This window comes from Massiliimalia timonensis, from assembly GCF_900186585.1.
Lineage (GTDB): Bacteria > Bacillota > Clostridia > Oscillospirales > Ruminococcaceae > Massiliimalia > Massiliimalia timonensis.
Genome location: NZ_FYDD01000002.1, coordinates 57672 through 115342, shown reverse-complemented (window position 1 = coordinate 115342; position 57671 = coordinate 57672). Strand labels below are relative to the sequence as shown.

General features: G+C 43.4%; 53 protein-coding genes, 2 tRNA genes, 2 other RNA genes and 2 pseudogenes (2 of these 59 cut by a window edge). 20 read left to right on the top strand and 39 right to left on the bottom strand.

Annotated elements, in window-relative coordinates:
* The 5 genes from CIB36_RS00600 to CIB36_RS13180 all read right to left on the bottom strand — a co-directional run.
* Positions 1–1388, bottom strand: the 5' portion of a protein-coding gene (locus CIB36_RS00600) for an extracellular solute-binding protein (RefSeq protein WP_093987693.1). It extends 388 nt beyond the left edge of the window; the window shows 1388 of its 1776 coding nt (coding positions 1–1388); it begins with the start codon at positions 1386–1388; its stop codon lies beyond the left edge, outside the window.
* A gap of 53 nt (positions 1389–1441) precedes the next feature.
* Positions 1442–2299: a carbohydrate ABC transporter permease gene (locus tag CIB36_RS00595; protein ID WP_093987692.1), complete on the bottom strand. Its 858-nt coding sequence runs from the start codon at positions 2297–2299 to the stop codon at positions 1442–1444.
* Positions 2300–2311: 12 nt separating this feature from the next.
* Positions 2312–3256 carry an ABC transporter permease subunit gene (locus CIB36_RS00590; RefSeq protein ID WP_093987691.1) on the bottom strand — a complete coding sequence of 315 codons (945 nt, stop codon included), beginning with the start codon at positions 3254–3256 and terminating at the stop codon, positions 2312–2314.
* Between the two features lie 199 nt (positions 3257–3455).
* Positions 3456–4988, bottom strand: a complete 1533-nt coding sequence (locus CIB36_RS00585) for a response regulator transcription factor (RefSeq protein WP_093987690.1) — start codon at positions 4986–4988, stop codon at positions 3456–3458.
* The gene (locus tag CIB36_RS13180) at positions 4963–6867 is read right to left on the bottom strand and encodes a sensor histidine kinase (RefSeq protein ID WP_158662526.1); all 1905 of its coding nucleotides are present in this window, start codon (positions 6865–6867) and stop codon (positions 4963–4965) included. Before CIB36_RS13180 ends, CIB36_RS00585 begins: the two co-directional genes overlap by 26 nt.
* 451 nt (positions 6868–7318) lie before the next feature.
* Between CIB36_RS13180 and CIB36_RS00565 the strand changes: the two are divergent.
* Positions 7319–7716, top strand: a pseudogene (locus tag CIB36_RS00565) (DEAD/DEAH box helicase family protein); the annotation flags it as partial.
* 162 nt (positions 7717–7878) lie between these two features.
* Positions 7879–8127, top strand: coding sequence for an HIRAN domain-containing protein (locus CIB36_RS00560; RefSeq protein WP_207726139.1), 249 nt, complete (start codon positions 7879–7881; stop codon positions 8125–8127).
* Positions 8128–8709: 582 nt separating this feature from the next.
* On the opposite strand, the gene CIB36_RS00555 is transcribed toward CIB36_RS00560, so the two are convergent.
* The 11 genes from CIB36_RS00555 to CIB36_RS00500 all read right to left on the bottom strand — a co-directional run bounded on the left by CIB36_RS00555 (position 8710) and on the right by CIB36_RS00500 (position 21686).
* Complete coding sequence (locus CIB36_RS00555) at positions 8710–9702, bottom strand: alcohol dehydrogenase catalytic domain-containing protein (protein ID WP_093987687.1); 993 nt, start codon at positions 9700–9702, stop codon at positions 8710–8712.
* An 11-nt stretch (positions 9703–9713) separates the two neighbouring features.
* Entirely contained in the window at positions 9714–10553 is an 840-nt protein-coding gene (locus tag CIB36_RS00550; RefSeq protein ID WP_093987686.1) for a carbohydrate ABC transporter permease, read from the bottom strand.
* A complete protein-coding gene (locus tag CIB36_RS00545) occupies positions 10550–11458 on the bottom strand; it encodes a carbohydrate ABC transporter permease (protein ID WP_093987685.1) in 909 nt (302 codons plus the stop codon). Before CIB36_RS00545 ends, CIB36_RS00550 begins: the two co-directional genes overlap by 4 nt.
* Positions 11459–11561: 103 nt before the next feature.
* A complete protein-coding gene (locus tag CIB36_RS00540) occupies positions 11562–12914 on the bottom strand; it encodes an ABC transporter substrate-binding protein (protein WP_093987684.1) in 1353 nt (450 codons plus the stop codon).
* A gap of 171 nt (positions 12915–13085) precedes the next feature.
* The gene (locus CIB36_RS00535) at positions 13086–13916 is read right to left on the bottom strand and encodes a response regulator transcription factor (RefSeq protein WP_093987683.1); all 831 of its coding nucleotides are present in this window, start codon (positions 13914–13916) and stop codon (positions 13086–13088) included.
* A gap of 12 nt (positions 13917–13928) precedes the next feature.
* Positions 13929–15671 (bottom strand): sensor histidine kinase, encoded by a 1743-nt coding sequence (locus CIB36_RS00530; RefSeq protein WP_093987682.1) that lies wholly within the window; start codon positions 15669–15671, stop codon positions 13929–13931.
* Positions 15672–16760: 1089 nt separating this feature from the next.
* Positions 16761–18554, bottom strand: a complete 1794-nt coding sequence (locus CIB36_RS00525) for an oleate hydratase (RefSeq protein ID WP_093987681.1) — start codon at positions 18552–18554, stop codon at positions 16761–16763.
* Between the two features lie 146 nt (positions 18555–18700).
* Entirely contained in the window at positions 18701–19255 is a 555-nt protein-coding gene (locus CIB36_RS00520; RefSeq protein ID WP_093987680.1) for a TetR-like C-terminal domain-containing protein, read from the bottom strand.
* Between the two features lie 589 nt (positions 19256–19844).
* Positions 19845–19918, bottom strand: a tRNA-Gly gene (locus CIB36_RS00510).
* Positions 19919–20002: 84 nt separating this feature from the next.
* Positions 20003–20515, bottom strand: a complete 513-nt coding sequence (locus CIB36_RS00505; protein ID WP_093987678.1) for a hypothetical protein — start codon at positions 20513–20515, stop codon at positions 20003–20005.
* Between the two features lie 124 nt (positions 20516–20639).
* Entirely contained in the window at positions 20640–21686 is a 1047-nt protein-coding gene (locus CIB36_RS00500) for a transglutaminase domain-containing protein (RefSeq protein ID WP_093987677.1), read from the bottom strand.
* A gap of 215 nt (positions 21687–21901) precedes the next feature.
* Here CIB36_RS00500 and CIB36_RS00495 point away from each other — a divergent pair, with 215 nt between their 5' ends.
* Both CIB36_RS00495 and CIB36_RS00490 read left to right on the top strand, forming a co-directional pair.
* The gene (locus CIB36_RS00495) at positions 21902–22522 is read left to right on the top strand and encodes a TetR/AcrR family transcriptional regulator (RefSeq protein ID WP_093987676.1); all 621 of its coding nucleotides are present in this window, start codon (positions 21902–21904) and stop codon (positions 22520–22522) included.
* Positions 22506–23888 (top strand): MATE family efflux transporter, encoded by a 1383-nt coding sequence (locus CIB36_RS00490; protein ID WP_093987675.1) that lies wholly within the window; start codon positions 22506–22508, stop codon positions 23886–23888. Before CIB36_RS00495 ends, CIB36_RS00490 begins: the two co-directional genes overlap by 17 nt.
* Positions 23889–23901: 13 nt before the next feature.
* On the opposite strand, the gene CIB36_RS00485 is transcribed toward CIB36_RS00490, so the two are convergent.
* Positions 23902–24630, bottom strand: coding sequence for a MerR family transcriptional regulator (locus CIB36_RS00485; RefSeq protein WP_093987674.1), 729 nt, complete (start codon positions 24628–24630; stop codon positions 23902–23904).
* 165 nt (positions 24631–24795) lie between these two features.
* Between CIB36_RS00485 and CIB36_RS00480 the strand changes: the two genes are divergently transcribed.
* On the top strand, positions 24796–25167 hold the full coding sequence (locus CIB36_RS00480) for a hypothetical protein (RefSeq protein WP_093987673.1): 372 nt from the start codon (positions 24796–24798) through the stop codon (positions 25165–25167).
* A 40-nt stretch (positions 25168–25207) separates the two neighbouring features.
* On the opposite strand, the gene CIB36_RS00475 is transcribed toward CIB36_RS00480, so the two are convergent.
* The 6 genes from CIB36_RS00475 to CIB36_RS00450 form a co-directional block, all read right to left on the bottom strand.
* Positions 25208–25852, bottom strand: a complete 645-nt coding sequence (locus tag CIB36_RS00475) for a hypothetical protein (RefSeq protein WP_093987672.1) — start codon at positions 25850–25852, stop codon at positions 25208–25210.
* A 19-nt stretch (positions 25853–25871) separates the two neighbouring features.
* A complete protein-coding gene (locus CIB36_RS00470; RefSeq protein WP_229408151.1) occupies positions 25872–26345 on the bottom strand; it encodes an NUDIX hydrolase in 474 nt (157 codons plus the stop codon).
* Between the two features lie 205 nt (positions 26346–26550).
* Positions 26551–28458 (bottom strand): DUF5060 domain-containing protein, encoded by a 1908-nt coding sequence (locus CIB36_RS00465; protein WP_229408150.1) that lies wholly within the window; start codon positions 28456–28458, stop codon positions 26551–26553.
* 243 nt (positions 28459–28701) lie between these two features.
* Complete coding sequence (locus CIB36_RS00460) at positions 28702–29169, bottom strand: hypothetical protein (protein WP_093987669.1); 468 nt, start codon at positions 29167–29169, stop codon at positions 28702–28704.
* Between the two features lie 251 nt (positions 29170–29420).
* The gene (locus tag CIB36_RS00455; RefSeq protein WP_093987668.1) at positions 29421–30644 is read right to left on the bottom strand and encodes a sensor histidine kinase; all 1224 of its coding nucleotides are present in this window, start codon (positions 30642–30644) and stop codon (positions 29421–29423) included.
* Positions 30634–31314 (bottom strand): response regulator transcription factor, encoded by a 681-nt coding sequence (locus tag CIB36_RS00450; RefSeq protein ID WP_093987667.1) that lies wholly within the window; start codon positions 31312–31314, stop codon positions 30634–30636. The genes CIB36_RS00455 and CIB36_RS00450 overlap by 11 nt, the downstream gene beginning before the upstream one ends.
* A 345-nt stretch (positions 31315–31659) precedes the next feature.
* On the opposite strand from CIB36_RS00450, the gene CIB36_RS00445 reads away from it, so the two are divergent.
* From CIB36_RS00445 to CIB36_RS00435, 3 genes are read left to right on the top strand one after another with little or no spacing between them, the layout of a single operon-like run.
* Positions 31660–33441 (top strand): efflux RND transporter periplasmic adaptor subunit, encoded by a 1782-nt coding sequence (locus CIB36_RS00445; protein ID WP_158662525.1) that lies wholly within the window; start codon positions 31660–31662, stop codon positions 33439–33441.
* 13 nt (positions 33442–33454) lie between these two features.
* Positions 33455–34132 (top strand): ABC transporter ATP-binding protein, encoded by a 678-nt coding sequence (locus CIB36_RS00440; protein ID WP_093987930.1) that lies wholly within the window; start codon positions 33455–33457, stop codon positions 34130–34132.
* The gene (locus tag CIB36_RS00435) at positions 34129–35289 is read left to right on the top strand and encodes an ABC transporter permease (RefSeq protein WP_093987665.1); all 1161 of its coding nucleotides are present in this window, start codon (positions 34129–34131) and stop codon (positions 35287–35289) included. Before CIB36_RS00440 ends, CIB36_RS00435 begins: the two co-directional genes overlap by 4 nt.
* Before the next feature lie 145 nt (positions 35290–35434).
* Here CIB36_RS00435 and CIB36_RS00430 read toward each other — a convergent pair.
* From CIB36_RS00430 to CIB36_RS00415, 4 genes are all read right to left on the bottom strand, one after another.
* Positions 35435–35510 (bottom strand) — tRNA-Ala (locus tag CIB36_RS00430).
* A gap of 38 nt (positions 35511–35548) precedes the next feature.
* Positions 35549–37006, bottom strand: coding sequence for a recombinase family protein (locus tag CIB36_RS00425; RefSeq protein WP_093987664.1), 1458 nt, complete (start codon positions 37004–37006; stop codon positions 35549–35551).
* 235 nt (positions 37007–37241) lie between these two features.
* Positions 37242–38201: a hypothetical protein gene (locus CIB36_RS00420; protein ID WP_158662524.1), complete on the bottom strand. Its 960-nt coding sequence runs from the start codon at positions 38199–38201 to the stop codon at positions 37242–37244.
* Positions 38202–38210: 9 nt separating this feature from the next.
* The gene (locus CIB36_RS00415) at positions 38211–38405 is read right to left on the bottom strand and encodes a helix-turn-helix domain-containing protein (RefSeq protein ID WP_093987662.1); all 195 of its coding nucleotides are present in this window, start codon (positions 38403–38405) and stop codon (positions 38211–38213) included.
* A 199-nt stretch (positions 38406–38604) separates the two neighbouring features.
* On the opposite strand from CIB36_RS00415, the gene CIB36_RS00410 reads away from it, so the two are divergent.
* From CIB36_RS00410 to CIB36_RS00370, 10 genes are all read left to right on the top strand, one after another.
* Positions 38605–39447, top strand: a complete 843-nt coding sequence (locus CIB36_RS00410; RefSeq protein ID WP_093987661.1) for a tyrosine-type recombinase/integrase — start codon at positions 38605–38607, stop codon at positions 39445–39447.
* A 472-nt stretch (positions 39448–39919) separates the two neighbouring features.
* A complete protein-coding gene (locus CIB36_RS00405; RefSeq protein ID WP_093987660.1) occupies positions 39920–40132 on the top strand; it encodes a helix-turn-helix domain-containing protein in 213 nt (70 codons plus the stop codon).
* A 23-nt stretch (positions 40133–40155) separates the two neighbouring features.
* Positions 40156–40890 (top strand): zinc ribbon domain-containing protein, encoded by a 735-nt coding sequence (locus CIB36_RS00400; protein WP_093987659.1) that lies wholly within the window; start codon positions 40156–40158, stop codon positions 40888–40890.
* Between the two features lie 46 nt (positions 40891–40936).
* Positions 40937–42043, top strand: a complete 1107-nt coding sequence (locus CIB36_RS00395) for an SPFH domain-containing protein (protein ID WP_229408149.1) — start codon at positions 40937–40939, stop codon at positions 42041–42043.
* 189 nt (positions 42044–42232) lie between these two features.
* Positions 42233–43801 (top strand): IS21 family transposase, encoded by a 1569-nt coding sequence (istA, locus tag CIB36_RS00390; protein WP_093987658.1) that lies wholly within the window; start codon positions 42233–42235, stop codon positions 43799–43801.
* A complete protein-coding gene (locus tag CIB36_RS00385) occupies positions 43791–44534 on the top strand; it encodes an ATP-binding protein (protein WP_093987657.1) in 744 nt (247 codons plus the stop codon). The genes istA and CIB36_RS00385 overlap by 11 nt, the downstream gene beginning before the upstream one ends.
* 11 nt (positions 44535–44545) lie before the next feature.
* Positions 44546–44866, top strand: a complete 321-nt coding sequence (locus tag CIB36_RS00380; protein WP_093987656.1) for a DUF4339 domain-containing protein — start codon at positions 44546–44548, stop codon at positions 44864–44866.
* A gap of 66 nt (positions 44867–44932) precedes the next feature.
* Positions 44933–46144 carry a zinc ribbon domain-containing protein gene (locus CIB36_RS00375; RefSeq protein ID WP_203226415.1) on the top strand — a complete coding sequence of 404 codons (1212 nt, stop codon included), beginning with the start codon at positions 44933–44935 and terminating at the stop codon, positions 46142–46144.
* 15 nt (positions 46145–46159) lie between these two features.
* A complete protein-coding gene (locus CIB36_RS13175; RefSeq protein ID WP_158662523.1) occupies positions 46160–46318 on the top strand; it encodes a hypothetical protein in 159 nt (52 codons plus the stop codon).
* On the top strand, positions 46294–46578 hold the full coding sequence (locus CIB36_RS00370) for a hypothetical protein (protein ID WP_158662522.1): 285 nt from the start codon (positions 46294–46296) through the stop codon (positions 46576–46578). Before CIB36_RS13175 ends, CIB36_RS00370 begins: the two co-directional genes overlap by 25 nt.
* A 64-nt stretch (positions 46579–46642) precedes the next feature.
* On the opposite strand, the gene CIB36_RS00365 is transcribed toward CIB36_RS00370, so the two are convergent.
* The 3 genes and pseudogenes from CIB36_RS00365 to CIB36_RS13690 all read right to left on the bottom strand — a co-directional run bounded on the left by CIB36_RS00365 (position 46643) and on the right by CIB36_RS13690 (position 48927).
* Positions 46643–48118 (bottom strand): hypothetical protein, encoded by a 1476-nt coding sequence (locus CIB36_RS00365; RefSeq protein WP_093987654.1) that lies wholly within the window; start codon positions 48116–48118, stop codon positions 46643–46645.
* 130 nt (positions 48119–48248) lie between these two features.
* Positions 48249–48626, bottom strand: a pseudogene (locus tag CIB36_RS00360) (TnpV protein).
* Positions 48627–48741: 115 nt separating this feature from the next.
* Complete coding sequence (locus tag CIB36_RS13690; RefSeq protein ID WP_203226414.1) at positions 48742–48927, bottom strand: helix-turn-helix domain-containing protein; 186 nt, start codon at positions 48925–48927, stop codon at positions 48742–48744.
* Here CIB36_RS13690 and CIB36_RS00350 point away from each other — a divergent pair.
* Positions 48926–49984, top strand: a complete 1059-nt coding sequence (locus tag CIB36_RS00350; RefSeq protein ID WP_229408148.1) for a type I restriction-modification enzyme R subunit C-terminal domain-containing protein — start codon at positions 48926–48928, stop codon at positions 49982–49984. The genes CIB36_RS13690 and CIB36_RS00350 overlap by 2 nt on opposite strands.
* 121 nt (positions 49985–50105) lie before the next feature.
* Here the strand turns inward: CIB36_RS00350 and ssrA are convergent.
* The 9 genes from ssrA to CIB36_RS00305 form a co-directional block, all read right to left on the bottom strand.
* Positions 50106–50470: a transfer-messenger RNA gene (gene ssrA / locus CIB36_RS00345) on the bottom strand.
* A gap of 34 nt (positions 50471–50504) precedes the next feature.
* The gene (locus CIB36_RS00340) at positions 50505–51338 is read right to left on the bottom strand and encodes an alpha/beta hydrolase (RefSeq protein WP_093987653.1); all 834 of its coding nucleotides are present in this window, start codon (positions 51336–51338) and stop codon (positions 50505–50507) included.
* On the bottom strand, positions 51338–51805 hold the full coding sequence (smpB, locus tag CIB36_RS00335) for an SsrA-binding protein SmpB (protein WP_093987652.1): 468 nt from the start codon (positions 51803–51805) through the stop codon (positions 51338–51340). The genes CIB36_RS00340 and smpB overlap by 1 nt, the downstream gene beginning before the upstream one ends.
* A 77-nt stretch (positions 51806–51882) precedes the next feature.
* Positions 51883–52482 (bottom strand): recombination mediator RecR, encoded by a 600-nt coding sequence (gene recR / locus CIB36_RS00330; RefSeq protein WP_093987651.1) that lies wholly within the window; start codon positions 52480–52482, stop codon positions 51883–51885.
* A gap of 23 nt (positions 52483–52505) precedes the next feature.
* Positions 52506–52853, bottom strand: a complete 348-nt coding sequence (locus CIB36_RS00325) for a YbaB/EbfC family nucleoid-associated protein (protein WP_093987650.1) — start codon at positions 52851–52853, stop codon at positions 52506–52508.
* Positions 52854–52915: 62 nt separating this feature from the next.
* Positions 52916–54556 carry a DNA polymerase III subunit gamma/tau gene (gene dnaX, locus CIB36_RS00320; RefSeq protein WP_229408147.1) on the bottom strand — a complete coding sequence of 547 codons (1641 nt, stop codon included), beginning with the start codon at positions 54554–54556 and terminating at the stop codon, positions 52916–52918.
* Positions 54557–54607: 51 nt separating this feature from the next.
* Positions 54608–54707, bottom strand: an RNA gene (ffs, locus tag CIB36_RS00315) — signal recognition particle sRNA small type.
* Positions 54708–54951: 244 nt separating this feature from the next.
* The gene (locus CIB36_RS00310; protein ID WP_093987649.1) at positions 54952–55320 is read right to left on the bottom strand and encodes a hypothetical protein; all 369 of its coding nucleotides are present in this window, start codon (positions 55318–55320) and stop codon (positions 54952–54954) included.
* A gap of 286 nt (positions 55321–55606) precedes the next feature.
* On the bottom strand, positions 55607–56593 hold the full coding sequence (locus CIB36_RS00305) for a diaminopimelate dehydrogenase (RefSeq protein WP_207726140.1): 987 nt from the start codon (positions 56591–56593) through the stop codon (positions 55607–55609).
* Between the two features lie 265 nt (positions 56594–56858).
* Between CIB36_RS00305 and CIB36_RS00300 the strand changes: the two genes are divergently transcribed.
* Positions 56859–57671, top strand: the 5' portion of a protein-coding gene (locus CIB36_RS00300) for an aldo/keto reductase (RefSeq protein WP_093987648.1). The gene runs 318 nt beyond the window's last position; the window shows 813 of its 1131 coding nt (coding positions 1–813); the start codon lies at positions 56859–56861; the stop codon falls past the right edge of the window.

The window sequence follows — 57671 nt, the reverse complement described above, 5'->3', positions numbered from 1 at the left end:
GAATACAGGTCGATCGCAGTTCCTGTTTTCGGATCGATCGTTCCGTAACCGTATCCGATCAGTTTATCCATGATATTAAGGCCTTCTGTTTTCTGGATCTCTGGGTCAGCTCGGTCGATATCCAAGTACTCTTCTTTTGGGGTCGGAACGCCGTCAACTGTTTCCCAATGATTCCCTTCCGGGCCGTCATAGCAAATGCGGGCATTGTCATAAGAAGAGAACCAATCTAACAGAGAAACTGCTTTTTCCGGATATTTGCAGTTTGCAGAAACACCATAGTTGAACTGTCCTGCAATATAATACCGGTATAAGGTAAACTTATCGGTATCATCTGTCATTGGCGGCAGACAGGTAAAGCCCTTATCGGTTTGCCCTGTACTGTCAAAGTAATCATGTACGCTTTGGATTTCCCAGCCCGGATTGATATATAAATATCTTCCGGTCTTCACTTTATCTTCATATTGGTCTTGTTTCTGGGTAAAGGAATCTGGGTCTAAGATCCCCATCTGATAAGCTTTGTTATACCATTTTACAGCTCTCCAGAACAAGCTGTCTTTATCTGTCTGTGCGTTTGTTTCCACCACTTCATTGGTCGCAATATCAGAATAAAGGATCCGGTCGCCCGGAGTCAGGCAGGTATAGCCTTCTGCATAGGCTAAATTGTAAGTGATATGCCAGTCGCCCCAGCCCTGAGCATCTCCAAACCAGCCGCCGACAGCATAAACCTTTTCCCCTTCATTATTTTCATTTTCCAATTCCTGCATCTGCGCCAAGACTTCCAGCAGGTCAGTGTCATAATCTTTCAGCTCCGGATATCCCAATTCTTTGTATAAGTCCCAGCGGATAAACTGCCCAACAACAGGCTGCAGCCCGCTGTCATAGGTCCCCCGCTGCATACCGATGGCATAAAGCTTGCCATCCGGGCTTAAGGTGGATTTTTTCAGTTCGATACTTGCCTGGGCCAGCGGATCGGACATCATATTCGGGGCGTATTCCTCCAGATAATCATCTAATGCCAGAATCTGGCCGCCCTGATGCATCATGTCGATATACTTCATCGTGTCTGTTTCCGGGATAAAGAAAACATCCGGCAAATCATTACTCGCAATCAAAGCCGGCAACTGCTGCTGACAATCCTGCTCTGTGGTCGGGATCAGGTCCATGACAATGCCAACATCTTGTTCAATAATTTTTGCCACTTCGTTGTCCATTGGCCCCGTGCCGTTCGGATTAGTAGAAGCAGACATCACCTTGAGCGTAACAGTTTTTCCGTCTCCGGAACCAGAGCCAGAGTTGTCTTCGTCATTCGGTGTATTGCCGCAGCTTGTACAGGCCAATATCATAGCCATCAGTAAAGCTGTTTTTGACAATAACTTTGTTCTTTTCATTTGGGTACCTCCTTAAATAGACTGTTTGTGCGAACTATCAAAGCCCAAATCGGCTATCCCTTGACCGATCCAAGCATGATCCCTTTAACAAAAAATCTCTGCATAAACGGATAAACTAACAAAATGGGAAGAATCGTAATGAAAGTCATCGTTAGCCGGATCGCCATCGGCTGTATAGAAGTTTGCCCTGTAATTGCGTCTGACATACTTGCTGATTGCATCATCCGATACAGCAAATACTGCAGCGTCTGTAATTTTGCATCTGTCACAAGAAACATATTGTCAGACCATGAGTTCCACTGCCAAACTGCACCAAATACCGCAACGCAGGCCAGCACCGGCTTGCAAACCGGAAGGATAATTTTAAAGAAGATAGTTAGAGTCCCAGCCCCGTCCAATGACGCTGATTCTTCTAAAGAAGCCGGCAGGGATTCCACATATGTCTTGATCAAAACTACATAGAAAGCCGAAATCGCTCCTGGAAGCACATATAACAGAAAACTGTTTTTAAAATTGATTTTTACCATCAGCATGTACCATGGGATCAACCCACTGGTAAAGTACATGGTCGCAACTACCATTCTGTAGATCCATTTTCGAAACGGCAGATCTTTCACCGTTACCATATAGCCTAAAAAACCACAGAATAAAACGTTTAAAAGCGTCCCGATCACAGTTCGAGAAACTGAAACAATTACACCGGTAAAGATCAGCGGGGTTTCAAAAACATAATCGAAATTTTCAAGGGTGATCCCCCTTGGCAAAAAATATACCCCCTTAGTTACTTCATCCGGTGAACTGAAGCTGTTGATTGCGACAAAGTACAACGGATAGATGCAGATCAATGCAAACAAGAACAAAATCGCTCCGATTACAATATTCACGGCCCGGTCTTTTGGAGCAATTTTCATAGTTATCCCCCCTTAAAAAATACTTTCTCCCCGAATTTTTTTGGAAGTTCCATTTGCAACCGTCAGCAGTACAATGCTGATAATAGATTTAAACATCCCCATTGCTGTTGCGTAGGAATACTGTGAATTCACAATCCCCATCCGGTAAATATAGGTGTCAAAAACCTCTAGCCGGTCTACTACCATTGGATTTTGGAACACATAATACTGTTCAAATCCATTACTCAGAATATTGGCGACGGCCATTAAAAAGAGAACGAAAAAGGTCGGCGTGATCCCCGGAATCGTAACATGGAGGATCTTTTTAAATCGTCCGGCGCCATCAACGGCAGCGGCGTCATAGAGAGCCGGATCTATCCCGGCGATCGCCGCTATGTAAATAATGGCATCCCAACCGGTCTGTTTCCAAATCGTGATCGCTGTTTGAACACCCCATGCGATATTCTCATTTCCTAACAGATTTACGGATTCTCCAAATCCTAATACTTCCAGCATTTTATTCATCAGTCCACTTTCCGAAGAAAAGAAGATGAAAAAAATTGCATAGATCAAGACCCACGAAATAAAATTTGGAATGGAAGAAGCGGTTTGAATGATTTTGGAATATCTTTTACTTTGCATCTGCGACAGCATGATCGCAAATATTACAGGAACGATCATAGTTGCAATTTTTAACAAGCTTAACGCCAAGGTGTTCCGGATCACTGTTGGGAATTCACTGATATCCGAAAAAAGATATTCAAAATATTTCAGCCCTACAAAATTCATTTCTTTTAGCGGCACTCCCGGAACGTAATCCACAAATGCATATGCCCAGCCTAAAAGCGGGATATAGTGGAACAGAAATACCAGGCAAAGCAACGGCAGTACCAATAAAAACAATTTCATTTTCCGCCGTGTTTTTGCTTTTCCCAGTATGGAAAAATTAAATTTTTGTTGTGATCCATACTTCAGCATCTTGCTTCCCCCAATCATATTTGTGTTTTTGTATAATTAAATTATAAAAAGATTATATTTTGTGTTCAAATATAATAATTTTTAAATTATATATAAATTATAGATAGTTCATAATTTTTTCAATAAATTTTTTATTTCTTTTTTCCAGGCACAAAAACAGCGGCAAGGATTATAACAATCCTTGCCGCTGTTTTTGTGCCTATTCTGAAAGCTGCGACATCGTACGATACTCCGAAGGATAGATCCCGGTCATTTTTTTGAAGGTATTTGAAAAATAATTTGTGTTGGCAAAACCTGTTCTTTCAGAAATCTCATTAGTTTTCATGGAAGTTTCACGAAGCAGGAGCTTTGCATTTTCAATCCGGATCCGGCATAGGTAAGCCGAAAACAACTCCCCGATTTCGTGCTTAAAAAGCTGCCCCAGGTAAGCAGCATTTACTTTATATTTTTGGGCTAAAATTTTCAATGACAGCTCTTCATGATAATGCTTATGGACATAATCCATAACGGCCATAACAACGGGGTTTTCCTCTGCATGAATACTGTTTCTCCAACGGATCACCTGTTCCACACACTTTTTTAAACGAACCAAAAGCACCTGCATGTCAACTGTATAAAGGATCTCCCGCAAAGACTCTTCTGAAAATATCTCGCTGTTTCCAGAAAAATCTTTGGATAAATAAAATAGGATCTCACATGTCAAGGTTCGGATATTTTCAGGGGTTGCAGAAACGGACAAATCAGAAAATATCTTTTCTAAAAAGAGGCAGGCCTTTTCTTCTTCCCCTGAACTGATCAGATCATCCAGCTTATTCCAAGAAATGTGCTTAACAGAACGCGGTAACCCGTCTTTTAGACGGGGCGCGGAAACAACGGAATTGGCCGGCATGATCATCCGGTAATCCAATAATTTTTTTGCTTCTTGATAGCTCTTGACAGCTCCCTGCCAGCCTTCTTCCATGGATCCAACCGCGATAAACACATCAGATTGGAACTTGGCAGATATTTTTGATTGGTGTTTTAAAAAACATGTCTCTAAATCCGGTACGTTTTCCTTACTGCCATCCCAAGAAAACAAAAAAAGCAACTCACCGTGCAGTGTGATAAAAACAACCGGCTTTTCTCCCGTCCAAAAGCAACCCAAAAGCTGCTCCAAATAGGTGATATGCTCGTTGTTCAGTTCCCCAACGGAATGGCAGGCACAAACTTGATACCACTGTTTTTCCAGCGAAATATCCAAAAATTCTGCCCGCATGGTTAGCTCTTCTTCGCCGATCGCCCCTGTGATCCAACGATATAAAATATTACTGCGCAGCAGTTGATAGCTTTCCTGTAAACGATTTTGCTGCTTTTGCTCATTTTCCAGCTTTTCTGTCAAATGCAGTAATGTTTCCTCCAGCTCGTTTTCTTCAATTGGCTTTAACAAATAGTTTTCGATCCCATATTTGGAAGCCTCTTTTACATATTGAAAATCATCATACCCGCTGAGGATAATCACCTTGATGCTTTTCCCTTCCTGGCGGATCGTTTTCAGAAGTTCCAGTCCACTCATTTCAGGCATCCGGATATCTGTAATCAAAAGGTCGATCTCTTCTTCTCGCACGATCTGGAGCGCGGCCTTTCCGTTTTCCGCCTTGGCAGAGATCTCTATCCCAAATTCCTCCCATGAAATCAAGTTGTCAAACCCCTCTAGGATGATAGGTTCATCATCTACGACCAGCGCCTTGTACATCTTCTAACAGTTCCTCCTTTGTCCGTATGGATAACCTCATGGTAACACAAGTTCCGATCCCTTCTATACTTTGTATGGATAACCCACAACCTTCCCCATAGATCATACGGATCCGGTTTTGCACATTATACAGTCCTATTTTTCCATAATCCACTTGGTCGCATTCTTCCAGTCCCTGTTGTACTTCGAAAAGCCGCTGAGCGCTCATCCCTTTTCCTGTATCTGAAACAGAGATCACCAAAGCCTCCTGTTCTATTTTTGCAGTAATGCGGATCCAATTATTATCTTTTGAGAGGTCTACCCCATGAATGATAGTATTCTCCACGATCGGCTGGAGCAGATGGGTCAAAATGGCGATCCCCTTTGTTTCAGGCGTCATTTCATACGCTACTGTGAAACGGTCCTGATAACGGATGCTAAATAAAGATAAGTAAGCTCTACAATATGCCATTTCTTCCCCAACAGTTCCTACCAAACTTCCCTTTGCGCTGTTTCGGAACAGTTTGGCAAGTTCTTTGATCATATCTGCTGTTTCCCTATCCTGAGATTTTATGGCGCCCATCCGGATCGCTTCTAAGGTATTGTATAAAAAATGCGGGTCGATCTGAGTTTGCAAGGCATACAGTTCCGCTGTTTTCTGTTTTAATTCCGCATTCGTGCGTTCCAGCTGAATGGTATATTCTTTTTGGATATACTCCTGCAGCTTCTCGCTCATATGATTCAAATTCGTAGCGATCTGTTTGATCTCGTCATTTGATCCCGGAACATCAGCACGGGCGTTCAAATTTCCGTGCTCTATTTCCACCAACGTACGGTTGATCGTAAAAATTCTTCCTAACAAACGCTTGGTGCTCATATATCCCAGTACCAAGATCAAAGAAATACAAATTGACGTGATCACAAAAATCAGTGGGTTTAAACGGTTTGCATAATGATTTAAATCAGCATTGGAAATAAGCCCCACAACATAATATCCGAATTCCGGATTTGAAATCGTATTGATGATATATTGATCAGTTTTTTGAGTTCCTGTTTCATGGTCTTGGTATTGGACCAGCGCCTCAGGAAGTGAAGTATAGTACTGTTCAGAAGAATCAAAAATCACTTGATTTTCTTGGGTCAAGATCAAAATATCACCCAGCAAGTATGGACTGAACTGATTGTACACTGTTTTAATAAAATCAGGACTGTAAGCCGCAGCTAAAAGGCCATTATACTGTGAGGTGTTTTCCGTTTTACGAATATAGTCATATAAAACGTAAACTTTAGGCGGGGTGTTTTCTCTCTGAAAATCCGATGGGGTCAAAAAGTGTATTTTTTGTCCATTGATATTTTTATTATCATCAAATACAGACCGGGAAATTTCGGCAGAAATCTGTTTGTAATACTGTGTTTTTGAGTATGCCGACCGATTTCTGGAAGTAGCCAAGTATTCCTGATCCATGCCGACTAGTAGAATATCGTTAATATCGTTATCAATCGGAAGGCCGTATTCCGCCATATAGCTGTTTAACCCTCTCCTGATGTCTACCTTGTCTGAAAAAGTAAGCGTTGATAATTCTGGTTCTTCAAATAGATATTTGACCGCGTTGACTGCGTCAGTATTGCCAATTGTATTTCCCATAGAATTGGAATAAAACCCGTTTAATATTTTTTTAAAGCTTTTATTCTGATCTTCAAAATGGGTGTCGATCGTTTCCAATGCCTGAAAATTGTGATGTATTGCTTGGTCTGTCAAAAGGGTTTTTACATTTCGGATAATTACGACGGTCATTAAACCAATCAAGAAAACAGTAAGAAGAAAATTTATGATCATTAGCCGCAGGAAAAAATGGTTCCCAAAATGCATATGGTAAAAATCTGACAATTTTTTAATCACAAAAATCATCCTTTTTGTAATATTTATCTTAATATTACCATTTTATTAAATTTTTTGATAAAAATCAAGAACAAATATCTCCTTAATTGGTTTCTTCTATTTCTCTTTCCCTTTGAACACATAGTAGGAATAGAGTAAAATAAAATGATAAAGCCCTCCCTTTTTGTGGGGGGCCGTCGATCTATCTATGAAACTGCCGGAAGCATCTGCGCTTCTGACATTGGAAAAAAGGTAATAAACGAAAAAAGCGACAAGGAAAAATTTCGACAGCAAATCCAAAGAGGAAGAGTACAAGCAGGCTTACAAGCGGGAGTATATGTTTTGGTACAACCGCATCGTCAAGCTAAAAAAGCCTGCGCGCCGTCTGAACAGCTTCAAATGGTAAAATCAGCACTTGCACAGTTTGAAAAAAAGTCGGTCCTTTTTGAGGAGAAATTGATTTGTGTTTTCTGACAGATTATATTATGATTTTTTTGAGATGGAGCACCGTGTCCCCACCTATGCCTATGATTATGAAACTGCGGTTTATCAGGATCATGTGCTGGTGCCATATTACAACTATGAAGTAAAAACCAAATTTTGGAGGAAGTGATTTCCTACGACGAACTTTCCGCTGAGAATAAAGAGCGTTATGAGGACGATTTTGCCAAGGATAATGCCGTGCCGGAGTTAATCCCTTCTGCGGCACTCAACAAGTTTGTGTTCAATGAAACAACGGTCGATACGGTTCTACAGGATCTGATGGACCGAGGGATTAAAGTTGCCGGGGGTGACCGGCTGGGGAAAACGATTATCTTCGCACAGAACAAACGTCATGCCGGGTTTATTCTGGAGCGGTTTAACAAGCTGTAACAACTGCTTATGACGAGAAATCTCTGGGTAACATCATTCACAACATGAAGGATATTCAACTACTTGGTTCGGCCATTTATACTCGTTGGGCCCATTTGAATCTCATCGGTCTGACCACACTGCTGAAAGATTGGGGCCAGAGGACCGAGCGCGGTTTCTTTGTGCGTTAGAACGACCGGAAACTTTATCTGCGGACTCGCTAGACAATGGATCTGTTATCATGATTCACAGGCGATTGTTATTAAAAATACCGACGGTGTAAAAATCGGATATGTTCCTAGAGCCGATAACCTTATCTTTTCCCGGCTGATGGATGCGGGAAAGCTTTTGTTTGGCAGGATCTCTTATAAAGAAATGATGGGAAAATGGCTTAAAATCGATATTAAAATTTATTTACATGAATCGTAATGAGCAGAATGTGATTGCGTTTGCAAATGTCCTGATTTTTAAAAAATTCTGTCTATAAAAACAAAAGAATCCGAACCCATTGCCAGCTGGCAATGGGTTCGGATTCTTTTTCATTGTGATTATCTGACATCTACACTTTTACATTCCATTTTTGCAAGAAAGAGTAAACCTTGAAAAAACAGTTTCAATACTACGTTCATGATATAGAAATAAAAGAGGACTGCTTCGGCACCCTTTTCAACCTTTTATTTCACGAATCACCTCCACAACATGATTCGTTGAAAGATTTGCTATCTTTCATTTTCTATAAAATAACTGTTGATTCTCCACACTTTAATAGCGAACATACAAATAATTCATTTTTTATGATCTGAAAATTTTTCCCCATAGTCAAAGGCTGTACATAGTCCAAGCCCCCAACATCATATAATCCCCAGCCAAAACAAACATGTAAACCCCCGTAAGTCTATAAAAACCTACGGGGGTTTTTAAATGATTATATTATCAAATGTAAAGTTCAGAACATATGGAAAAATATTCTATGCTTTCAGAGGGAGCAGTGAAACAACTTTCTCCAAAGCCCTAGATTTTCCCGTCCGAGCAGCGTACTAACGCCTTAATGTATCCCTGCGGCTTTTGATTCATATCATAGTTTGCTTGGTCGAACTCCTCCATCTCATAAATATGTCTGCTTAATCCGGTAAATCCCCATTGTCCGCTTGCAAGAAGATCCATACATTTTTGGCATAGCTGGGCCTGATACTCATTTCTCCGTTCATGCAGGTTTTCCAGAGTAAAGGATTTAAAATTCCAAAGCTTAAAATCAATACTTCGGTCACAGTCGTTATGGTAGCCGCCAACCCCTAAAAAGCCGTGCGCACTTACCATATCCCCGGCTAGTCTTAAACCGCTTTCCTGCCCGGTAAATTCCACTACGATCGGTACCCCGGTATGGAATAAATCCACCTCCATATCCTTTTTAGACAGATCCTGATCCATGGTTTCCCAATTCAACAAATACTGTTTTGGAACTTCGCCTGGCGTATACACCTCTGTCGCCCCAAAATGCAGCGCATTTTCCAAAGCTTCCCGGCGTGGGTCTACAGCGATTATTTTTCCAGCACCCTTTAGCTTCAGCAATGAAATCATCCCAAGGCCCATATAGCCAGCCCCGACAACGGCCACTGTACAGCCCGGTGTAACAACAGGCACCCGCTCTGCCCCGCTGAGGATACATGATAATGGTTCTATTACTGCATCTTCATCAGAGATATTGTCCGGCACATGTATCGTACGCTCCGGCTGCATCACAATGTATTCTGCATATCCAGATGCCAAACCGGATACCCTGTCCCCCTTTTGAAAGCCTTTCACGCGGCTACCTACCTCGGCAACGATCCCTACCGGTTCGTGCCCAAAGGTTTCCCCTGCTTTCGCTGTATACCACGGATACCATTCCGAATGGCACATCCCAGTGTAGATCACTTTTACAAGCAGTTCATTTTCCGATATGCTTGGAATTGGTGTTTCTTCCACGCGGCTGGTCCCCGGACCAGTCATAACGATCTGTTTCATTTTAATCCTCCTTATCCCTTGACCCCGCCTTGAGTCAGGCCCTCAATAAATGATTTCTGCAAACAGAGATATAAAATAATGATCGGTCCTAAAGCGATCATCCCGGCCGTATAAATTTTAGCCAGATCCCGGCTCCATTCCCCGACAAACTTATAAAACCTTGTGGATACCGTACGAATATCATCGACTGTTAAAAAGGTATTAGCCCACAAAAATTCATTCCAGCACCACACAAATACGATCAAGGCTACTGTTGCCAAAATCGGCAGGGATAAGGGCATCGTAACATGCAAAAACACACCGAATTCACTGCATCCGTCAATTTTTCCCGCTTCCTCCAATTCTCTGGGAATCCCAACCAAAAACGTCCTGATCAGGAGCATGGAGAAAGGGATATAGGACGCGGCATAAATGATAATCACGCTTGCATGGGTGTTCACTAGGCCTATTTCACTAAAATTATAGTAAAGGGGAACAATAAACATAAAGGCCGGGAAGGACATTCCCATCATAAAATATCCAATAAAAAAGTTTCGTCCCGGGATCTTTAGGCGCGCTACCCCATAGGCGGCTAGCCCTGCCCCAACAATCACGATCGCGATTACGCAAACACCTATGAAAATACTGTTGCGGAATGCTACCGCATAACTTCCTTTCATCCATGTTTCCGCATAATTGATAAAGGAAGCATGTTCCGGAAACCCCAGCGGGGTCTGTTTGATCTCTGCGTCTGTACGCAGTGTATTGATAAACAGCACGACCAACGGGAAGAGCTGAAAAGCCGCCAAAAAGATCAGGATCGTATGAACAACTGCGGTCAGCAATGGTCCTCTTTTTTTCACCGTACTCATACCGCTTCCTCCACCTTCTTCCGCACAAATTGATTGATAAAGAAAATCACCATCACGATGATAGTCTGCAAAACACAGATAGCATTGGCATAGCCTGCACGGTAATTGACAAATGCATTTTTATAGATCCATGTCGATAACAGTTCTGTTGCCTGTCCTGGGCCGCCCATCGTCATGACCCATACAAAGTCAAAGGAAAGGATCGACCACATCAGGCTCATGGCCACAATAAATACGATCGTTGGGCTAACGCCTGGAATCGTAATGTGCCAAAACAGCTTTACCCTGCCGGCTCCGTCAATACTGGCCGCTTCATACAAAGCGGGGTCTATCTGCTGTAAAGCGGACACAAACAGCACCATCACAAAACCCCACCAGCTCCAGTTGCTGACAAAAATAACAGAAAACAGGGCGATCTTGGAGTCCCCAAGCCACATAACTTCTGCCAGATTATCCAGACCCATTGTTTTAAAAATCGTAGAAAAGCCATAATATGGGTTATAAAAATTTGACCAAATTTTCCCCGCAATCGCAGCAGAAAGAACATAGGGCAAAAAATAAGTCGTGCGATAAAACATCTGCACCTTTGGGCGTTTTACTCCAGATACCCAAACCGCTACAAATAAAGAAAGGATGATCGGAACAGTTACAAACCACAGCGTCCAAACCGTTGTATTTTTCAGTGCGACCGGAAGCACCTCATCTGCTGTAAACATTTCAATAAAATTATCCAAACCGATAAAAGTTGGATTTCCAATTCCATTCCAATCAAAAAAGGACAGGTACAAGGTCTTTATGGAAGGAACGATTACAACGATAAAATGATAAATAAAGGCCGGCAGCACAAATAAAAGTCCAGCCCAACGCTTCAGCTCGCTTTTATTTTTCAATAGGCTGCTTCTCATAGTTTCACCACCAAAATTATTTTCTTAAAAAGGGCTGTATGCCGCCGTGTTATCCCCTGACAGCATACAGCCTTTGATATACCAGTAGAATCCCTTGCCGATATTATGATACTACCGGGACTTTTCCATCTGCTAACTCCTTGTCAAAGATCTCCTGAGTTTTTTCCAGATATTCCTTGCTGGTCAATTCCCCTAAATAAATCTTTTCTATATTGTCCATCATGTACTGTCTGGTTTCTGCTGGCCAGTAAGTCCACATAACATGTCCTGCCGCAGATAAATCCTTCTGAGTTTCTTCCAGCATACCGATGATGGTTTTGTCAACAGGGTTCATCGTATCCGGATAAAGCTCTTCCGGAATATCCATCGGCAAAGTCTGCGCTCCTTCAGCAACAGCCTGTGCATGCAGTTCTTTGTTGTCAAACATAGACTGGATAAATTTCCAGCAGACGTCGGGATATTTGGTGTTTGCGTTGATCGCAATAACGCCTCCGGCACCCAGCGGTAGCGTTGGCGGAACTCCTTCCCGTAAAGACGGGAACGGTACCGCATCATATTTAAAATCTTTGATTTGGTTTGCATAGGTACCAAGCTGCCATGTTCCGGTCATCCTCATTGCCGCCTGCTGAGAATAAAACAGCGCATTGCTGTCCTCGTCACTGATCGCATGGGATTTCTTATCATTGATCCAGCCATTCTGCCACATTGTATTCAGGCAGTCGATAGAGTCCTGAAAAATAGGATCCGTCCATTTCATTTCCCCGTTCAAGGCTTTCACTACGTTGTCCCGTCCTGCGTAATCCGCGAAAGCTACTGACACAAACTGTTCGTTGATCGCCTTAAAGTCAGAGGTCCCAAAGGCAATGGGGATCAGGTTTTTCTCCTGGATCGCGTTACACAGCGACTTCAGTTCCTCATAATTCGTTGGGGCAGTCCAACCATTTTCTTCAAACATATCAACATTGTACCAAAGCATCAATGCCTCATAGGAATTGGGGATCGAGTAGATCTTCCCATCGACCTTGCAAGAATCTAACGCCCACTGGAAAATCACCTGATCCAGCCCGGATTCTGTCACATAATTTGTCAAATCCAGAACTTTATCACCCTTTACATATTCGCTGGTGATAGTCGGTCCACCCATGTTGCAGATATCCGGACCATTTTTAGCGGCCATCTGTACTTTTAATACCTGCTCATAATCTGCCGTAGCCGAAATTTCCACTTCATATCCGGGATTCGCCTCATTGAATGGGGTCACCACATATTTCATCCAGCGTGCGTGCTGTACGTCATCCATCTGTTCTGTAAACCAGATCAGTTTCACGGTTTCCCCTGTTTTTCCATCCCCTGCATTTTCTGATGTGCCACTATTACTCTTCCCGCAACCGGCCAATGCAGAAGCTGCTAAACCTGCACAAAGAAGTATCGCTAATGCTTTCCTTGAATATTTCATCTTTTTTCCTCCTTTATAGATGCCAGCAGTTTATCCTGTTGTTTTTATTGTAACGTAACCGCAGTCAGAATACTACGCGAAAAAATTTTGATTTATTTCAAAATCTTCGGCATATAGTACTTATATTTGGTTTTATGTTTTTATATTTTTATGCAATATAACTTCTGTTTTTTATTTTTCATTGTTTTCCGTTTGAAAAACAGCACGGTATTCTGATGGCTTTACTCCTAAATATTTTTTGAAAACCTGGCTGAAATATTTGGAATCCTCCATACCAACCATTTGAGCGATTTCATATACCTTTAAATGGGGATCATTCAAAATCAATACCCTAGCATGCTCTAATCTGGTGATCGTACCATATACAGCGAATGGAATATGAGTTTCCTTTTTGAACAATTCGCTTAAATAGGTTTGATTGATAAAAAGGTTCTCGCTTAAATGGATCAGGCTGATATTCTGCGCATAATGCCGATTGATGTATTCTACCGCCCGATAGGTCACATTTTTTACTACCAGTATTTCCTCAAAAATACAAATCCCATATTCTTCAAGCCTATCTTTCTTCGGGTAAAGCTGGTTGTTTTGACATACTAGTAAGTCCGTATATGCCTCCCGATTCTGCTTTTTATAAATCTGCTCCCTGATCTTCTGCAGCACGGTTTCGACCTGTTCTTTTCGAGTCGGCTTCAAAATATAGTCTACCGCTCCCAACCGAATCGCGGACTGTACAAAAGAAAATTCTGCATATCCGCTTAAAAAAACAATATATTTTTCAGGATAATTCTTTTTGATCCATTCCCCCAGCTCTATCCCGCTAATCCCCGGCATTTTAATATCCAAAACCACAATGTCAGGCTGGCAAAATGATATCTTCTCTTTTGCTTCATACCCATTGGCGGCTTCCGCAACGATTTGGTACTCCGCAGAAATCTTTTCGATCGTGCTCTTTAATCCAGCCCGAATCAGGTGTTCATCATCTACTAACATGATACGAATCACTGTTATCTCCTCCTATCTATTTCCCGGCACATGGATAAGAACGGTTGTCCCGATCATGGGCGTGCTTTGGATCGTTACTCCATATGTTTCTCCATAATGCAAATGGATCCTGCTGATCACGTTCCGTAAACCGATCCGGCATTCTGCCTGCGTCGGCGGTTTCTGGGATAAGATCTCAGCCACCTTTTCCTGAGTCATCCCTATCCCGTTGTCTTTGACCGAAATGTAAACCTCGCCATTCTCTGACTTTGCGTTGATAAATACCTCGCCTTTCCCTACCTTGTTCTCGATTCCATGGATCACGGCATTTTCCACAATGGACTGGATCAGCATTTTCATGATCTTGCAGGAACGAACTTCCTCATCCATTTCTATGCGATATTCAAATCGGTCCCCAAACCGGACCTTGTGGATATAAAGGTAATCTTTAATATACCTCAGCTCTTCTTCCACCGTCATGATCTGCTTGGAGTCGCTGATCGAATAGCGAAGAAGTTCTGCCAGACTGGATACCAAATTGCTGGTTTCATAATTTTCCTCTAAAATGAGCAGTGCGTTGATCGTTTCCAAAGTATTATAAAGAAAATGCGGGCTGATTTTTGCCTGTAGTGCTTCTAAACGAATATCACGCTCCATCAATTCCTGCTGATAGGTTTTAATTAACAGCTCGTTAATATCGTCCAGCATTTCATTAAAACCTTGGCTTAAACGCTTCGTTTCCAAAAAGGTTTGATCTTGGATCCGTATTCCCAAATTATCGCATTGAATCGCTTTCATCCCTTCGGTCAGCAGCGCAATGGGCCTGGATATTTTCGCCGAAATGATCAGTGACAGCACAATCACAAGCACCGCCCCGACCAGCATCGAGGTAATCATCAAAATCTGCCCGTTACGTATATTATTTTGCAGTTCCCGAATGGGAATCAGGCCAATCATCCTCCAACCTGTTACAGGAAGTGTGTCATAGGAAATAATGTACTTTTCCCCATCGATCACATGTGTTACATCATTTTCTCCTGCCCGATCAATTTCCTTTGTGATCTCTTTCAAAGGAAGAGTTTCGCTTTTATTCTGTGCGATGATCTCCCCGTTTTCATCCGCCAGATAAAGATAACCGGCCATACCATACCGGGACAACAGATTATTCAGATATAGCGTTTTTAAATTGACAGTTAACACCCCTAGTTCCTGAAAGGTATCAACATCTACAATACGGTATTGCAGAGCCACCAGCTTGTGCGCGCTATATTTTAATTGGAACGGGGGAATCCACACGCATTCCTCCCCTATCTCATCAAGCCTGGAATATTGCGGATACATCTGTCTTGTCTGGTATACGCTCTGCATAGATGTATCTCCAAAATAAAGACCTTCTACCTCTTTCCGGGAAAAAACGCCGACCGAATGCATCCCTTTTTCCTTGATAATAGACCCTGTCACAACATAGTTAAGCCGCCGGTGCCAGTCTGTTTTCTCGAAATCGGAATGCCCTGCTGTTTTTACATATTCAACGATATTGGAATTGTACGCAAGTGAAGAAGCTAAAACCTTTATCTCGGACAGATAGGTATTCACTCTTTGCTGTACTTCTTCTACTTCCTGATGAGCAAGCTGCCGGGTGCTGTCTGTCACCATTTTTTCACTGGTATAAAACATGATCGTACTGACTACCATAAAAAACAGGAAAAATACCGAAACAAAGGAAATAGATAATGCTGTTTTAATGGGAAGCACCGGAAAATGAATTTTTTTCATAACAGGCTCCTTTCTAATTTAAAATATCCGACATGGAGTGATACCTAATGTTAAGTATATCTTAATCTTCTGTTCAGAAAAATCAAAATTCTTCTAATTTACTTTAAAATCTTCGGTTCTCAAGATATAATACCCAAAAATCATCCCATAAAATTTCTATTTTTTATACATATCGTTTTTTAATAATCAACAAAAAAACGGGGCCTCGCCTAAAGAATCAGGCGAGGCCCCGTTTTCAGATAGATATATTTTCTGTTACTTTTTCTAAATTTGAATATAATTTGTTCAATCTCCAAAGAGCCACAAATACTGCACATACGATTCATTCAGTGAAACGTAGAAGTTACGGAAAAATCAGAAAAAAGAAAGTTTCTCAATCGTTTTTTAATCTGACTATCATATCTCTCATAAAATTGTTTTATTCCAAAAAATCGTAGGTCCACAGTGATCGTGGAGGCTAGTATATCTTAGATATATTCACTAAACTGTTAAGAAATGACAAGGTATACAACAACCTTTTTCAGCTTATGTCAGAATAATTTGACAATACATAGAGTTCCATAATGAAAAGTGTCCACATCGTTCACGAGATCATAAAACTCCTGTCCACTATGAGGATTTGTTGATCCAAAATAAACCTCTCATATATAAGAAAGACCTGTCTAAAAACAGGCCGCCAAAAATATTTTTTACTAATTATGTATAAAGCAACCATTTTTATAAATATCAATCAGAAGTTAAGGCATAAAATGAAATCAGGCGTCATCCGTTCCAAAGTGTTTTTTAGGGGTTCAAAAAGAGCCGCCCTCATTATAAAGGCATTTATAGTATTTTTTCATTTTACACATTCTCATAGTTTGGTGTTTGTTTTTGCATAAGTAAACACCAAACAAAGACCAAAATCAAAACCTTAGAAAAACAAAAAGCCCACAAACCCCGTTGTTATGGGATTTGCGGGCCTTAAATCATGGGAAGCGTTAACAAAAAAGATACCCGCTGAAAATGAGAATTCTGGGTTCAGAATAGAACTGTTTTACTTTTTGGCTTTCCATTTTCGAGCTTCAAATTTCGGCCTCGATACACATACTTTTATTTGATTAAACCGCTGTCTTTCAGTAAAAGCTCCAAATCGGTGCCTTTCACTTTTTTTATAACGAGCTTCAGCAACTCCTTTTCTGCAAAGGGCAATTCCGCCTCCAATAACGGCTTTTTGTCAATGGCATAATAGCAGGCGCGCAGAATCTCACGCACGTCGTATTTGCTGCCCCAAACCTCCGGTACGCCGCGGTCAATATCCAGCAGGGTATAAACAGACTCCATACCCGTACGCATGGAATACTCGGTAGTGAAAATGGTATCCCGCGGTGTCTCGGCAAATTGACCGATGAAAGCGAAGTTCACGGCACCGTCCGGCACTACTTTCGGACGATCGCATTCTTTTCTCGGCTGGAAAAAGGCGTTGATATACGGCATAAAGCAGGTTGTGGTGTTGCAGGCGTTCTTGGCGAGAGCTTCAATTTTATCAGTCGGAACGCCGATATGGTATAGCCACTCACAGCAGACCTCTTCGCCGGTACAATCACGCATCGCTTTTTTCATGTAGTTGCCCTCTTTATTTGTATTGAGCGCATAAAGCCATACCAAAATCATGTTTTTATCTTGGGATTTGAACTGAGGCTGACGGTTGATCGTCCAGGAAAGATACCAGTTGTCGGTGCTGTCCTTAACGGTTACAATACCGCCGGTCGTTACCTTTCCAGAGCGTGGGTCACGTTTGCAGACATTCATAATATGTCGGATAATTTCCTCGTTGGATGTCTCTACGGTTGCACTCATCCAATTGGTGGCATCGATATTGCTGCAGAAGGCATCCGGATTTCCGAACTCTCCATGCTCGGCTTGTGAGGCGATGGACTTCCACATATCCCACGATTCGCCGCATCCGTTGTGAATAACAGACAAGTCCGGGACGTGGGTCTGGTCGCCGTAACAGGAAGTATCGGTACAGCAGCCGTTGGTAATAAATACAAGATCATCCTCAATCAGGTCAATGCTCTGCTCCTTACCGTCTTTTACATAAAGGATCTGCTTTGCAATTTTCTTATCGCCCTCGGTTTGTATCACGACATTTTTTACGTCCATACCGTACTCAATTTGTACGCCATGATTCTCAAGATATTTTACCAATGGCAGGATCATACTCTCATATTGGTTGTATTTGGTGAAACGCAGGGCGCTGAAATCCGGCAGACCGTCAATATGATGCACATAACGGCAAAGGTAACGCTTCATTTCCAAAGCGCTCGACCAGCGCTGGAAGGCAAACATAGTCTGCCAATAGAGCCAGAAATTTGTGTTCCAGAAAGATTTAGGAAGTACATCGGAAATCATTTTATTTTCTAAATCCTTTTCCTGTGTTAAGAACAGCTTGGACAAAGCTATTGCCGAGTCTTTATCCAGTAAAAACTTCTTGTCTGTATGGGCGTCCTCGCCGCAGTTTACCGTAGCGCGGCAAAGAGAATAGTTCGGATCGTGCTTATTGAGCCAGTAATACTCGTCCAACACCGAAATCCCTGGTGTTTCAATAGAAGGCACATCCCGGAAGGTATCCCACATGACCTCGAAGTGGTTATCCATTTCACGGCCCCCGCGCATGAAGAAGCCTTTTGTCACATCCTTGCGTCCGTCGCAGCTGCCGCCGGCAAGCTCCAGCTTTTCAAGCAGATGGATATGCTCCCCCTTCATCTGTCCGTCACGGACAAGATAGAAAGCGACGGTCAGCCCGGCCAGCCCCGTGCCAATAATGTAAGCGGATTTTTTATCTACATCCTTTGGTTTCTCGGGATGGGCAAATGATTCATAAGTTCCTGCAGAGTAATACATAACGAAAACCTCCTGTTTTTTCTTTCTGTTTTCATTATACCTACTCCCGTCAGAGGCACAATAAACAAAAAAAGCCTCGTGACAAAATTCTTATCACGGGACTAGAAGATGTAAAAAGTTTTATCAACACCGTTAAAATGATAAAATTAGAGTTTGAATCTGGAAAGAGCCATCGACACAGAGCCTTTTATCAGCTTGTATAGCTTTTCCACAATCTGCTGCGGATCTTCGTGCATATCGTCCTTGATCCAGTCGAGCATCAGTCCGATAAACATATAAGAATAAACCTGTGCAATAAACTGCTTATCTTCGTCTCGAACCGTTATCCCCATCGCCTCCTCGTTAATAACATTCAAAAGCAGTTGATCCACCAGCGGCTGCAAATATTTTTCAACCTGCTCTCGGTGAACACAACGGTAAACATTCAGAATAAACGGTTTGTTTTCCTGCACCGCTTTAAAAATCTGTAAAAATCCCTGCTGCCATGTATCGTAGGTTTTCTTTTCCTCTAACGCCCGTTTGGCGTCTTCCAGGCACGACCATTCGACCAAATCATATATATCTTTGAAGTGATAATAAAAGGTCATACGGTTGATTCCACAATCATCTGTAATGTCACCTACTGTGATCTTTGTAAGCGGCTTTTTCAGCAGTAGATTTTTAAGGGACTGCTCCAACGCCCGTTTTGTTACCTGAGACATTGCGATTTACACCTTCTAAAAAGTTATTTTTCTTTATATATTATATCACAAATCCATCAATTTCTCAACGAAAGAAGCAGGTACAGAGAAACACCGACAACATATGGTCTTCCGGTATTTCTCTGTACCTGCTTCTTAGCTCTGTAAGTGATTTTTCAGGAAGATATAGCGTAAGCTATATTCTTCTTCCCAGCTGGTAAGATATCAGGGGGAGAGAGTCTGAGAGACGGGGAGAAGCGAAGAACCTCCCCGTCAGCTTGCCAGGGAGGTTCTAAAAAAGGGAGCTATGTACTAATCCCATGTAATTTGAGGATTTAAAAGCCCTCTTTTGTGAAGAGATCTGTCGATCTATCTATGAAACTGCCGGAAATTTCTACACTTCTGACAGTAGAAAAAAAGGGTAAAAACGCAAAAAAGTGGAGCCTCCGGCCTGAAAATCCAGGCGGAAGCTCCGCTTTCTCGCTATTTTATTTGGTTTATTTTTGGACATCTACGGTAAAACGGTTTTTCGGATTTTGCTCCCAAAAAGCCCTCAAAGCCGCATGGATACTGAAAAAAATGGAGTGACATCTATTTCGTCACTCCATCATGGAGCGGATGACGGGAATCGAACCCGCGTATCCAGCTTGGGAAGCTGGTGTTCTACCATTGAACTACATCCGCGAATGCAGTTATTATAATACTCTTTTTTTCTTCATTTGTCAAGAAAAATTTAAAAGAGGGGGCATAATCCCCCCTCTTTCTGTTTTACGGGATCCCGATCCACATCTTTTCAACATGTACATCCTGAACTTCGTCTGTATCCGTCAGGGTTCCAGTATATGTAACTTTAATGGGGCTGTTTAGCCGAATCTTGTTACCCTCGTTCTCAATCTCACAATAGGTCTGATCCATGTGATATTCTTTGCCATCCGCTGTCTTAACAACGATCGAAATTGATGTGATATCGGAGATAGTCCCCTCCAAAACTTTACTTTCTGACGGTTTAGAGGAAGAACTGCTGTTTGACTCTTCTGAATCAGAGGAAGTGTCCTCTGATTCTTCTGGTTGAGAGGATACTTCCGATTCTTCCGGTAAAGAGGATTCCTCTGATGAGGTTTCCGATGTATCATCAATTGAAATCGACGAAGATGTTTCAGACTGCGCCTGAGAAGATTTTCCTCCCTCTTCGCTCACTTTCTGGAACAGGTCACAGGATGTAACAGCTAATGCCGCCGACACAGCCAATGCCGCTATGATCAATCCAATTCTTTTTTTCATATAAATTCCTCCTAAAACAGGACCCTTCCTATTTGAACTCATTGTAACAGCCTTTTTTTATCTCGTCAAACAAAATGAAAAGAATTTAAAAAAAGGCCGCAAATCCTTCATAATTTATCCTGTGTCAATTCCAAGCCGCATAAGAAAATTCTTCGGCATGTTCCGTTTCATAATCAGTGTAATATTTCACGATCTTGTTTTTTCGGTCCAGTTCATACCGTACAGCACTCCACAACGGTGCAAAGCTGCGATCCTTTGCTGGGAAATCTTCTGCGCCATATAGATTAAGATTCGCTATATTATAATCTGCCGGGTCAAAATCACCCGCCTCATCACGACGTTGTTCATCCATCCCAAAATACTGCAGCCCGAACGGATCGGTCGTATTCTGAAATGTTGTATCCAAATAGTAATTTTTCCCGTCCAGCTGGACCATATTCCATTCATGGGCAGCGCTGTGGTCCCGGTTCAAGGAACCGCAGCCTGTAGAATTGACCCCCGCCTGCATCAACAGGTACGCATACGCCCCTACAAATTCCTGACAAATCCCCTGTCGCTTCATCAATGCGCGGTATGGGCTTAGGTCGACCCATTCTTCTGTTTCCAGCGCATCATAATCGTATACAACCGACTGACTGAAACCACTGTACAGGGAAATGACCTTTTCAAAGTCGCCGTCGCCTTCTTGAAGATTTTCCGTGATCCAATCTGAAACTGTTTGTTGGAACCGTTCCACTTCCCTTAAATACGCGTCTCTTTCCAAGGAATATTCCAGCTTTCCCACTCCATTTTGAGGCTGGTGCTCCTGAGGTTCTAAATAATAATCTGCAATTGGCATACAGGTTGCCGCGGCTTCCATGATCCGGTAATAGGTCTCTGAATCCGGACACATAAAACTCTCTTCCCCTGCCAGCACAGCATCGCAAAATTCATAAAAAGACTTCTCAAACTCTTTGCCATATGCCTGTTTATATTCTTCGGACAGCACATGGGGCTGAAAAGTAAATGGATATGGCTTAGACGTTTCCTCCTGCGGAAGTTTTGTGCTGCTTTGCGAGGATCCTTGGGATTCCTGCATTGAGGTATTCTCTTTCGGGCTTTCTGTGCAGCCTGTACCAAGACCAAGCAACAACATCCCAGATAAAATACCAGCGGTCAGCCGTTTTCCCATATCACTCCCCCTTTTCCCCTGTCTTATGCTCATCATACCCTGTTTATTCCGGGAATTCAAGGATAAAACGGTTACAATTCAGCAATAAAACGAAACAATTCTCTCTTACTTTTACAAATAGTGTTTCCATTTTTTCATAAATCACCCAGCTTTTCTTGACAGGCTAATCATATTAGCTTATAATAGCTAATATGATTAGCTAAGAAGGTGAACACATGCCCAGACAAGGACTAACCCAAAGGATCGTAGTGGAAAAAGCTGCACAACTGATCGAAGAAACAGGATACGGACAGCTGACGATCCAAGCCTTGGCCGCCCGGCTCAATGTAAAGCCATCCTCCCTTTATAAACATATTGACGGTATGGAACAGCTAACAGTCCTGCTTTCCCTGCTGTCTTTGGAACGCATCAAGACTGCCTGCCGACAACAGACAGCAGGATTTTTCGGAAAAGACGCCCTATCCCGCACCGCCTTTGCCTACCGTGATTTTGCCCTGTGTTCCCCCCAGCTTTATAAGGCAATGATCCGGGTTCCTCAATTAGAGCCCAATCCTCAGCTACATACTTCTATGCATGAGCTGTGGCAGATGATCTTTGAGCAGGTGCTGGAAAGCGGGATCAGTGAAGAGGAGGCGGTGCATTTCACCAGAATGTACCGAAGCCAGCTGCATGGCTTTATTGCCTTAGAGGAAGCCGGTTACTTTACCAATTCGGACCAAGACCGGGAGGAAAGCTTTCGGTGGATGGTTTCCCACCTTCTGCTGATTTTAGATCAAGTACGGGAAAACCGCCCTCATATTGTTTCAGAAAGGAGCAAAAATGGCACATCAAACTGACTTTGCAAATGGAAAGGTTTGGCGCAGCATTGTAGATGTTTCTCTGCCCATTACAGCTGCGCAGCTTTTAAACCTCCTTTATAATATTGTCGACCGGATCTATATCGGACATATCCCAAAGGTAGGCGATATCGCCCTGACCGGCGTTGGGCTCAGCTTTCCGATCATCACCCTGATCATGGCTTTTTCCATGCTGTTCGGCTCTAACGGCGGGGCGCCCCTCTGTTCCATGGAGCGCGGCAAAGGAAACGATGAAGAAGCTGAAAAAATTATGGGCACCTCATTCTTCATGCTGGTCTGTTCCGGGGCTGTGATCACTGTTTTGGGGCTGATTTTTGCGAAACCGATCCTTTATCTGTTCGGAGCAAGCGACGCCTCGTTTCCCTATGCTTACAGTTACCTTACCATCTACCTGCTGGGCAGTGTTTTTGTCATGGTAACACTTGGGATGAATTCATTCATCAACAGTCAGGGCTTTGGCCGGACCGGGATGATGACAGTTGTTATTGGAGCAGTGTTAAACATTGTTCTGGATCCCCTGTTCATCTTTGTATTTGATCTTGGTGTACAGGGGGCGGCAATCGCTACAGTGTTGTCCCAGCTGGTATCCGGTATCTGGGTCATTCGTTTTTTAACCGGGCCGCAGGCAGTCCTAAAGTTAAAATTCAAAAGCATGCGTCTTCAGGCGAAACGACTAAAGGACATCACTGTGTTAGGCTTTTCCGGCTTTATCATGGGGCTTACCAGCAGTTTGGTCCAGATCGTCTGCAATAAAATGGCTTTTTTATACGGCGGGGACCTTTACGTCACCGTGATGACTGTTCTCAATTCTGTGCGGGAGCTGTTCTCCACCCCCTTGTCGGGATTTTCCGGCGGGGCCGTCCCGGTTATCAGCTATAATTACGGGGCAAAACAATTCGGACGGGTCAAGCAGGCCATCCGGTTTATGGTCATTTTTGGACTGGTCAGCTCTTCCTTGGTATGGCTGCTGGTAGTTTGTTTTCCGGCGGCGTTTATCCACCTGTTCAATAGCGAACCCGCTCTAATCGAGGCTGGTGTTCCGGCAATCCGAACATATTTTTTTGGGTTTGTGCTGATGTCCTTGCACATGAATGGGCAAAACACCTTTGTGGCCCTTGGAAAGGCAAAGCAGGCGATCACCTTTTCCCTGCTTAGGAAGGTGATTATCGTAGTGCCCCTTACCCTGCTGCTTCCCGGTCTGGGATTCGGGGTGGAAGGCGTTTTGTTGGCAGAGCCTATCTCGAACATCGTCAGTGGAATCGCTTGCTTTACTACCATGTACTTCGTGGTATTTGGCGAATTAAATGGAAAACGAACTCCGAAAGTAAAACATCCGGCGCCTTAAGGCGCCGGATGTTTTACTTTTCTTCTGTTTCGGAAGCTGTTTCCACACAGAAGCCTTGGTATCCGCATTTGGGACAGCATAGCTTCCGGGTTTTTGGTGTATGCGCGGAGAACAAAAACGCCTTTAATGCTGGGCGGAAACGTTCCCGGCAATGCGGACAGCGATAAGCCGTATGATGGTAATAATACCGTGTCACTAAAATGCCCAGCGTAACGACTACTGCCATTCCAACCGCGAACGGGGCCCACATTCCAGTAAAGATCCACCATACTAATAGCCCGATCTCTATTACATCCATGATAAGCCCTGCCGCCAGCATCGTCATATGAATGGTTTTCAACCGCTTTTGCTCTTTCATCATCTGCTCTATGTCTTGAATAGATTGGGCCGGTATCGTTTTGGCATCTTCCAAGCAGCTTTTTACCTGCATGATCCTCCTTCGCTGTTCTTCCTTTTGGGCGATTTCTCCCTCCACCCGGTGAAGCTGTTCCTCTAACAATAGCTGCAACACCTGGTCAGGCGCTTTACTTACCAAGATCTCTTTAATGGATTCCAAGGTAAGCCCCATCGTTTTTAACAGGCAGATCAGCCGCAGCTGTTTTAGATCCTGATCCGAATAGATCCGTCTGCCGCCTTCGGTCAGCGCACTAGGGCAAAGAATCCCTTTTGTGTCATAAAACTGCACCGTCCGCACAGTGACCCCGCATAGCTTTGCCAGTTCTCCGGTCGTATATTGCGACATAGATTTTCACCTCCTGTTCCCCAGTTTACCTGATTACGCTGCGTCACAAGCAAGAGGTCACGCAAGGGGATTTTTTAAAATCACTTGAGTTTCCCAGCTTTCTGCTTGTAAAAGCGCGCTTATCATACTATAATGATTCTATCAACCGATTTAAATGGAGGTACTATGAAATATCTGGGGTCAGTGATCTTGATTTACGCATTTGTCACCTTATCCGGGCTGCTTTGTACAGGACTGATATTAGGCAGCTTTTATTGTAAGAAAAAGCTCTCACAGATGAACGAGGAAAAATGGGAGGCTTATTTTCATTCTGTAAGCGAAGTTTCCTATCTGATCCGGTTCTGGATTTTCTACGGCTTCTCCCTTGCCGTCTTTTCCGTGATCGGCTATTTTGTTTTCCTGGCATTTGGCTTTTCCCATGCCGGAGCTCTCGCTGTTCTCACGGCCGGCGTTGGGATCGCCAGAACAGCATTCCGATTCCAAAAAAACAAACGGGACCTTCTGCAAAAACTGGTCCGGCTTAAAAACTGTTCGTGATCATCTCCCCAATGGCTGTTACCGTCATTGGGGAGTTTTTTTAAAAAGGCAGATACGGCCGGAGCACACTAATGAGGATCGCAGCGGCGCTGGAAGCGCCGATACATATCACGATCTGTTTCGGAGACTGGTATAAAACAGCGATACAGATCAGCCACATCAGGACATCCAGCATGCTGAATATGTCAAAATAAAGAAAGCCAACGGCAAACGCCATCAGGAAAAACACCATAAGGATCCCCGACGTGATGACCATGGAAAGGACTCCCGGCCCTTTTGCAAGCCAGCATACAGCTGCTAAAAGCGGGGAGAACAGCGTCATGATGACCCAAATCATGATATACGATCTTGGAAAAAAACCGCTGATAAAAGCGGTATAGGTATAGTACCCAACCAGCATCCCTGTCAAAAAGCAGAACGCGTTGATCCCCGCACGCAGCGGCGACCGGCTGTATACCGAAATTATTACCGAAAGCAGAACCCAAAAAGAAAATCCAGATAAAAAGTTGGCCAGATCCAGCCGTTCCAGCAAAAAGGGGAGTTCATTGCTGGGGAGCTCGTCTAAAAACTTGGCAAGCAGCCCCAAAGCCACCCCTAAAGCCAATAACAATGCAGTATGCCAGATCATCTGAAAAGCGGAAAGCCGCTCTCCAGCCGGACGGATGCGTTTGATAGCTTCGATCATCTTTCTTTTCTCAGAAGCGTTAGGCCTTTCCGCCCAGCGTCTTCTGTACCTTTCTTACTAATTTAGGCTGGATCAGTGGATAAGTCCAGCGTTCGGGAAGCTGTTCCAGTAATTCTATCCGCTCTATCTCCAAGGGCGGCAAGACCCCAAACGAGCTGATCCGGGCAAAATATAGCATGCCAAAGGTTTCCTTGACAGCCTGTTCGTTGTCCTCATATACAGAATAAACACACACTGGCTGCAAATCAAATATCTCTGCACCAGTTTCTTCCCACAATTCCCGTTTTGCGGCATCTATGATTTGCTCCCCATTTTCCCGATGGCCGCCGGGGCACTCATAGGTATCCCGTTTTTTATGCTTGCAGAACACCCATTTCCCCTTATAACGGGAAACGATTACCGCAAACTTTAAAAGCTGGTCGTCAACTGTATCATAAAACCGCACCTCAAGCATGATATCTATTCGCCCTTTTATCACTGTTGTCCTTATCATAACATATCTCATCTTTTTGCACAAGGAAACAAACCTTCTGTTACATCAGCACGCTTGTCTCTTTTTTCTTCCAGAATTCAGCACTAAGGGCAAAGCCCTCTTTTCCCTACAGTTTTTAATATGTGCCTCTGACAACAAAACAAGCACAAAACCCAATAGGTTTTGTGCTTGTTAAAGGTTCTTTTATTTCAATACCGTTAAGCGGTCAGGCCTTAGAATCAGTTTCGATATAGGAATATTTGATTTCTCTGGAGCCAAATTCAGGTCCCGGAGGATCCTCAGAGCGGATCGGGAAATCAGTATTGAGCTTTTTGAGCTTAAATGCCCAGTCCAGATCATCCGGGCGTTTCGGCAACGGGATATTGCCCATATGGGTGACCTCGATCTCCACTTTGTCTTCCAGCCATTCCCCGGTACGCGGGTTGAACCAGGTCAGTTCATAGGTATCGTACGGGCGCAGGCCGCGGACTTTCACATTTTCCGGACAGTCCTTTTCTGTGTAACCCATCAAAAGATCACGTTTTCTGGTAGCAGAGCAGTAAGCCCATCCGCGCCAGCCAGCAACAGCGCCCTGCTGGTTTGGAAGCATCAGGTTCGCATCCGGGATCAGATCCCGGTAACGCAGGCCTTCAGACAAGATAAAGTCTTTGATATAGCGGGTCTGATAGCTTGCCGGGAAGGTCATAGTATCCCAAATCTTATATGGTTCTTCCGCTTCTTCCACGTTGCCGCTCCAGCCGGCTTCAAAACCGGTCAAAATACCGCCGTAAGCTCCGCTGAGCAGGCTACCAAACAGGGAAGATCGGTTATTCATATGGTCTTCTTCACTGTCTACGTTTCCAAAACGGATCTCAGACAAAACGTCGTTTTCATCAGACATAATGATGATATGTCCAGAATAATACGGTTCCCCGTTGATCGCCGGGACCGGATTTTCATCGTGATAAATATCTGTGAGCAACCAGTGGTACTGATGATCCCTCCAGTTTCCGGTCTGGTCAAAGGTCTTCCAGTGCTGCTCCTCCGGTCCGCCGAATGCCACCTTGGTAGAACCAGGCGCATTAGTGCCCATCAGCGTGCCGAACGGCGGCTGTCCATACAGGTCAACAAACAGATTGATCGGTTCGTTAAATTCACGCGCGTCAATCGTCTGGCATTTGCCGTCAAAATGGATGGGGCTAAATAAGCAGTTATTTGCCTGATACCGTGCAAATAAATACTGCATATAGCGGGTATACACCATTGGCCAGTCATAATAATACTTCCAGGTCCTGGAGCTGTCGCGGCGCAGAGCCTCAATAAACACAGTGATCCCATGCGCATTCAGCCAGTCGATCTTTTTGTCCAGTACTTTGAAAAATTCCGGGTTGATACGGTCATAATCCGGCACTAGGTCTTCATATCCCTCGATCTTTCCAGGGAATTCAAACGGACGTCCACCTTCATTGTGCATGTTACGGCAGGGCTGGTTTTTATCTTCAATCCAATCCTTAACGCTGCAAACAGCCCAAGCAGATCGTACATAAGTGTCGTGCCCGTCATCGATCATGATTTGCGCCGGTTTTCCATCGTCTGCCCAAGTTGGGAAGCAGGCGATCATTCCAACAGTATTATAGCCCTGTTTAATGCGCTGCCGCGCCATATCTTTCACGCTCATCCCCGGTCCGATCGGGCGTTCTTCCTCATCATCGACCCACGGATAACGGTAGGTAGCCAGCCCCCACCATGTATCACCTACCATCACATACGGTGTTCCGTCCGCATATTGGAAAGCATGACCGTTGTCCGTTGCTTTTACAATCCCACGGCGGCAAACATTTTGTTCTTTTTCCTCTTCTGTCCATTCCAGGGCAAGATATGAACCGGTCCTGCCTACAAGCCCAGCATCTTCCACGCTTGCGCCAGAAACATAATCCCAAACCCCCGGGGCAGTTGCTGTAACACGCACCTTAAAGGTGTTTCCTCCATCCCAGAAGCCATACACCCTTTTATCAAATCCAGGACCTTTTAAATCAACCCAAACTGTTACGTCAGTATATGGGTTATCAAAGGTCTGTTCGGATGTCAGAACGATTTCATGCACATCCCACATGTGGATAACCGATTGTTTCACGAAGATACCTCCATTCAATACTTCAAAACTTGTGATTATAAAATGAAGCCAGAATTATAGAACAAAATCAGGCCAAATGAAACGCAAAATGAAAACGATACTATTTTCTTCTTTTAAAGAATATCACACTGTTTTTGGATTGTCAACAAAAAATAACGCAATTTCAATATATTTATAAATAAATCATGTATTTTATTATGCATTAGGTATATAAACATCAAAATCATGAGAACGTTATCATTTTCAGGTCTTAAAATGAGTTGTGTCCGTCATCCCTTGCTCTTGTATAAAAAACAGATAGCGCAGAATAATCTGCGCTATCTGTTTTGGTGGAGTACAGGACTCCAAATCCGAACCGAAAGCCGCAAAAACGTCCGCCAGTGTCACCGTCTGCATTCCGTTTTTGTAATTATACGTGAAAACCAGCTTATCGTCAAATACATAGATGCTGTTGAGAAAAATATCGATAATCTGTCGCCGGTACTCCTTGTTGTTCGGGGCGCCATATTTGAACCGGCTGATCCACTCGATAATATCCTCCCGGTTGTATTTTGGCTTTTCCAGTTCCTCCAGACGTTCTTTGATGCTGCTGGTCAGGATGCCCTGCTGAATGGCATTGAGTATATTTTCAATTCCATGGTTGGTATCTGCAAGCTGCTTGCGCAGTAGTGGAAGGCTGTTGGGCCGGATAAACAGTAAAATCGGGAGCAACAGAAATTATAGTTCCTTCTCTTACAGTTTCAATAATAGTTTCCTGCAATGACAGTAACGAAAGAATATTGTGATATAAAAAATCATCTGGATCATCTATCTTTAAAACTATGATTTTACTCATTCTTTCACCTCACAACATACTTCATACGGAATCATAGCCTTCACATAAAAATATTTTGTATTACATCACAAAACGTCAAACATTTTCTTCCAAAACCTAGTAAAAAGCTAAACAATATCTACCCTATTTATAAATTCACCTGGAATCGAATCATATCACTCCCTAAAGGAAATGCCCTGATTTCACCGTGATGCTTTTCTACGATGACTTTAGCGATTGAAAGTCCTATACCAAAACCACCCCCATACGTTCTCGCCTTGTCCGCCCGATAAAATCGGTCGAACAGCCGATCAAATTCCACGCTGCCTATAGCCATATACGAATTATCCACCAGGATAGTCGGGTGTTTTCCTCCTCGTAGGCTTACTCGTATCATTCCTTCCGGATCGCAGTACTTTACAGCATTATCCATTAAAACAGAAACAAGCTGCCGTATGAATGCCTCATTTCCATGGTAGTTAATATAATCAGGAACATCTGTTAGAATCTTTTTCTGCTGATGATTGCTATGCTGCTCGAATGCGGATACCGTATCCAGAACAGCTTCGCTGAGTGAAAAAAACTCTTTAGCGAATTTGGTGTTATCCTCATCCATTCGGGCGAGAGACACCAGACGATTAACCAGTTCCGTCATGATTTTAGCTTCTTCCCGAATATCGGAAAGCCATTCATTTGTCCCTATTTCCGATTCCATAATGTCAAGATTGGTACGAATCAATGTCAGAGGCGTTTTAAGTTCATGATTGGCGTCGGTAATGAATTGTTTCTGTTTTTCGTAGCTTTCGGCCGCAGGTTTAACAGCTTTTCGGGAAATGAGAACAATCAAAATAATAATCACAACGCTGCTTGCAGCAAAAACCAATGAGACGGCAAGCATAAACTTTTGGTTACTTTGTTTGGTGTCCGCTCCGTTTATGAATACGACAGCCTGCCCTGCCGCCATGCCGTATCTCTTATAGCGAAAATCGTCTATCCAGCCGCGTTCATTTGAATGCTCTAATGCCTTTTCAGCATAGGTGACCGCCTCGTCGTGAGATACGCTGGCGATTGATCGAATATCCGCAGATAAAACATTTCCATTGCAATCAAACCGCACAGTGAAAAAGCGAGTAGTAAAAGGGGACTCCATGTTTAATCCATCAGGTATGGGTGGAGGATCAGGAGCATTACTGAATTCATTCCACTCAGGAAAAGTGCCGTCATTGGAGGATACGACATCGGCAAGCATATCAAGAGACCGATTGGTTTGCACCGTTGTTACGAAAAAGATAGATATAAGCAATATAACAAAAACTGCGGTAAACGAAAGAATACAGATCTTTATGAATTTTTTTCGCAACTTATAAATCATTGGTTTCCTCCAGCTTATAGCCTGCTCCCCGAATAAATCGAATTTCAACGTTTGCCTTCATAGAAACAAGCTTTTTGCGGATATTGGAAATATGTACCCAAATCACGCTAACATCCACATTGCTCTCCCACCCCCAAACATGGGACATAAAATCATCGATCGGAACGATAAAATTTGGACGTTCCATGAGCATTTCCATAATTTGAAATTCCCGGCCGCTCAAAGCTGCTTTATTATTTGCAAATTGGAGTTCATAGGTAGAACGGTTTAGAATAAGTTCCCCAAACTTACATAGATCCGGTACATAATTATCGCGCCTTCGTAGCATTGCTCTGACGCGTGCAAGTAATTCCGATGTAAAAAATGGCTTCGGCAGATAATCATCGGCTCCCGCATCCAGACCTTCCACCCGCTGATCAGTTTCTGTTTTAGCTGTTAAAAACAAGGCGGGCGTAGAAATCCCCTTCCCTCGCAGACGCTTTAATACTTCTACTCCATCCAGCCCAGGCATCATAATGTCAAAAATCAGCCCGTCATATTCTTCGCTTTCTGCATAGACGAGCGCATCCACACCGTTTGAAACAGCATCTACCATATAGTGGTTGGCTTCAAAAATGTGCTTTAAAGACTTTAATAATCGTGTATCATCCTCTGCAATCAGTAGACGCATACTATGTGATCTCCTTGTCTGAAGTTATTTTAATTGTAGCAATGCTGCCTTAACATTGACTAAAGGTGGCATTTTGTTTTTTTGTTCTTTCTATTATAGCACTTTTACATGTTTTTTGCGATTTTCTATTTAGGAAAGATCCATGTCCATTCATCAGGAATTCACAGCTTCTTTAGGGGAATTTTAGTGCCGGTGGCTATCATCTTAGATGACACAGCCATATAGCCGCTGCCTGTCCTTCAGATCCATAGAGCAAATATTTGGAGCCGATGAACAGAATGATAGACTACTGACTTTCCTGAGGGGGCTATCAGGCTATAATCCAAAACAATGGAGGATGGATACATGGATTATGAAACATACAAAAAAATAAAAAAAGGGAATTTAAAAACGTTTGAAACTCTGATTGACGCCCATCTGAAAAAATCTTGGTTTATTAGTTTTGAGCTAACGGAAAATGTTTGCAGAGGCGCGCCGCTTCTCATAAAAGCATGGAAAACCTCTATAGAACAAATTATAAACGCTCAAGCCACTCCAAAAGAAGACTTCAGAGAAATTCTCCATAGTAATCTTTTGAAGCTATACTTAATCGGCGAGGAGGAAGACCCCGAGTTTGAATCCTTGCCCGTTCCTCGAGTTGCGCAAAAATACCAGCAGTTTGTGGAAGAAATCGAATTGCTGCCGAACGATTTGAAACCTGTTTATTTGATGAATGTCTACGGGAACCTCGGCACAAATCGTCTTTCGCAGCTTCTTGAAATCCCGACTGAAGCTGTAATAAAGGCAGTAAAGCAAGCAACGGAGATGATTGCAGAGACAAACGGTGCTTTACGCCAAGATAGGTGGGCAATAAAGACCCGACTCTCCGCAGAATTCAGGAATCCCAGCGATAGTGGATTTGAAGATATCGATATTCCGTTTCACCTCAATACATCTCTTATTCATGAAATCAATCGTTTATTGAATAAACCTTTGGATAAACCTGTAATTCAGAACAGAAAGGAACAAAATACTATGGTAACTAAAACAAACAGCGTGGGGGCAAAGGGCGACACAAGATCCATAGCTCATAAGAACAAGAAAAAAATAAAAATTATTGTAATATCTGCTGTTGTTCTCGCATTGGTGACTCTCGGTATCATTTTCATCCCAAAACTGATTGATGGCAGCGCGAGGAAGGGTACCAGCATTACTACATATAATGTTGAAGCGATTACAACTGGTAATGTGGATACCACGATTAGTGGAAGTGGTACTCTGACACCTATTTCCAAGGAAACACTTGTAACAACAAAAGCAGGTACGATTACGGCTGTCAACTATGAAGTCGGTGATAAGGTGGAAGAGGACGCTGTCATCGCTACCACAGAAGATGAAAATGGAAATGAAACCAATTTCACAGCGCCGTACGACTGCGTTTTAATTGAGCTTCCAATCTCTACGGAGGATGAATTGAGCGCAAATAGTCAGATTGCGATGGTAATGGGTACAGACGGCTTCACCATGGGAATTGCAGTGGATGAGCTCGACATTTCCACTGTGAAAGTAGGGCAGGAGGTGGATTTTACCATCGATGCTGTTGACGGCGACTATACCGGAAAGGTCACAGATGTTTCCTATAATGGAAGCTCCAGCGGAGGTACAACGGCCTACCAAATAACCGCAAAAGTAGACTATGTAGAGGGCGTATACCCTGGAATGAGCGCTTCAGCCGAAATCGTTATTGAATCCAGCGGCGAAGGTTTGATCGTTCCCGTTGACGCTGTCCGTACTTCCGGCGACGACAATTATGTTTATCTTGCACCGGACGGCGCTGCCGACGGCACAGAATACGCAGAGGATGAACTGAATATTTCCGACCTCAAAAAGGTCACAGTGGAAACCGGAATGAGTGATGGCAGCTATATTCTGATCGAAAGTGATGAACTTGCCGATGGTGACTTGATTGTAATTACAAAGATCACTTCCGCACAAACTGGTTCAGACAGCGAAAACCAAGGCGGTGGCTTTGGGGGCATGGGCGAATTTCCCGGAGGCGGAGGAATGAATTTTGGCGACTTTGATTTTGAAGATTTTGATCCCAGCAATATACCAGATGGCTTTCCAGGCGGTTTCGGCGGAAATTAACGGAGGGATCAACATGATAAAGCTAAAACATATTTATAAATCCTATTCTCTGGGCGACGAACAGGTGGCTGTCCTTCACGACATCAATCTACATGTGAAGCCCAAAGAATTTGTATCCATTCTTGGCCCATCCGGTAGTGGAAAATCAACGCTGATGAACATTATCGGCTGCCTCGATATTCCCGATTCAGGAGATTATATCCTTGACGGCGAGTACGTGGACAGTTGTACGGAAAATGAACTTTCTGAAATCAGGGGCAAAAAAATCGGATTTATTTTTCAGCAATTCAATCTGCTATCCGAGCTTACTGCATACGAGAATGTGGAAATGCCGCTTTTGTATCATAAACTCTCTCCGTCCGAGCGGCGGGAGAGGGTGGAAAGAACGCTTACACAGGTAGGCCTTATCGATCGTATGAAACATAAGCCGACGCAGCTTTCAGGCGGCCAGCAGCAAAGGGTTGCTATCGCCCGTGTACTTGCGGCAGAACCGTCCATTATTCTGGCGGACGAGCCGACTGGAAACCTTGACTCCTCTTCCGGTGCTGAAATCATGGAGATCTTGAAAGAATTGCACAAAGCAGGCAACACCATCATCCTAATTACACATGACAAGAATATTGCCGATCAGGCGCAGCGCAAAGTGTATGTCCATGACGGGATACTGACGGAAAGCGAGGAAAGAACATGACGCTAAAAATCATAAAATTATCCCTCAGGGCAATCTACAACAATAAAATGCGCTCCTTTCTTACTATGCTCGGTATCATTATTGGCGTTATGGCCGTTGTCATTCTCGTTTCTATTACACAAAACGCAACCAGCGGTATTACGGATAGTATTGCCAGCATGGGCTCAGATCAAATCACTGCTTCTATCACGGGAGAAGATGCCTCCGTCAGTCGTGATAGTATTGAAACGCTGAACAGTTATAGTGTAATTGCCAAGACAGCACCGGTGATCACAACAAATGAAACCGTAAAACATAACGATGAAACCGGTTCCTATTCTATTCTCGGTGTTACAAATAACTATTTTGATGTACAAGATGTAACAATTCAAAGCGGGCGGCTGATTACCGATTCCGATATTGAATGGACAACAAATGTCGCTGTCATCGGCACAGAAGCAGCAACCGATTTATTTGGCACTTGGGATGTCGTGGGTGGTACCATCACCATTGGAGAAAGGAATTATAAGGTCATTGGCATACTGGAAGAACAGGGCAGCAGCCTGGTAGGTTCGGATGACAGCAAAATTTTGATTCCATATACAACGGCCGAACGCATTACAGGTCAAAAATCCGTCTCCACTTTTTACATTAAAGCTTCCAGTTCCAATTCGGTAAATGTGGCGATCAATATGGTAGAATCTTTTTTATTACAAGCAACCCGAGATGAGGATAGTTTTACTGTAAGCAATCAATCTGACGTTCTTGATACGATGGATGATGTTAATAACACCATGTCCCTTTTACTTGCAGGGATTGCCGCTATTTCTCTGTTGGTAGGCGGCATCGGGATTATGAACATCATGCTTGTATCCGTAACCGAGCGAACAAGAGAGATTGGTATCCGCAAAGCTGTCGGGGCCAAGAGACAGCATATTATGCTGCAATTTCTTTGCGAATCATGTATCCTTTCTGTCCTTGGAGGGTTGATAGGTTTAGTCTTATCTGCTGCTATTGTTGGCATATATAATACAGTTGCCGGGAGCAGTGCAACAATTAATTGGAGCATCGGTCTGGCAGCTATCGCGTTTTGTGCGGTGATCGGTGTATTGTTCGGCAGTTATCCGGCTGCAAAGGCATCACGTCTGCAACCAATTGATGCGTTACATACTTCGTAAATCGGTAAATAAAAATGGATAAAAAAGACAGATGGCAATCAATATGATAGTCCATCTGTCTTTTTATCAGTTAATGATTTTTCTACATAAATAGAGTAAATCCGAACCCATCGCCAACCGGCACAAGGTTCGGATTTACTCGTTGTGGTGGAGACGATCGGACTCGAACCGACTACCTATACGTTGCGAACGTATCTCTCTCCCAGGTGAGCTACGCCCCCATTTTTGGGAAACCCGTTTTGGATTTTCCTTTTCCTATTCACGTTGGTGGAGTGCGGGACTTCAAATCCGAACCAAAAGCCGCAGAAACGTCCGCCAGCGTCACCGTCAGCGTGCCGTTTTTGTAATTGTATGTAAAAACCAGCCGGTCGTCAAATACATAGATGCTGTTGAGGAAAATATCGATGATCTGTCGCTGGTATTCCTTGTTGTTCGGATCTCCGTATTTGAACCAGCTGATCCACTCGACAATGTCCTCCCGGCTGTATTTCGGCTGCTCTAACTCTGCTTGCAAAATGCTGGTCTTTAATTCTTCCTGCAGCTTTTCCAATTCCTCCAGCCGCTCTTTGGTGCTGCTGGTCAGGATTCCCTGTTGAATGGCATTGAGCATATTTTCAATCCCGCGGTTGGTATCTGCAAGCTGTTTGCGCAGCAGAGGGAGAGTATTGTCCTCTGTGTTCTGCAGTTCCACCAGTTTATCCGCAATTTGGGTGATCAGTTCATCCTGAAAGACCCGCTGTATGGTATACTGCACAGCGATGCGTTCTATCCAGTCTTTCTTCACCGCTTTCTTGTGGCAGCCCAGCTTTCTCTTGGCACCGCTGCATTTGTAATAGCGATGGATAACACCTGTGTGGGATTTACCGCTCTCGCCAATCATCATTCGTCCGCAGTGACCGCAAAACAGCTTGGTGGTCAGCAGATATTCGTCCTTGCCCCGCTTGCGAGCAGGGGCTTTTTTATTGCGATCAAGCATACTCTGCACACGCTCAAACAAATCATCATCAAGGATACGTGGCATACCGCCGGGAGTTTCGGTATCTTTGTAGATGTAATATCCGATATAGCGTTTGTTTCTCAAAAGACGGTGTAGGCTGTTCTTGTTGAACGCCTTACCAAGAGAGGTTTTAATCTGCCTTGCATTTAGATCCGTGATAATCTCCATAACGGTTTTACCGCTTGCATATTGCTCAAAGATTTCACGGACAATAGGAGCTATTTCGGGATTGACATGGAAGCGGCGTTCACTATCCACAGAATAACCAAGTCCGGGATTGCTGCCATTACTCAAACATTTTTCAGCATTGATATCCATACCACGGCGAATTTTTTGTGAAAGCTCAGCGGAATAGTATTCAGCCATGCTTTCCAGTATGCCCTCAACAAGAATGCCGCTAGCATCGTCGGTTATGTTCTCACGAGCCGAAAGCACACGCACACCGTTCTTTTTCAACTTTGCCTTGTTCACAGCACTGTCAAAGCGGTTACGGGCGAAACGATCAAGCTGATAGACCAAAACCCCATCGAAGGTGTGCCGATCACTGTCGGCAATCATTCTTTGAAACTCAATCCGGTTGTCCGTTGTATTGCTTTGTGCTCGGTCGATGTATTCACCGATTACGGTATAACCGTTGTTTTTGGCATACTGCAACTGGCCTTCAATTGATTGCTCCGTCTGACTGTGGCTCGAATATCTTACGTAGATCACAAGTTTCATAAATTCACCTCCTAGAATCAAATTCCCCGTATAAATACACTTCTCTTTTGACAGAAAAATTTGCATCTTTCTACTAAGTTATAATCAATTAGTTCGGGTTTGCCTGAACTTTGTTTTAATAATATTATAAATTCTCTTAAATCAAGAAGATGGAATAGTGCACCTGTTTCTTCTATGGCATCTAATAGTTGTTTTGTAATACTGTCCCAGCCACCACTTGTCATTAATTCGGTAATTAACACAATGCAGTGAGGGGGATTGTTCTATCTACGCATATTTCGTTCCCTTTAGAATCAAATAATAGTGCTCCACGTTTAAAAGCATTAACTGCGCCGACAAGTTGTTTAATTGCTTTTTCTGACTGCTTTTGGATTCCAGCAAGACGCTTGGTTTCGTTCCTGTTAAAGCCAGCTTGAATTACAGAAAGATCTTTGGCTTCTATTAAAAAACTACCATATTGATGAAATGCAAAGACATCAATAAACTTGCGTACTTTTTCTCCGTTCTTGACTGTTGGGCTTTTATACAATGTTTTAGGAAAAACCGATTCTAAAGACCCCCAGATTGTATTTTCAAAATTTGCACCTTCAAGATTGCTTGCAATGTTGATCTCGTTATAAGAATCATTGTTTATGAAATAAATACTATTTGTTTTCCAAGTATCTATTTTTACGCATACTTCAAGAGTTGGTATGGCGTGAGCGTTTTGGTACTGTTGCATTTTGTCGATTGAATGTACAAAACAGTCAACGGCATGAGAAACCTCGTCATTAAATTTTCCTACATATAATTGGTTTTCGTTTCCGATAAATAACGATAATTGAGCAGATATTTCTTCCGTGATTTCAACAGAGGACGATGCTACACAAATATCCATTTCATTGAAAAGAAAAATAGGGAATTTTCTTTGCTTTATTGATTGCATTAGTGCTTTGTGTTCTTCTAAATCAATTTGAGGACCTGATATTAAAGCAGGAGTGTTCGGCATATCCTTTATTCTTATACCGATGCATAGGTAGTTGTTCATTTTTCCAAACAACAACTGTATTGGACAACCAATGATTAATGCTTTTAATGTAGGTGTTGGGGCTTTTATCAACAGAGCGGTTTCTTCTCCGTCATTAGCAGGAACATACCATATCGAGACCACCTCAGAACGCATTCTGTTGTAAACCTTTTCGCTAGGTATATGCATAAATTCACCTCAATCTGTATGTTCTTCCGCTTGCCCACTGTTTACCCAAGCATCAATTTCAGACACTTTGAACATCCACTTTTTGCCGACCTTGTGTGCCGGCATATTTTTATTTGCAATCCATTTTAATGCAGTATCTCTGCTTATGCCCAAGTATTTGCATATCTCTACCATAGAGTAATAGCGATTTTCAATTTCAAGCATTTGTAACACCTCGCTTAATAAAATTATAGCGAAAAACACTGGATTTGTAAAGATAATTGTAGGTTTGCGTATGATTTTGTTGTTTTTTATAATTGCGATCCCCTAATTGTAATTTACTTGCTTTTTGAAGTACCGTAAATAATACTCCGTTACGCAATAGTAAAGTTACTATTGTAAAATAAAAACGGAGGTATTTGATATGAAAAAGAGAATTATTACAGCAGAATTGTTGCAAAACTTTAAGAAAATGCTGGTAAATGAGGAAAGGAGCAGTAACACGATTGAGAAATATCTTAGGGATATTCGCCGCTTTGCAGATTTTATGAATGGCATGATTATTGACAAGTCCCTTGTCCTTGAATATAAAGCCTATTTGGAAAACAGCTTTGCTTTAACCAGTGCTAATTCCATGATTGCTGCGCTAAACACTTTTCTTAAATTTGTCGGTTGGACAGATATGTGCATCAAGCAATTTAAGGTGCAACGAAAAACATACTGTTCTGAGGAAAGTGAACTAACGAAACAGGAGTATATCGCGCTTGTCCGAGCAGCAGAGCATAAAAAGAACGAACGCCTATCCCTGCTGATCCAAACAATCTGCGCTACAGGCATTCGTGTTAGTGAATTAGAATTTATTACGGTTGAGGCTATTAATTATGGTGAAGCGATAGTTTCTTGTAAGGGCAAGAGTCGTAAAGTGTTTATCGTAAAAGACCTTTGTAAAAAACTACAAAAGTATGCTAAAGAACACAACATTACTTCGGGGTCAATATTTATCACGAAATCGGGCAAACCTATAAGTCGATGCAATATCTGGCGAGAGATGAAAGCTTTATGTGAGCAAGCCGGGGTTAATCCCAATAAAGTGTTTCCGCATAACCTACGCCATTTATTCGCTCGTACCTTTTACAGAATTGAAAAAGATATTGCCAAGCTTGCTGACATTCTCGGTCACGAGAGCATCAATACTACTCGCATTTATATCATTTCAAGTGGCACTGAACACCGCCGTAAGCTTGAAAATATGCGTCTGATAATATAAAAACCGCCATAGAAATGGCGGTGACGACATAATCTGTATTATGTTGTATTTGATTAGTCTGAAATTACAACGACCATGAATTGTTAAATATATTATAGCGTTATTTTAACTTAAAATCAACTGTTTTTTAATCTTTCAAAAGTTTGGTTGGCAAGCTGAAATAATTGAACATGACAAAAAAGCCTTTCCTTAATCTTTCTTTTTGAAAGTGTGGAAAGGCTTTTTTGTTATGCCTTTTAATAGGTTTTATTTGATTATTATATCTATCTTTGCCGAGCAATCTATCTTGAGTTACAACATAATACAGATTATGTTGTGGCACTGCGTGGTGCATATGAAATATTTTAGCCGTTAGATTACGGTTTTTATTTTGAACTTGTAGTCTCAAGAAGTTGTGAATTTTATTTCAGTTCGTATCAAAAGTAGCTTGTGTGGCTATAGGTAGGTGCAAGTCTTAAAGAAGGAATGAAATGTGAGAATTAGTTATAAAAAGCTTTGGATATTGCTGATTGAAAAGGACATATCACCCGCTACACTTCGTAAGGACTTAAATATAGCAACAGGTACTATGACTAAAATGAGAAAGAACGAAGAAGTAGCACTTTCTGTTTTGTTGAGAATTTGTGATTATCTTGACTGTAATATCGGGGATATATGTGATGCTGTTCGTCAAGAAGAATACTAATTTTGAAAAGAAGGAGATATGAAATGGCGTTTTGCGTTAATTGCGGACAAGAATTGAAAGAAGGGGTAAAATTTTGTGCCAACTGTGGCTCGACGGTTATTCCGCATAAAAAGGTGGTGAAAAATGAGCGAAAAACATTTTACGATGGTGAAATACACAAATGCCCTAATTGTGGTGAGGTTATTAACTCTTTTGTCATCAGTTGCCCGTCTTGTGGTTACGAATTGAGAGGCTCATCAGTTACAAGTTCGGTTCAACAACTTTATTGGGAACTTAATAGAGCCACCTCTATTGAGCAAAAAACGATGATGATTCGTAACTACCCCATTCCGAATGCGAAAGAAGATATTATTGAGTTTATGATTTTGGCTTCGTCAAATATTAATGGTGAAATAGATAAGAACATTTTTGAGGCTTGGGTTGCAAAATTTGAGCAGGCATATCATAAAGCTCAAATAACTTTGCAACAAGACCCCGTTTTTGCACAAGTCGAGGAAATATATGAAAAAACTGAAAAAGATATATCATTGGGAAAGTTTTCGCATACTACGGCTTCTGTCGGAAGTATGATAGCCAGTTATTTTAGGTCAATGCCTAATATAGTGTTTGCAGTTGTTTTGATACTTCTTGTTATTTTCAATATTATTCGTTTGTTTAGCGGCGAATTTGCGGGATTGGATATTATTTTTGATGCCATTATTTTAGGTACTACATACGGTATTACCAATAAGAAAAATAAAAAACAAATCAGAAAGTGAGAAAAAAACAATGTCGATTTTCAGTAAGCCAAGAGCAGACGGCTTTATGGATGAAATACGCTGTGACGAGTCATCGTATTTAATTTGGAAATGGCATCCTAATGGTTCTCAACAAGACAACAATAATCGTGAGAATGCCATTCGTTGGGGTTCGTCATTAAGAGTTAAAGATGGAGAAGTGGCAGTTTTTGTTTACAAGCAGCAGAACGGAACGATGCAAGATTTTATTGTGGGTCCGTTTGACCAAATAATTAAAACCGAAAACTTCCCGATACTTGCAAGTATTGTAGGCCTTGCATATGACGGTGGTACGCCTTTCCAAGCAGAAGTATATTTCATAAATCTTGCGCAAATTATTCAAGTGAAATTTGGTGTACCGTTCTTTGATGTATATGACCCAAGATTTTTGGATTTTGGCGTCCCTGTCGCTGTTAGGGGGACAATTAGTTTTAAAATTTCAGATTATAGGGAGTTTATCAAATTACATAGGTTGAACGCATTTAATCTTGCAGACTTCCAAGCACAAGTAAAAGATGCGGTAAATAGGTATGTTAAGGATACCGTTGCCAATGCTCCTGCCGCCCATAACATACCTTTGATACAGATTGAAACGAAAGTATCACAAATTAACGATGTTATTGAACTCGACATTGGTGAACGATTGAGAGAAACTTTCGGAGTTGATGTTTCCGGCGTTGATATTGGTTCGATTGAGATTGATAAAACAAGTGAAGGATATCGTTCTCTTATGGGAGTAACAAGAGATATTGCTGCGGCAACTACCCAAGCGGAAGCGGAAGCTCGAATCAAAGATATTGCTGCAAAACAGCGTATTGAAGCAGAAAACTACGAGGAAACTCTGCGTATTCAGCGTGAAGAAGGTCAGTATGCTCAACATAAGCAAACACAATCCTCTAACATTGGGGCTTTCCAAGTTGAAAAGCAAGCAGAGGTTGGTATTGCCGGAGCAGAATCACTTGGGCAGATGGGTTCTAACGGCGCCGGCGATGTAAACCTCGGCGGTGGTGGTGACGGCTTTAATATGGCTGCAATGATGGCAAGTATGGCTGTCGGCGGTGCAGTCGGTCAAAATATTGCAGGTTCTATGAATAACATTATGCAAGGGGTCAATCAGCCTATGCACCCCAGTTGAATATTTCACGCTATGAGGGCCATCGATACGCTTTTGAGATCCACCAGTACACATAAGTGATCCACCATTGATCAGTTCATGCAATAGATCCGCCCCGATGCCGAGAGGCCAGGTTTTTACTTCAGCTATTCTTTTGTAGAATCTTTATTGGAGAAATAGTCTCCGATTCTATGAAAGGAGGCCGAAAACATGGCCAAAAAGATTAACGTGAAGCTGATACTGGAGCTTCGCAGTGCCGGGATGGGGCGGAATGCAATCGCCGCCAGCAGGCACATTTCAAAGAACTCTGTCGGTGATGTGTTCCACATCGCTGACAGGATGGGCATATCCTATGAGGACATCGCCCAGATGGATGAGGATACGGTTTACCGCAAGTTTTATCCGGACAAGTTTGCCCTGGAAAGCTTGTATGACAAGCCGGATTACGAGTATGTCCATCAGGAACTGAAACGTACGGGCGTGACGCTGAAGCTCCTTTGGCAGGAATACCAGGACAAATGCAGGGCGTCTGGCAACATTCCCATGGGATATACGAAATACTGCCAGGGCTACAGCGAATACACGATTGTAAACAAGCTTACGAACCACCTGGAACATAAGCCCGGCGTTGCTGTGGAGGTAGATTGGTCAGGGCCTACCATGACCTATGTCGACACTTCCACAGGGGAGATCGTAACCGTATACCTGTTTGTAGGGACACTGCCCTACAGCCAGTACTCCTACGTGGAACCCTGCCGGGACATGAAGATGGACAGCTTTATCCGCGCCCACATCCACATGTATGGGTTCTTCGGCGGGGTTGCCACGCGTCTTGTCTGCGATAACCTGAAGACGGGCGTTGTATCCCATCCCAGAGAAGGGGAAGTTGTCCTGACTGCGGATTATGAAGCCCTGGGCAGCCACTACCAGACAGCCATCATGCCGGCAGGCATCTGTAAACCCAAACAGAAAGCTTCCGTGGAAGGCACAGTGGGGAAGATTGCAACAGCGATCATCGCACGGCTGAGGAACGAGACTTTTTACAGCTTTGAGGATCTGAAAGCTGCCGTTGCAAAAAAGCTCTACGGCTTCAACCACGATAGTTTCCAGAAACGTGAAGGGAGCCGCTATGACGCTTACCTGGATGAGAAGCCGTTCCTGCATCCACTGCCGTCTGTCCCTTATGAGATCGCCACGTGGGTCTATGGCAGGAAGGTAAACATCGACTACCATGTCGTCTTTGAGTATAACCGGTACTCTTGTCCTTACCAGTACGCCAGGAAGAGTGTTGACCTAAAGGTTACGGACAGCACCGTGGAGATCTACAGCGGTTCTGCTCGCATAGCCACGCATAACCGCTTCCCGGCTGGCCGGAGGAACCAGTATTCCACCCATCCGGAAGATATGCCGGATAAGTTCAAGTTTTCCCCATGGGATGATATCCGGATCAAAAACTGGGCACGATCCATCGGCGATTATACGGTACAGGCGATTGACCGTATCTTTGAGGGGGTTCCCATAAAAGAACAGGGCTATAACCCTGCGCTGGCCGTCCTGAGACTGAGCAACAAATACTCCGAAGCGCGCCTGGAAGCTGCCTGTGAGTTTGCCATCACCAGCGGGATTAAAAAGCCCCGTTACCACCATCTTAATTCGATCCTTGCATCCAATCAAGATGAGATTTACGTAGAGCGCAAAAAAGCAAATGCAAAGGACCATTCCCAGATGGGATACCTGAGGGGAAGCAGCTATTACGGAGGTGGCAGAGATGATCAATGAAGAGACCAGGCGCAAGCTGCGTGAAATTAATCTGGGCGAGGCAATCAAAGGGCTGGAGGTACAGCAGGCGGATCCTGCGACAATAGCCCTGCCCTTCGATGAAAGGATGCAGCGGCTGGTGGACTACATTTACCAGGAGAAATACAATGGGAAGATACAGCGGCTGATCAAGTCAGCAAAGCTCCGTTTTCCGCAGGCAAACCGGCAGGGAGTCATCTATGCCAGCCGCGGATTAAACAGGGAGCTCATTGAGAACCTGTTCAGTGGCCAGTACATCGGTTTGCACCAGAGCATCATCCTCCAGGGATTTACCGGTTCAGGGAAGACCTACCTGGCCTGTGCCCTGGGAAAAGAAGCCTGCCTGAACCATGTCAGGGTACGGTATGTCAGGCTGCCTGATCTGCTAATGGAGTATGGGGACTCCACCGTAGTTGCCGGGAATCAAAGGAAGCTGCTTGAACGTTACAGCCGGATACCTCTCCTGATACTGGATGAGTGGCTGGTGTCTGACATATCGGATACGGAACTCTACTTCCTGTTTGAACTTATGGAAAGGCGCTCGGATACAACCTCTACCATCTTCTGTACACAATACCGCAAGGATGACTGGGTGAAACGTCTGGGCGAAGGAGTACGGGCAGAAGCGATTGTAGACCGTTACGCATACACAGCCTTCTGGATTGAAACTGGCAGCACCAATATGAGGGAATACTGTGCCAAGCATAAAAGGTAAAAAACACACCGGTGGATCCCAAAAGCGTATTGCTGGGTCTGAGAGAAAAATCAGTGGGTCTGAGCAAAGCTCAGACCCGGATCCCTTGGCGTGAAATAATCACCAGTGTTGTACCACCACCTATATCTGTTATCTCATACTATATTGCAGTAAATAATCAAGCAACCGGTCCATTCGATTTTACGATTCTTAAAAGTATGGTTTCTAACGGTCAGCTTACATCAGACAGTTTGGTTTGGACAAATGGAATGGATCAATGGAAAGCGGCAGGAACTGTAGATACCTTAAAACAGCTATTTACTGTTATCCCGCCTATTCCACCGATGGACTGATAAGCAAATATAGTTTTTGCTTTCATTATAAATTTGAGCTTAATTATATTAAGGGAGGAAAACTTTATGAAATGCAATCAATGTGGAACAGAATTTGAAGGCAAGTTTTGCCCTGAATGCGGGGCAAAAACGCAGGCGGAAACACCCGTAACACCGCCGCCTATCCAGCAAACGACAGAGCAACCTCAGCAACAATTCTATGGACAATCTGCACCTGTGCAGGACGGAATGCCTAAAAAGAAGAAAAAGCCATTTTTCAAGAGATGGTGGTTTATTGGAATTGTTGCCGTTGTGCTAATTGCAATAGTTGGAAGTATAATCGGCAGCGGTGGAAAAGGTGAAAAAATTGAATGGGCAAAGATGGCCTTGGGGGATGTGATTCCAGAACCGCCTACAAACAAGGGCAAGTTATATGAAAATTCGGATGAAGAATTGTGGGTTACATTGGATAAGGTGTCTGATGACCAATATAATGACTATCTATCTGCTTGTACGGATAAGGGATTTACTGTTGATGCAGAGAAAATATCGTATTCGTATAAGGCATTTAATTCAGAGGGATATAGCTTAGATTTAAGTCATATTAGCGACAGCTTGTCGATTACGTTGAAAGTTCCTATGAAACTTGGCACGATTAGCTGGCCGTCAAGTGCAGCCGGGAAATTGCTTCCGACTCCAAAATCAACAACAGGCAAATTCTCTTATGAACACGATGATAATTTCTTCGTTTATGTGGGGAATACATCTAAAGCCGACTTTGATGCCTATGTAGCCGCTTGTTCGGATAAAGGCTTTACTGTTGACTATGATAAGGGCGATACATATTATTATGCCGATAATGCTGACGGCTGGCATATTTCCTTGAAATATGAAGGTAATAATGTTATGAGTATTAATATTGATTCCCCGGGCGATGAAGAAAGCAACGATACATCTTCATCGGATACTACAACACCTTCAACGGATACACCGTCTGAGCCTGACAGTTCTGAAGTACCAGATACAAATACTGATAGTTTAAATCCTGACTTCAAAGCAGCTATGGTCAGTTACGAAACCTTTATGGACGAATATGTTGAGTTTATGAAAAAGTATGCTGAGTCCGATGGCAGTGATTTAAGTATCCTTGCTGATTACGCAGATTATATGAGCAAATACGCAGATTTCGTTGAAGACTTTGAAAAATGGGAAGACGAAGATTTGAATACAGCGGAAACTGCATATTACCTTGAAGTTCAAACACGAGTAGCTAAAAAATTGCTTGAAGTAGCAGAATAAGGAGAACAAGTTCATATGAGAAGTAAAACACTTTTAGTATCAAACATTTTTGCCACCATTTATTCAGCTGTATTGCTGTGGATTTTTGGCGGTGCAATCATTGAAGCGGTGGTGCTGATTTTATCGAAACGGTTGGTGCATATTTTAAATTGGCGTTTGAATTGCTTGGTATGAGTTCACCAGCAATGAATATCTTATACGCTATCGTTATCTTGCTTTGTGTCCATATCATCACATTTGTTCTTGGTTGCCTAATAGGATGGATTGCTTATGCCAGTAGAAAAAGCGGTAGTGCAAAATTTGCAGCCACACTATATTTGATTGGTACAATTTGTTTCCCGGTTTATTTTCTGTTTGGATTACCGATTACGATAATTGGATTCATTGGTGGCAGTAAGCAGAAAAAGATTAATAATACAGCACCGGCGATGTAATAGAAAACAAGAGGTCGATACTTTCAACGGTATCGGCCTCTTACTTCTATGCTATGCGAAAGAATTACTGTTCAATCATCCCTGAAATGTTACCGTCTGTGTTGTCAGACTTAATAGAATAGTTTAGCTTGATTTTTCCATTATTAATTTTTATCAATATAATCTTATTTAGCCATTTGGTCTCCTTGGCTTGTAATGAACTAATTTTAAATTCCAAGACATTGGTTGTACTTGGGGCTGCGACATAATCGCAAAGCACATTAACACAATCATCGATGTCAAATGTTGTTCCACCATCCCACAAATTAATATACGGGTTATCATCGTAATAGTCATAAAGTTCCTGTTCGTCAAATTTAATCGCTGGAGTTTCTTCCATACCGAATGCATTAAGAATAAAACCAAAGTCACAGATAAATCCTACATTGCCCTGTAATTCTTCGTTAATTAAATCTTTTGTCGGTGATACTAATTCAAAATTATCGCCTTCAACAGTTACGGTAATGTTGATATTACGATCCAAGTTCGGGGAAATATTTTTTATAGCCAACGGCAATATAGATAACCCCTCGAATGGTTTGCAAAATAGGTCTAATATCATTATTTCTGTCAACAGCCTTTTTAGCATCAAATAATCTTGATGTTTTTGCTTTTCAGCATCCGTTCCTTCGTACTCAAAGCCTCCTTCCAAATAATTGCGGCGTTCCTTTAAGTCACCGAAACAAAAGGCTGATGCAAGAAGCTCTACTTCCAACAAATCTTTTACCGCAGCAGTAACTTCCATTTTCTCCTCAGAAGCAATTTCTTTAATTGTTGCCGCATCGAGGTTTATATGCATATTAAAAAGCAACGGGTCCCTATTGCCAGTAAATCGAATGCTTGATGAATTAAGATTATCAACAAGCTTAAAACCCATTTTTACAAGTTCTTTTCTAATCTCAGAGAAATCGACTTTAGAAATTGATATACTTTGCCCCACAGTATTACTTTGGGGATTAACTCCAAGTATTTGATGAAAGGCGTGCGTTCCTTTAGGACGAACAGCACTTCCTCTATCAATCAACCCATCAATGGTAGCAGATATTGCATCTACAACCCCCGCTCTTACTACAGATTTTTCTTTATCAAACAAAGAATAATCTGTAATCCGATGCTGTCTCAAATCGAAAGGTAATGCATCTAACTCAGAGTAGTCGGTATTGTAAATACACACAATTCTATCCCAACCTAATGTAGCCGCTGCATATCCCAGTTCTAAAAGCACATTCGGATTAGGCGTTGGTCTAGCCTTTCCCCGAAATATCTTACACTTCGATTTGTTTATAATACTGATATCTGCAACAAACAAATCACAATCATCAATTTTATCAAAAATCGTATTAGCAATATCGGGAGAACCGGTATTGTTTTGAACATCTCTATCAGCTTCAATAGCGATGGTATCTTTATATTTTTTTACCGTTCTTTTAATACAATCTTCAATAAATCCCCTATTGTGTTTATTGGGAAGATCCGATTGCCACGAATAAAAAATCTTCATAAGCGTCCGTACCTTTAATTCAGCAGATATTTTGAGTAAATAGTTGATAACTTCGTAAAATCATATCATATTATTGTCAAACAATCAACAAACGACGACAAGAAGAATTGCTTTCCCGTCGCCGTTATACTTATATCATATAAATTGTTTCAGCATTTACAATTTCCGTTGCACGATTACGGATATTATTCATAAGCTGTACCCATTCCATTGGATTTTCTTCTTTTAGTTTTTCGATTATGCTCTCACGCTCTGACATTTCTCCAACCAGCCGAGAAAACATAGATTCTGCCTGTTCGTCAATGTCGGCAAGGTAGTTGTTTAGCCTACCAATTGTCAATAAGTTCATATACAGAATTTTGTGGTGCTATTTTAAGTACCGTGCGCGTCTCTGTCCCCAAATACCGATAGATTTCTGTTCTTCTTCGGGAAGTGTCAAGTTTGGAAGCAGATAATCTCCTATCTGAATGTATGTACCGCCCATCTGTTCAAATAATGATTTTTCCATTTTGTTTTCCTCCTGTGTTTTAGTGTACTTTTATTTTACAGAAAGATGGGTAATAATATCAATGTGCCGATAAAAAAATACAGCGTACCTGCTATATCACAGATACGTTGTATTTTCATATATTTATTTCGGGATATGTATTTACCAATTGCCGATACATTTTTCTTGACGGCTGTCGTGAACCGCCCTCCCACTTAGAATAGATACTCAAACTAATACCTGCTTTTTCAGCAAAAGTTGCTTGATTTAATTTGTGTGCTTTCCTGACTTCACGAAGTCTATCACTGTAAGGATAATCCATGGCTTTACAGGAAAGTGCCTTTGTTGGTAAAGAATATCAGGCATGGCGAGATGAGATGGTCGATATCTGCCACAAACAGGTTGCTTCCCTCAACCCGGATCTGATTGCTGTAAAATTGCGGATGCAGGTTGTGGAGAAGTATAAAAAGTGGGATGTCTTTGTTTCTCTCAGTGAAGGAGACAAAGGCGAGCTGCTGACACAGATTGCACCACTTATCCGATCGGAGGAGGCCGATGAGTTTGCCAAGCGTTTTGACAACTTCATGTATGGACTGATACTGGCTCATATCGAGCAGCTGCCTTCTTTTAAGTATGCCAAAAAGCAGTTGTGTGATATAGCCGTACTACTGGAAAGCAAAGCCAGCATTCCACAAATCAAGGCAAAGCTACCGATACTTGAGGAGATTCATACCGATGCATTCTGGGATACTAATGATATTCTGCTGTTTGAAAAGGTGCGGAAAGAACTGCGTGATCTGATCCGTTTTTTGGATGAGGGTGGAGGTGAGCAAAAGCGTATTGTCACCAAACTGACTGACCCGATTATTGACAGCCAAGAAGGCGTTCAACTGGATGCATCCTATGACTTTGAGGATTATCGCGCTAAGGTCAACCGCTATGTAAATGAACACAGGAACACTCTTGCGATTTACAAGTTGACGCACAACATTCCGCTGGCTATGGGCGATTATCAGGAGCTGGAGCGGGTACTAACCAGCGAATTGAGCAGTAAAGAAGATTATGTCCGAGAGTTTGGTGACATCCCCTTTGGCTTGCTCATTCGCAAGATAGCTAAGCTGTATCATGAAGCGGCTATGCAGGCGTTTTCCGTCTTTATCAATGACCAATCTCTTAATCAAAAGCAGATTGCTTTTGTAAACAAAATCATTCATCATATTGAGCTGAACGGATACATGGAAAATGTTGCGGAACTTACCAAACCGCCATTTGATAAGCCAATCAGTTTCATCAAACTATTTGATGCGAAAACCCGAACTGCTTTGATGGAGACAATTAATATGATTCGAGAAAATGCAATTCAGATTTTAGCGTCATAATACCGAAAAAACAGAAGGACAGGCGTTTATACCTGTCCTTCTGTTTTTATGATAAATTTTCTGAAAAAATAATAAATCCGAACCCATCACCAACCGGTACAAGATTCGGATTTATTCGTTGTGGTGGAGGCGAGGGGAATCGAACCCCTGTCCGAAAATCCATCCACAAAGCTTTCTACGAGCGTAGTCTGCCAAAAAAGATTCCTGCAACAGACTGCCGGCAGACAAGCCATCTGTTACAGTAGCCTCAGTTAGACCTTACCAGCGTCAAGGCGCCCGCCAGAAAAGTTCACCGCAAAAAATAACATTGCGCAACGCGTGCGGTCAGGCTATGCGCAACGGGCAGCAGTTAAATTATGCTGCGCAGAGTTGAGTACTAAAAGTATTCTTTTTAGCGTTTATATTTAGGTGCGACTTTTAACGTGTTTTCGCCCACACGGCTCGCTTACAATGTTTCCTGATCCCCGTCGAAACCTTTACGCCCCCATAGTTGCGGCTGAAAAACAGCCGCTTTTTCTTTTTATAAAGATTTTGCCCAAGTTGCAAACAAATCAATCCATCCGGCACATTCCGGCTGGACACTTGCCCCGGACAAATATTTCGTTTCCTCAGTCGCAAGGCCAAGCCCATGGACGCCATGCGCATAAATATGCATTTCCATCGGGATATGGTGCCGTTTTAACGCCCAGGCCATGACTAAAGAATTTTCTACCGGAACTGCATCGTCTTCGTCTGTGTGCCACAGAAAGACTGGCGGGACCTGTTCCCCTACCTGTTTTTCCAAGGAAACCTTTGCCAGCAACGCGTCATACTGGTCCCCCAACAGATTGACGAAAGACCCTTTATGCGCAAATTCACCGGAAGTGATCACCGGGTAACTCAGCAACAGGGAGTTGGGTCTCCACCTTTGGTTTTCCCCGCGCAGGATCTTGGCCAAAAACTCTTCGTTCCAGAATACGCCCAGGCTGCCTGCCAAATGCCCGCCGGCAGAAAATCCGCCAACTGTGATCCTGTCCGGATCTACATGCCATTCCCCGGCATGTTCACGTACCAAGGAAACCGCAGTCGCCAGTTCTGCCAGTGCGCGCGGGAAAACTGCCGGCGCAACACTGTACCGCAGGACAAATGCCTGAAATCCCAGTGCATTCAGCCGAACCGCGATGGCTTCTGCTTCCCGGTCAGAGGTCATTTGATACCCGCCGCCCGGACAAATTACCACTGCCGGACGTACCCTATTAGGATCAATTTCTGGAGAATTATCCAGCACATAGGTGTATAACTTGGGCTGAAACCCATCTTCATTTGGCCCCAGCACCGTGTTTTCCAAAGAAATGTCAATGACTTGATGGATCATCAGAACCGATTCCTTTCTTTTAATGCACGGTCAATATCCCGTTTAGCGTCCCGCTTGGCCAAGTCCTGCCGCTTGTCATACAGCTTTTTCCCTTTGCACAGTCCAAGCTGCATTTTTACGTGAGAACCCTTAAAATACAAACTTACCGGTATCAGGGTGTAGTTTTCCTGCTTTACCAAGCCAAATAGGCGCATGATCTCTTTTTTATGCATCAATAACTTCCGCACCCGAAATGGGTCACGGTTAAAGATATTTCCCTTCTCATAGGGGCTGATGTGCATCCCTTTGACAAAGATCTCCCCATTGTCGATGCTGCACCAGCTGTCTTTCAGGTTGACACTGCCCGCACGGATCGACTTTACTTCCGTCCCAAACAGTTCAATCCCCGTTTCAAACGACTCGATGATAAAATAATCGTGCCGCGCTTTTTTGTTGGTCGTAATCGTCTTCGTTGCTGCCTGTGCCAAGCCTTTTCACCTTGCTTTCTAAAATAGGGTTGTCTGTTATCTTACCATAGCCCTATCAAATTTCCTGTCGCATCCTGCTACAACTCGTTGCGGTTTTCCAGCGCCTTATAAAGGGTAAACTCATCCGCATATTCCAGGTTAGACCCTACCGGTATCCCAAACGCCAGCCGAGATACCTTTACCCCAAGCGGCTTGAGCAGCCGGCACAGGTACATCGCGGTCGCCTCTCCCTCTGTGGTGGGGTTGGTGGCCATGATCACCTCTTGGATCTCGCCCTCCCCGATCCGTGACAGAAGCTCCTTGATATAAAGCTGATCCGGCCCTATCCCATCGATCGGAGAGATCAGCCCATGCAGGACATGGTATACCCCATGGTACTCCCGGGTGCGCTCAAAGGCCACAACGTCCTTTGCATCCTCTACCACGCAGACCACTGAATGATCCCGCGCCGAATCCGAACAAATGTCACAGACCGGCTTATCGGTAAAGTTTTTGCAGATCTCGCAATTTTTGATTTTTTGGTGCGCCTCCATCACTGCGTCGCTGAATGTTTTTGCTTCTTCCTCACTCAGCGTCAAAATGTGGAAAGCCAGCCGCTGCGCTGTTTTTCTGCCGATCCCAGGCAGGGAGGCAAACTGTTCGATCAGCCGGGTCAGCGGCACTGCATTATATCCCATGCAATTATCTCTCCCAAAAACGATTAAAACATTCCCGGTACATTCAGGCCGCCGGTGATCTGATCCATTTCAGCGGCAGTTTCTTCCTCGATGTTTCTTAAGCATTCATTCACCGCGCTGATCACCAGATCCTGCAGCATTTCAATGTCTTCCGGATCGACGACCTCTGGTTTCAGTTCTAAGGATTTCACTTCTTTCGCCCCGTTGATCACAACAGTAACAGCCCCGCCGCCAACGGTAGCGGTAAAGTCCTTATTTTTCAGTTCTTCCTGTTTTTCTTCCATTTTTTCCTGCATCTGCTGAGCCTGTTTGATCATGCTCTGCATATTCTGCGGCCCGCCGCCAATTCCTTTTGGTAATCTTGCTTTCATGGTATTCAACGCTCCTTAAATTGTACTATCTTTATTGTAAGGGTATCCCCTTTTCAAACAACCTATTTTTCGCGTACGTCAATCCCCAAACGCTGGGCATTGCGCGCGATTTCATCCAACGGATTCACACTGGATGCCGCCTGCTTCTTCGCTTTTTTCACTCGGATCTTATAGCTGTGTCCTGTTTTCTGCTCCAGCACACTGAGCAGTGTCTTTACAAAGCCCTCCTGCTTGATCATCTGGCCAAACAGGGCAATCGGGCTGTCGATCAGTAAAAATTCTCCAGCCTCATAAGCCAGTGAACCGGAAAGCACCCCTGCCAGTGCGGGATTTAGCTGGGTCACCTCTGCCAGCACCTCCGGCCATAAGTCAAAGGGTTGCGGCTGTTCCAGCGTGCCTGTCATCGGCATTGGCTCCGCCGCTTTCACAGGGGCGGCCGGCGGCGCAGGTTCTGTCTTCACCGATTCCGCCGGAATTCTTTCACGAACGGCGGCAGGCTCCGGCATCGCCATGGCTTGCGGTGCCTGCGGTGCGGATACAGGGGCAAAGTCCCCGCTTTTGATCACCGCTTCTAAGCGGTCCAAGCGCTGCGCCAGCGCCTCGGAGGAATCATCCAGCTCCGGCATGCAGAGCTTCAAAAATGCCATTTCCACACAAAGGCGCTTATCATAGCTTCTCCCGATCTGGTCCAGACATTCCTGTAAAACGGTGATCCCGCGCAGGATAGACCGCATCGGTATCTGATTTGCTTGTTCCTTAAGCCGGGCAAGCTCGTCCGGCAGGCAGTTTACCAGCTCCTGACAATCCGGTACAGTCTGTGCGATCATCAGATTCCGGTAATGACCGATCAGTTCATCCACCAGCTTCTGTAAATCCTTGGAGCCGCTGTAAAGCTCATCCACACAGGCAAGCACACCGGAGGGCGAAGCCTTTGCAAACATGTCCGTTAAATCGAATAGGTAATCGCGGGAAACCAGCCCGGTCGCCCGGGATACGATCTCTGTGTCAACAGCGTCGGAAAAGGCGACGCACTGGTCTAAAATCGAAAGCGCATCCCTCATTCCGCCGTCTGCAAGGCGTGCTACCAAAAAAGCCGCCTCTTCCGTTACAGAAAAGGACTCGTGCTCTGCAATATATAAGACGCGCTTTGCAATATCCTCGGTCTTGATCCTGCCGAAGTCAAACCGCTGACACCTGGAAAGCACGGTTGCCGGGACCTTGTGCACCTCAGTGGTGGCAAGAATAAATTTCACATGCTCTGGTGGTTCTTCCATGATCTTAAGCAGCGCATTAAAGGCAGAGGTGGAAAGCATATGGGTTTCGTCGATGATGTACACCCGGTATTTGCACTGAGCCGGAAGATAATTTGCCTCTTCCCGCAATAAACGGACGTCGTCCACCCCGTTGTTGCTTGCTGCGTCGATCTCCTGCACATCTAAAATCGAGCCATCCTCGATCCCCTTGCAGATCTCGCATTCCATGCATGGATTCCCGTCTACGGTATGCGGACAGTTGACCGCCATGGCCAAAATTTTTGCACAGGTCGTTTTCCCGGTGCCCCGGGAACCTGTAAACAGATAGGAATGCGCCGTTTTTCCGCTGACGATCTCCCGCTTGAGCGTGGTGGTAATATGCTCCTGGCTGATCACGTCGTCAAACGTTTTGGGACGCCATTTCCGATACAACGCCAAATACACGGCCATTCACTCCTTTCTGATAAGAAAAGGCAGGTATAATGATGCGCTCTAACATACGGATAACAGGCAAAACTGCGGCGCACGAGCCCAGTGCTTAATGCTGCTCGGTTCCCCGCCTGACATGGTTCGCAAAGTCCCCGTCGCACAGGACCCATATATCCGTATGTTAGAACGTACCATCTTCCCGCCCATACATAATCACCATTTGAACTTCTATATTATACTATATTCCATGCAAAAAAACAACCCTTATTTTCCGATAGAGAAAGCTTGCATTTCACGAAATCCTAAGTGCAATTTTTAACATATATTTGTTAACAGAAATAAAAATGCTTCCGCCTGATAAAAGCCGAAGCATTTTCTATCCTTAATTATAACTTTAAAACCTCACTATATAACGTTCACTGAGTCGAAGAAGTTGTTTTTGAAACAAAGGTTAAAATGGCGGCTACCAAATATAATAATGCATCAATTACTCCCAATGGTAAGGCTAAAATCCCAAGTACCTCTAAACCGCCAGCCAATGTCATAAGTCCGGTGAACACAGCGCATCCACCAGCCAAAATCATGAAAATGCCACTCATCACTTTCAGTCGATCCGCAAAAATGCATCCCAATAACCCCAGCACATAAAAAGGCAGCATTATTCCTGCTAGAATCAACAAGGCAGTGGAATCAGAACCATATGCCATAAAAGTACTCATCAAATAACATAGAAAAATCAATAGACTAACCCCAAAACTAATATAACCCATTACTTTTTTTGCCATATTTTTTGTCCCCTTTTCATAAATTGTACTTTGTCGTTCGTAAAAATGGGCATGAAAAAACACCCATTTTTAAGAAAAACAGGTGTTTTTTTAGCGTATTATCATTGAACGAAAAAGTACGTTTTTTCGATTCTTTCTATACTATGATGTTAACACACAAAGAAGTTATTATCAAATATTTTTTGCGAATATGGCATAAATTTGTGATATGCATAAAAATTCAATTCGTTTTCTTGTTGTAATTAACGAGTAAAAAAGCTTGCCTGCTAAAGACCGGCTTTTGCGATTATAACAGTTCTTTTCTCAGTTCTTCACCGGATTTTGCGGACAGGTAAGCCGGCGCAACATCAAAGACAGACTTCGCTCCGCACATCCCTTCCTGAGCCATACAGTGCGCCGCCCGTGCATAGGCAACTAACACACTGGCTGTAAATTCCGGGTTGGATTCCAGCTTCAAGGAGAACTCGATCACCTGATTGGTCTCCTCCTGAAGCCCGGTTTTCCCGCTTCTGATAACAAAGCCGCCGTGCGGCATGCTGGCGTGGTCGCGTTTCAGCTCTTCTTCTGAAATAAAATGAACTGTGGTGTCATAATCCGAAAAATAGTTCGGCATAGTCTTAATATCGTTTTCGATCTGCGCTAAGTCTGCCCCCTCTTCTGCCACTACATAGCATTCACGCAGATGTTTTTGACGGGTGGTCAATTCCGGGTTTTCGCAGTTACGCACCGCTTCGATCGCCTGTTCTACCGGCACGGTATACTGGATCGCGTTTTTCACGCCCTTCACGCGGCGGATCGCGTCAGAATGCCCTTGGCTGACGCCTTTGCCCCAGAATGTGTAGGTCTTTCCATTGCTTAAAACAGATTCTGCATACAAACGATTCAAAGAAAACAGGCCCGGGTCCCAGCCAACGGAGATGATGCTGATGTGTTTTTGCTCTTTGCAAACCTTGTCCATGGCGGCAAAATATTCCGGGATCTTTGCGTGGGTATCAAAACTGTCGATGGTGTGAAAGTTTTTTGCAAGCTGCGGGCCCTGCTGCGGCAAGTCGGTCGCAGAACCACCGCAAAGGATCATCACATCGATCTGGTCTTTCATAGTTTCCGCGTCTTCTATCCGGTAGGCCGGCGCACCTGTCAAGGTCTTTACTGAAGCAGGATCACGGCGGGTAAAGATCCCTATTAGCTCCATATCGGGATTTTGACGGATCGCGAGTTCCACCCCTCTGCCAAGGTTTCCGTAACCGGCGATCCCAACTCTTGTTTTGATCATAACCATCCTACTCCTTCCGCCAAATACTTTGGCATTTCCTTTACACCGCTAAAGTTAGCGGCCACTTCCTATTTCTACCACATATTTTACCACGGATCTCTCATAAAATCCATGCGAAACATGCGAAAGATTTTCAACATATTTCTTGAAACTTTTGTAATTTTGCAAAAAAATAATTGGTTTTTTCTGTTATTTCGCCTATTGACCTAGAGTACGCTTTAAATAGTATAATACTAAAGATATAATAGGAAAGGAACGTAAATTTATGAAATACAGAACTTATCAAAACAGTGACCTGTCCATTTCCCTGCTGGGACTTGGTTGTATGCGGCTGCCTAAAATCGACCCGAACAAACCCGATATTGACGAGGCAGCAGCTCAGGAAATGGTGGATTATGCCTATGAACACGGTATCAACTACTTTGATACCGCCCATATGTATCATGATGGGGCATCAGAGGAATTTATGGGACGCGCCTTGAAAAAATTTGACCGGAAAAGCTATTTTCTGGCCACCAAAATGCCCGTCTGGATGGCAGAGTCCAAAGAGGATATTGCAAAGATCTTCGACCTGCAGCTAAAACGCCTGCAAACTGATTACTTTGACTTTTATCTGGTGCACAGCCTAAATGTTGGACATTACCAGCAGATGAAAGAATTCGGCGTTTATGAATTTCTCAAGCAGAAAAAAGAGGAAGGCGTGATCCGGCATCTTGGATTCTCTTTCCACGATAAATCGGAGCTTCTGGAACAGATCTGCGAAGAATATGAATGGGATTTCGCACAGATCCAGTTAAACTATCTGGACTGGGAAATGCAGAACGCAAAACGCCAGTACGAAATTTTACAGGCGCATCACCTTCCCTGCATTGTCATGGAACCGGTGCGCGGCGGCACCTTGGCAAACCCCTGTGAAAAATCCAATCAGATCTTCAAGGCCGCAAACCCAGAGCGTTCTGTCGCTTCCTGGGCGCTGCGCTACGCCGCAACTCTTCCGAACGTGATGACGGTACTCAGCGGTATGTCCAATATGGAACAGCTTCAGGATAATTTATCTACGATGGATCCTTTTGTCCCA

Excerpts from the sequence above, each read along its gene's own strand:
- CIB36_RS00450 (WP_093987667.1), bottom strand. The coding sequence starts at position 31,314 with ATGCGTCTACTGATTGCAGAGGATGATACACGATTATTAAAGTCTTTA.
- CIB36_RS00525 (WP_093987681.1), bottom strand. The coding sequence starts at position 18,554 with ATGTATTACTCTGCAGGAACTTATGAATCATTTGCCCATCCCGAGAAA.
- recR (WP_093987651.1), bottom strand. The coding sequence starts at position 52,482 with ATGGGATATAATGCAGTGCCGCTGACCCGGCTGATCGAACAGTTTGCC.
- CIB36_RS00375 (WP_203226415.1), top strand. The coding sequence starts at position 44,933 with ATGAAATGCAATCAATGTGGAACAGAATTTGAAGGCAAGTTTTGCCCT.
- CIB36_RS00520 (WP_093987680.1), bottom strand. The coding sequence starts at position 19,255 with ATGTCTCAGGTAACAAAACGGGCGTTGGAGCAGTCCCTTAAAAATCTA.
- CIB36_RS00400 (WP_093987659.1), top strand. The coding sequence starts at position 40,156 with ATGGCGTTTTGCGTTAATTGCGGACAAGAATTGAAAGAAGGGGTAAAA.
- CIB36_RS00350 (WP_229408148.1), top strand. The coding sequence starts at position 48,926 with ATGGCTTTACAGGAAAGTGCCTTTGTTGGTAAAGAATATCAGGCATGG.
- CIB36_RS00475 (WP_093987672.1), bottom strand. The coding sequence starts at position 25,852 with ATGATCGAAGCTATCAAACGCATCCGTCCGGCTGGAGAGCGGCTTTCC.
- CIB36_RS00545 (WP_093987685.1), bottom strand. The coding sequence starts at position 11,458 with ATGAGAAGCAGCCTATTGAAAAATAAAAGCGAGCTGAAGCGTTGGGCT.
- CIB36_RS00505 (WP_093987678.1), bottom strand. The coding sequence starts at position 20,515 with ATGAAAAAAAGAATTGGATTGATCATAGCGGCATTGGCTGTGTCGGCG.
- CIB36_RS00365 (WP_093987654.1), bottom strand. The coding sequence starts at position 48,118 with ATGAAGATTTTTTATTCGTGGCAATCGGATCTTCCCAATAAACACAAT.
- CIB36_RS00485 (WP_093987674.1), bottom strand. The coding sequence starts at position 24,630 with ATGTCGCAATATACGACCGGAGAACTGGCAAAGCTATGCGGGGTCACT.
- CIB36_RS13690 (WP_203226414.1), bottom strand. The coding sequence starts at position 48,927 with ATGGATTATCCTTACAGTGATAGACTTCGTGAAGTCAGGAAAGCACAC.
- CIB36_RS00530 (WP_093987682.1), bottom strand. The coding sequence starts at position 15,671 with ATGAAAAAAATTCATTTTCCGGTGCTTCCCATTAAAACAGCATTATCT.
- CIB36_RS00445 (WP_158662525.1), top strand. The coding sequence starts at position 31,660 with ATGGATTATGAAACATACAAAAAAATAAAAAAAGGGAATTTAAAAACG.
- CIB36_RS00500 (WP_093987677.1), bottom strand. The coding sequence starts at position 21,686 with ATGGGAAAACGGCTGACCGCTGGTATTTTATCTGGGATGTTGTTGCTT.
- CIB36_RS00555 (WP_093987687.1), bottom strand. The coding sequence starts at position 9,702 with ATGAAACAGATCGTTATGACTGGTCCGGGGACCAGCCGCGTGGAAGAA.
- CIB36_RS00585 (WP_093987690.1), bottom strand. The coding sequence starts at position 4,988 with ATGTACAAGGCGCTGGTCGTAGATGATGAACCTATCATCCTAGAGGGG.
- CIB36_RS00595 (WP_093987692.1), bottom strand. The coding sequence starts at position 2,299 with ATGAAAATTGCTCCAAAAGACCGGGCCGTGAATATTGTAATCGGAGCG.
- dnaX (WP_229408147.1), bottom strand. The coding sequence starts at position 54,556 with ATGGCCGTGTATTTGGCGTTGTATCGGAAATGGCGTCCCAAAACGTTT.
- CIB36_RS00395 (WP_229408149.1), top strand. The coding sequence starts at position 40,937 with ATGGATGAAATACGCTGTGACGAGTCATCGTATTTAATTTGGAAATGG.
- CIB36_RS00590 (WP_093987691.1), bottom strand. The coding sequence starts at position 3,256 with ATGCTGAAGTATGGATCACAACAAAAATTTAATTTTTCCATACTGGGA.
- CIB36_RS00470 (WP_229408151.1), bottom strand. The coding sequence starts at position 26,345 with ATGATAAGGACAACAGTGATAAAAGGGCGAATAGATATCATGCTTGAG.
- CIB36_RS00495 (WP_093987676.1), top strand. The coding sequence starts at position 21,902 with ATGCCCAGACAAGGACTAACCCAAAGGATCGTAGTGGAAAAAGCTGCA.
- CIB36_RS00440 (WP_093987930.1), top strand. The coding sequence starts at position 33,455 with ATGATAAAGCTAAAACATATTTATAAATCCTATTCTCTGGGCGACGAA.
- CIB36_RS00325 (WP_093987650.1), bottom strand. The coding sequence starts at position 52,853 with ATGAAAGCAAGATTACCAAAAGGAATTGGCGGCGGGCCGCAGAATATG.
- CIB36_RS00410 (WP_093987661.1), top strand. The coding sequence starts at position 38,605 with ATGAAAAAGAGAATTATTACAGCAGAATTGTTGCAAAACTTTAAGAAA.
- CIB36_RS00425 (WP_093987664.1), bottom strand. The coding sequence starts at position 37,006 with ATGAAACTTGTGATCTACGTAAGATATTCGAGCCACAGTCAGACGGAG.
- CIB36_RS00490 (WP_093987675.1), top strand. The coding sequence starts at position 22,506 with ATGGCACATCAAACTGACTTTGCAAATGGAAAGGTTTGGCGCAGCATT.
- CIB36_RS00385 (WP_093987657.1), top strand. The coding sequence starts at position 43,791 with ATGATCAATGAAGAGACCAGGCGCAAGCTGCGTGAAATTAATCTGGGC.
- CIB36_RS00480 (WP_093987673.1), top strand. The coding sequence starts at position 24,796 with ATGAAATATCTGGGGTCAGTGATCTTGATTTACGCATTTGTCACCTTA.
- CIB36_RS00455 (WP_093987668.1), bottom strand. The coding sequence starts at position 30,644 with ATGATTTATAAGTTGCGAAAAAAATTCATAAAGATCTGTATTCTTTCG.
- CIB36_RS00305 (WP_207726140.1), bottom strand. The coding sequence starts at position 56,593 with ATGATCAAAACAAGAGTTGGGATCGCCGGTTACGGAAACCTTGGCAGA.
- CIB36_RS00340 (WP_093987653.1), bottom strand. The coding sequence starts at position 51,338 with ATGATCCATCAAGTCATTGACATTTCTTTGGAAAACACGGTGCTGGGG.
- CIB36_RS00435 (WP_093987665.1), top strand. The coding sequence starts at position 34,129 with ATGACGCTAAAAATCATAAAATTATCCCTCAGGGCAATCTACAACAAT.
- CIB36_RS00415 (WP_093987662.1), bottom strand. The coding sequence starts at position 38,405 with ATGCTTGAAATTGAAAATCGCTATTACTCTATGGTAGAGATATGCAAA.
- istA (WP_093987658.1), top strand. The coding sequence starts at position 42,233 with ATGGCCAAAAAGATTAACGTGAAGCTGATACTGGAGCTTCGCAGTGCC.
- CIB36_RS13175 (WP_158662523.1), top strand. The coding sequence starts at position 46,160 with ATGAGAAGTAAAACACTTTTAGTATCAAACATTTTTGCCACCATTTAT.
- CIB36_RS00540 (WP_093987684.1), bottom strand. The coding sequence starts at position 12,914 with ATGAAATATTCAAGGAAAGCATTAGCGATACTTCTTTGTGCAGGTTTA.
- CIB36_RS00550 (WP_093987686.1), bottom strand. The coding sequence starts at position 10,553 with ATGAGTACGGTGAAAAAAAGAGGACCATTGCTGACCGCAGTTGTTCAT.
- CIB36_RS00310 (WP_093987649.1), bottom strand. The coding sequence starts at position 55,320 with ATGGCAAAAAAAGTAATGGGTTATATTAGTTTTGGGGTTAGTCTATTG.
- CIB36_RS00420 (WP_158662524.1), bottom strand. The coding sequence starts at position 38,201 with ATGCATATACCTAGCGAAAAGGTTTACAACAGAATGCGTTCTGAGGTG.